Source organism: Jatrophihabitans endophyticus (assembly GCF_900129455.1).
GTDB classification, from domain to species: domain Bacteria; phylum Actinomycetota; class Actinomycetes; order Mycobacteriales; family Jatrophihabitantaceae; genus Jatrophihabitans; species Jatrophihabitans endophyticus.
Window position 1 is genome coordinate 165,524 of sequence record NZ_FQVU01000005.1, and the last position, 57,180, is coordinate 222,703.

Consider the following 57,180-nt stretch of genomic DNA (forward strand, 5'->3'; position numbering starts at 1 on the left):
CCCCGGACGGGTACCTCGCCGCCACGCGCGACGTGACCGCCGAGCACGGCGCCCTGCTCGTGGTCGACGAGATCCAGACCGGGCTCGGCCGGCTCGGCCGGTGGTGGGGCTGGCCCGACGACGCCGGCACGCCGGACCTGCTGCTCGTCGGCAAGGCGCTGGGCGGTGGCTGCGTGCCCGTCAGCGCGGTGCTGAGCACCGCGGAGGTGTTCCGGCCGCTCGATCGCAATCCCCGGCTGCACACCTCGACGTTCTCGGGCTACCCCCTCGGCATGGCCGCGGTCACCGCCACGCTGCGCCACCTGCAGGCCGCCGCGATCCCCGATCGCGCGGCGTCGCTCGGCCGGGCCCTGCTCGCCGGGGTGCGGGAGGCCGCGATGCGCGCGGCCGAGGGGGTGGTGCGCGACGTCCGCGGCCGCGGGCTGCTCGTCGGCGTCGAGCTCGCGCGTCCCGAGCAGGCGGCCGCGTTCACCGCCGCCCTCGTCGGCAACGGGGTGCTGCCCACGTCCTCGCTCGGCGCCGACACCGTCGTCCGGCTCTGCCCGCCCGCGGTGCTCGACGACGCCGACCTCGACACGCTGATCCGGGCCTGCGCCGCCGCCTTCGCCGCGCTGCGCCCCGGCGACGGTCGCACCGGCCCGGCATCGGGCGATTCCTGACCGACCGACCCATCCACCCACCGACGTCCCGGAGGAATCATGCACCTGCTCTCGTGGCTCGACGAACCGGCGGACGACCGCGGGGTGCACCTGTACGACCCCGACACCGGGTGGCGGCTGCGCAGCTACGCCGAGCTCGCCGCCGAGGTGCATCGGGTGGCGGCCCGGCTGCGGGCGACCGGCGCGCGTCCCGGGGACGTGGTCTCGCTGGTGCTGTCCGCGCCGTGGTCGTTCGTCACCGCGTTCTGGGGCACCGTCGCCGCCGGCATGGTCCCCTCGCCGCTGGCCTCGCCGCTGACCTTCGGCGGCCTCGAGCACTACGTGCCCCACCTCGCGGCCGTCTTCGCCACCGGCGAGCCGGCGGTCGTGCTCACCGACGACGCGCTCGCCGACGTCGTCGCCACCGCCGTGGCCGCGTCGCGGTGCGCCCCGCAGGTGACCCGGCTCGAGTCGGACGGCGCCGGTGTCGGCGACGGCGCCGCCGACACCCGGGTGACGCCCCGCGCGCCCGGCGAGCTCGCGCTGCTGCAGTTCACCTCGGGATCCACGGGCGCGCCCAAGGGCGTGCGCATCAGCCGGGCCGCGCTCGAGGCGAACGTCGCCGCGATCCGTGGATGGCTGGGCTGGCGCGACGAGGACGTGTTCGCCAGCTGGCTGCCGCTCTACCACGACATGGGGCTCATCGGCGGCATGGTCACGCCGATCGCGTCCGGTACCGAGCTGTGGCTGCTCACGCCGGACCAGTTCGTCCGCTCGCCGCTGGTCTGGCTCGAGTGCTTCGGCCGGCACGGGGCGACGCTGACGACGTCGCCGAGCTTCGGCTACGGCTATACGGCCCGGCGGGTGCGGCCCGACGACCTCGCGGGCCTGGACTTCTCCCGATGGCGCGTCGCCATCCTCGGCGCCGAGCGGATCGACCCGGCCGCCGTGGCCGCGTTCCACCGACTCGTCGGCCCGCACGGGTTCGATCCGGACGCGCTGGTCGGGGCCTACGGGTTGGCCGAGGTCACGCTCGCCGCGTCGGGCACGCCGCCGCGGTCCGGCGTACGGCTCGTCCGCACCGCGACGACCGCGTTGGCGGTGGGGGAGCCGGTGACGATCGGCGACGTCGGGCGCCTCGGCGTCGACGACGTGCACGGCGCGGGGTGGATGACCAGCTGCGGTGTGGCGCTCGACGGGCTCGCCGCCCGCATCGTCGACGACGACGGCGCCGAGCTCCCCGAGGGCGTCTTCGGCGAGATCGAGCTGACCGGCGACTCGCTGGCCGACGGTTACCTGGTGAACGGTGACGACGGACCGCGCGCGGTGTCGTTCGGCGCGAGCGGGCTGCGCACCGGCGACTCCGGCTTCGTCGACGACGGCGAGCTGTTCGTGGTGGGGCGGCTGGGCGAGTCCATGAAGGTGCGGGGGGCGAGCATCCACGCCGAGGACGTCGAGCTCGAACTGGCCGAGCTGGACGGGGTGCCGCGCGTCCGGTCGGGGGTGGCGTTCGGCTTCCTCGACGGCGCGCACGTGGCCGCGGTCTTCGTCGAGGGCGACGAGATCGACCCCCGGTGGGTCGAGGCGGCCACGGCCCGGGTCCGGGTGCTGACGGCGCGGACGGCCGAGCCCGTGGTGCTGCGCGGCGCACGCGGGGCGATCGCGCGCACGTCGAGCGGCAAGCCGCGACGCCGCACGATGTGGAGCGAGTTCGTCACCGCCGACCCCAAGTGGACGGCGGCCCACGGGCGGGTGCCGCAGGCCTGACCCGGGCATCCGGCCCCGTGTCGGGCACCGGCAGCGCCGGTCGCGTCACGCCGCCAGTCGGCGGGCGAGTCGTTTGATCGTCTCGGCGCCGAGCACCGCGTGTCCCCGCATCGACGAGTGCAGCATGTCCGAGCTGAACATGTCGCGGTCGCGGCAGGTCGGGTGCGGCCACATGTCCACGAGCAGCGCGCCGCGCCGATCGGCGACGGAGCGGACGGCGGCGTTCAGCGTCGCGAACTGTGCCTCGAGCCCCGCGAGCTCCGGGATGGCCTTGGTGATGTTCATCAGGCAGTAGGTCACGACCTCGGCACCGGAGTCCCGCAGCGGTGCGACGATGCCGTCGATCTCGGCCTCGACGCGATCCGGGTCGTAGGACCTGCTGAACACGTCGTTGCCGCCGCAGACCAGGGCGACCACGTCGGGGGCGAAGTCCAGGGCGGCGCCGAGCTGCTGCTCGCGCACCTCGGCCGAGACGAGGTTGCGCAGGCCGAGGTTGCGGTACGCGAGCTGCGGTTGCTGCCGGGCCAGGGCGTCTCGCGTGCGGTCGGCCCAGGTGAGCGTCCGGTAGCCGGGGGTGGGTTCGCCCAACCCCTCGGCGAGGCTGTCGCCCAGGACGGCGAAGCGCGTCCACGGTGCACCGTCCAGCAGGCGATCCGCCTCGGCGTCGGACAGGCAGTACGTGTCGGTGTCCTCGGCGTGCTCGGGCTCCTGGACGTCGGAGAGCTGGAGATCGGTCACGGGTCGTGGCTCCTTCATCGGGTCGGGTGGGAGTCGGACGACGGCGTCGTGGGGACACCGACGGCGGCGAAGTCCCGCGCGGCGTGCGGGTAACGACGGCGGGCGAGCGGGGAGTGCAGCATCATGTACTCGCGCGGGCAGCGGCCGTACCAACGCTGGAACGCGTGGTTGAACGACGCCGGGTTGGCGTAGCCGAGCTGCACGGCTGCCTTCGACGGTGGGATGCCGCTGCTGAGCATGTCGGCGGCGAGGGTGCGGCGGGTGGCGTCGAGGATCGCGCTGAACGACGTCGCCTCCTCGGTCAGCCACCGGCGCAGGGCCCGGTCGCTGGTGTGCATCGCGGACGCGACCTCCGAGATCGACGCCACCCGCGGGAACGAGCGCAGCACGCGCTGCTGCACCCGCTCGCGCACCGTCGCGGTGCTGCGGCGTGCGGCCACGAGGTGCTCGCACTGGCGTTGGGCGAGTGCGAGCGCGAGGTCGTTCGCCGTGGGCGTGCGGACGTCGAGCCGGTCGCTGTTCACCACGACCTCGTCGTACTGCTGCGAGAAGTGGACCGGTGCCTGCAGGATCCGTTCGTGGTGGGTGGCCCCCCGGGGCCGGTCCTGCGTGACGTTGACCGAGTGCAGCCACCCCGGCCACGGGATGGTGTCGCGCAGCAGCGTCACGATGCCGCCCAGCGAGCGATTGCGGAAGAACGGGCGGATGTCGTCGGGAACGGTCGAGTCGTCGACGCGCATGCGGACCCGCCCGTCCGGCTCGTCCCACACGGCGGTGATGTCGCACAGTGCGTAGGACAGGTCGAGGAAGCGACCCCCGAAACGGATCTGTTCGCGCAGCGTCGGCGCGCACATCAGCCCCCACCCGAACACGCCGTAGGTGGTGACGCGGTACTGCTGGGCGACCCGCAGGCCGAGCATGCCCTCGTCGTCCTCGGACGAGGTGAGGTTCGCGGCGAGGTTGCGGGCGACCGCGACCTCCTGCGCGCGGTCGATGAAGACGTCGGGATCGAGCAGCGTGTCGGTCGACAACCCGGAACCGGCGAGGACGCGCTGGGCCGTCAACCCGCTCTGCTGTGCGATGCGCACCATCATGTGGGCGCTGCCGATGCCGATGGCCGACGCGCGCGAGCCCGGGGCCGGGTGAGGCTCCGGCCGTGCCGGGCGGCCGACCGACGACCTCGGCGTCGTCGACCTCGACGGTGGTGCGGTCACGTGTCACCCTCCTGGTAACGCGGGTTCCGCTGACTCGTGCTACTTCCGGGGGTTGCTCACCGACTCGTGTCGATGACGGCCGTCACCGGATCCGGGCATGCTGAATCCGGCGCGCGACGGTGGTGCTGTGTCGCGTGCGGCGGTGGGCCTTCGGCGGGCTGACCGACCCGCGGGTCAGGTCAGGAGAGCGGCGTCCAGAGTTCCTCCCTCGCCGGCCGGGTCACTGTCCGCCGCGAAGGGTGCAGTTGGCCGCGTCGCCGATGACGTCGAGCCAGGCCCGGGCGCCGTTGCGCTGCGAGCGGGTCAGCGGGGCCTCGAAGCTCTGCTCCGTGGCGCGGACGGCAGCGGTGGCGGCCCGCAGCAGCTGCCACCCCGCGTCGGTCAGCTCGGTCTCGTACAGGCGGCGATCGCGCGGGTTGACCCGCCGCGAGACCAGCTCGCGGGCCTCGAGACCGTTGCACAGTTCCTGCGCCGACTGCCGCGTCATGGAGATGACCTGGCCGAGGTCGGCGGCCGAGATCCCGGAGCGGTTGGCGAGGGTCAGCAGCGCGGCGTACTCCGAGATCGACAGGTCGTACTGCGCGAGCTCGCGGGCCACCGCGTTGCGCAGGTTCAACCACGCCTGCCGCACCAGGAAGGTCAGGCAGGTGGAGAACTCGAGGTCGGCCTCGGGCATCGGCACCGCGTCCTCGTCGACGGGGACGCCCACGTCGATGCCGGCGGCGGTGTCGGCGCGCTTGGGCACGGGGAGCGTCCTCTCGACGGGCGGTCGGTGAGCGGTGCCGGGTCGTGCTGTCGGCGGCCTCGCGTGGTCCGGAGTCGACAGGCTACCTGACGAAGGGTCGACAGGCCACCTGACGAGAAGTCGACAGGCTCCCTGTCGATGTATTGACAGGCTACCTGTCGACCTTGCATCCTCGGCTCGTCCTCGTAGCGCCCGGTGATGCGCGAAAGCGCGCGAAAGGTGCCGTCGCATGACCGCAACGACAGACCCGACCACGTCGCCGGAACGCTCCGCCGCGCCCGCCCGGGTGCTCGGGCTGTGTTGCGGCGCCACCTTCATCGCGTTCCTCGACCTGTCGGTCGTCAACATCGCGTTCCCGGCCATCCTCGACGACTTCCCGGGAACTGCCATCGACACGCTCACGTGGATCGTCAGCGGGTACACCGTGCTGTTCGCCGCCCTGCTCACCCCGGCGGGTCGCATCGCCGACGTGCTCGGCCGGCGCGAGGCGTTCCTCGTCTCGCTCGTCGGCTTCACCGTGGCGTCGCTCGGGTGCGGTGCCGCGCCGTCGGTAGGGTGGTTGATCGCGGCCCGCCTGGTGCAGGGCGCGATGGCCGCCGGCATGATCCCCGCGGCGCTGGGGCTGATCCTCGCCACGACGCCGCGGGAACGCATTCCGCGGGCGGTCGCCGCCTGGTCGGCCGCCGCGGGCTTCTCGGCGGTGATCGGCCCCGCGGTCGGCGGCGCGCTGCTCGAGGTGTTCGGCTGGCGGGCGGTGTTCTTCGTCAACGGCCCGTTCGGGGTGCTGCTGTTCGTCGCGGGCATCGCGACGCTGCCCGCCCGCACGGGCCGGGGCACACGACGACTGCCCGACCCCCTCGGCACCGTCGCCCTCGCCGTCGGCGTGGCGGCGCTCGTCACCGGGCTCACCGAGGGCGACCGGTGGGGCTGGGGCGATCCCCGCACCGTGGGGCTGCTGGTGCTCGGGGTCGTCCTCGTCGTGGCGACCTGGTTCCGGTCGCGCGGTCACGCCGCCCCGGCCGTGGACGTGACGGTCTGGCGGGACCGGCGCTACCCGTTCGCCAACGCGGGCCTGGGCGTGCTGAGCGTCGCGATGTTCGCCTGGATGCTGGGCGGCCCGCTGTTCACGACGTCGATCTGGGGTTGGAGCACGATGCAGACGGCAGGGGCGCTGAGCATCGGTGCCGTCGCCTCGATGATCGCCTCGCTGCTCGCCGGACGGATCGCCGCGCCGCGATCGCAGGTGGCCGTGGCCGTGCTCGGCTGCCTCGGCTTCGCCGGCAGCAACGCGATCTGGGCGTCGAGCCTGTTCGGGCCGGATTCCGACTTCTGGGGCGGCTGGGTGCCTGCCGCCCTGCTGGGCGGCGGCGGTCTCGGCCTGGCGCTCACCTGCCTGTCGGCGGTGGCCGCGGCCACGGTCCCGCCGCAGAAGTTCGCGGTCGGCATCGGGATGACGCTGACCACCCGCCAGCTCGGCGGGGCGATCGGCGCGGCCGGGCTGGCCGCGATCATCTCCTCCAGCGCGGTGCCCGGCAGCGTCGCCTCGTTCCACCGGGTGTACGCGAGCGCGGCGATCGTCAGCGTGGTGGCGGCCGCCGTCGTCGTCGGGCTGGCCCTCGCGGTGCGACGAACGGCTGCGGCGGCGACGCCCGCGGCCGGATCGCCGTCACCGGCGCCGTCCCCGGCGGTGTCCCCGGCGGCGGGCCGGTCGGTCGGCGTGAGCGAATGAGTTGCGGTCGGGAGCCCGCGCAGCTGCCGCTGCGGCGGTCGGTGCCCACCGAGGTGCCGGCCGACTACGCGGCGCTGCGTCGGGCGGGGCCGGTCTGCCCGGTGCTGACCCCCGTCGGTGACCCCGGCTGGCTCGCGCTGGGGCACGCCGCGGCCAAGCAGGTGATGACCGATCGTCGGCTGAGCCGGGCGGCGGCGTGCGCGCCACAGGCTCCCCGCATGCTGGCGCAGCCCCCGAATCCGGACGTCATCCTCTACATGGACGCGCCGCGCCACTCGCGGGTCCGGCGGGTGGCCTCGGCCGCACTCGACGCGTTGCCGTTGCCACAGCTGCGCGAGCTCGTCGAGGGCATCGCCGACGACCTGCTCGCGGCCATGGCACGCTCCGGCGGCCCGGTCGATCTCAACGCTGCCTTCGCCCGGCCGTTGCCGCTGCGGGTGATCTGCGCCGTGCTCGGGGTGAGCGATGCCGACATGCCGGCCTTGACGCGGTGGACGGAGGCCATCTTGTCGCTGGGCGGCGAACCGCAGGAGCGGATGGCCGCGATGCTCGCGATCAGGGACCACTTCGGGGTGCTCGTCGACGAGCGCCTCGCCCAGCCGGCCGACGACGCCGTCAGCCGCATGCTGGCCGCGTCGGCGCTCGACGCGGCCGGCCCGCTCGACCGCGACGAGCTGGTCTCGCTGACCATGACGCTGCTCATCGCCGGGCACGAGTCGAGCGTCACCGTCCTGGCCAACGCGGTGCTGCTGCTGCTCGCCGACCCCGAGCAGCTCGCCGACCTGCGTGCGGACCCGGCGCTCATGCCGCAGGCGGTCGAGGAGCTGCTGCGTCTGGCCATGCCCGGCACGTCGCCCTTCCTGCGCGTGGCCACCGAGGATCTCGACATCGCCGGATGCCCGGTGCGTGCCGGTGAGGCGGTGACGGTCAACTACGAGAGCGCGCACCGCGACCCGACCGTCTTCCGCGACGCCGACCGCCTCGACCTGCGGCGCAGGTCGCCGGCGGGCAGCAGCCTCTACTTCGGCTTCGGCCCGCACTTCTGCCTCGGTGCGCAGATCGCGCGAACGCAGCTCGAGGTCGGGCTGGCGGCGTTGCTGGCGCGCTTCCCCGCCCTGCGGCTCGCCGTGCCGCCCGCGGAGCTGGCCTGGCGCGACGACGCCGCGCTGGGCGGGTTCGCCGCGGTGCCCGTCACCTGGTGATCGCAGCCCGCGGCCGCTCGTGGCGGCAGGAGCTCACCTGCCGCCACGGGCGGGTGCCGGTCAGCGGTGGGGGCGCCCCGCCGCGATCCAGAGCGCGCGCGCCTGGACGGCGGTGTCGCTGTCGTCGCTGAAGACGCCGTCGACGCCGAGGGAGTAGAAGAGCCGGTACTCGGCCAGCGCGTCGCCGTAGTCGCCCGGGTTCGTGCCGCGCCGGTAGTCCGCGGGCAGGAAGGTGTTCTCGTTGCGGAACGTGTAGGGGACGACCTTCAGCCCGGCCCGGTGCGCGTCGGCGACCAGCGACGTCGGCGCGAGCAGCTTCTGCGCCGCGTCGCGGGGGACGATCTGGTTCTTCTCCGGGCCCAGCCACGTCGCGTAGGTCGCGACCTGTCGCAGTCCGCCGGCCGAGGTGATGTCGGCGTAGGTGCGCGGGTCGCCGGCGGCGACGAAGTCGGCGGGTGCGCCCGTCGCCGAGGTGAGCTGGACGAGGGGGAGCGGCGTCCGCGCGTGCAGGTAGCGCAAATTGGCCACCTCGAAGGACTGGATGACGGTCGGGATCACCGGGTGACGCCCGGCGAGACCGTTGCGGCGCAGCACCGAGAGCACGCGGTCCTCCATGGGCAGCCCGATGGAGCGGAAGAACGTCGAGTGCTTGATCTCGGGGACGATGCCGATCGTGCGGTGGTAGCGGTGCGACAGGGACTCGACCTGGTCGATGTCCTCCTGCAGCGTCGGGATCCGGTCGAGCCCGTTGTAGAGCGTGTTGTGCTGCCGGACGTCGGGAATTCGCTCGACCGCGCGCAAAGTACGCAGCTCCTTGAGCGTGAAGTCGAAGGTGAACCAGCCGGTGGTCTTGACGCCGTCGATGGTGACCGTCCGCTTGCGGCTCGCGAACTCGGGGTGGCTGGCGACGTCCGTGGTGCCGCCGATCTCGGGCTCGTGCCGGTCGACGAGCTGGCCGTCCTTGGTGGGGACGAGGTCGGGTTCGAGGTAGTCGGCGCCGAGCTGGGCGCCGAGGCGGTAACCCGACGCCGTGTGCTCGGGACGGTAGCCGGCGGCGCCACGGTGACCGAAGACGGTCGGCGTCGCGATCGTGGTGGTCGAGCCGGAGCCGTGGCGGGGTCCGGCCTGGGCCGTCCCCGTCGAGACGAGCGTCGCGGTCAGCGCGGCGGTGGCGGCGATCGCCGCGGTCACCGTGCCGACGCGGAAGGTCCTGCGCATGGGCACTCCCGGGAGGTGAGACGTGTGGGGTCGTGCACAACGTCGTGCCCGCAGGTGGCCGTCGGTAAGCCGGCAAGCATCCGAAAGGGGACGAACGGGCGAAGCCGCCGGTGGGGCCTCAGCCGAGCAGGTCGTCCACGTAGCACCACCGCCACGCCTCGCCCGGCTCGAACGAGCGCATGACGGGGTGACCGGTCTCGTCGTAGTGGCCCAGGGCGTGCCGGCCGACCGAGGAGTCGCAGCACCCGACGTGCCCGCAGGTCAGGCACAGCCGCAGGTGCACCCATCGGGTGCCGTCGCGCAGGCACTCCTCGCACCCGTCGGGCGTGAGCGCCTTCATGACGTGGGGCGAGTCCTCCAGGTGCTCGCAGTCCCCCGCGCGACGCTCGTCGGTCATCAGCTGGTCGTCCACGCGGGCGGCGGCGTCGTCGATGCGGTCGAGCAGCGACTCCTCGAGGTCGATGGCCTGCAGCGACCGGCGCAGCACCTCGTCGTCGTAGACGCCCCGGTCGCGCGCCTCGAGGATCGACCCCCGTTCCGCGGAGAGCATCTGCAGTCGCAGCCGGCGGTAGGCCGCCGCAGGTGGTTCCAGCTCGGACTGCGCGCGGCCGAGCTGCTCCCAGAGCCGGTTGCTGCGGCTCATCGCGCGTTCGCGCAGTGCCTCGACGACTTCTTCGGGGTCGTCGTCGGTGCGTACCTCGTCGAGGGCGGCGATGCCGGCCTGGGCGGCGGTGTGCACGAGACCGGCGCTCTGCAACGCGTCCTCGGCCGGATCGGGGCCGGGTAGCCCGGTGCGCCGGACGAGCCACGGCAGGGTCAGGCCCTGCAGCAGCAGCGTCCCGGCCACGACGGCGAAGGCGGCGAGTGCGAGCAGCGACTTGCGCGGTGTCTCGTTCGGCAGGACGAAGACGGCGGCGAGCGTGACGACGCCGCGCATGCCCGCCCACGACACCACGGCCGACACCTGCCAGCTCCACGCGTTGCCGCGGACGAGCTTCAAGGTGGTGGTGGCCGCGGCCATCCACACGATGCGGGCCACGATCGTCACCACGAGCACGATCGCGCAGATGCCGACGACCTCGAGCCAGGGCAGGTGCTCGTCGCGCGCGTCGGCGAGCAGGGTGCGGATCTGCAGTCCGATGAGCAGGAAGACGACGTTCTCGAGCAGGAACTGCACGGTGCGCCAGTTGCTGTTCTCCGCGATGCGCGAGCTCGCGTTCTGCAGCCGCGGGGAGTTGTGGCCGAGCAGCAGGCCGCAGACCACGACGGCGAGCACGCCCGAGGCGTGGATCTCCTCGGCGGGCAGGAAGGCGACGTACGGGGCGGCGAAGGACAGCGTGGTGTCCAGGACGACGTCGTCGATGCGCCTGCGGACGAGGCCGAGCACGACGGCGGCGACGACGCCGATCAGCACGCCTCCGCCGGCGGCGCGCAGGAAGTCCCAGCCGACCTCCCACGGCGTGATGGTCGCGGAGATCGCGGCGATGGCGGTGTTCAGGGCGACCAGGGCGGTCGCGTCGTTGACCAGGCTCTCGCCCTCGAGGATGGCCACGATCCGCCGCGGCATGTCGACCCGCCGGGCGACCGTCGTGGCCGCGACCGCGTCGGGGGGCGCCACCACCGCCCCGAGCGCGAACGCGGCGGCGAGGGACACCGACGGCACCACCCACCAGGCGACGAGGCCGACCGCGACGGTCGTGAAGGCGACGAGGCCCACCGACAGCAGCAGGATCGGGCGCCGGTTGGTGCGGAAGTCGACGAGGGAGGTGCGGATCGCGGCGGCGTAGAGCAGCGGCGGCAACAACCCGACCAGGACGAGGTCCGGAGTGAGGGTGATCTCCAGGAAGCCGGGGACGAAGGACAGCGCGACCCCGATGACGACCAGCACGAGCGGCTCGGACCACGCGAGACGCCGGGCGAACCCCGCCGTGAACCCGACGATCGCGACGAGGGCGAGGATGTCGAGCGCGGCGTGCACCTGGTCATTCTGCCTGGCGTGCCGCCTGCGGGTCGGCGGCGTGGACGCGATCCGCGCCGCGACGGACCGCGCGGGTCCGTGCCGGGGTCAGAGCTTGCCCACCTTGCTCGCGGGGGGCGCAGAGATCGTGACCGGCTGGTTGTACCGGCTCACGGTGACGACGGACGAGACGGTCTGCCCCTGGACGGTGAGCTTCGTGGTGACCCGCGCCGGACGGCCCTGGTCGTCGACGTAGAGCTCGACCGGCACCTCGGCGACGCCGGCCTTGGCGATGTCGCCCTTGCCGGGGTAGGTCGAGGGCAGCCGCTGCGGGTCGACGACGACGCGGTAGTGCGTGGTCGCTGTGCCCGCGACGTCCTCCGGACCCACCTTCTGCAGCGACTTCGCCGCGGCGACGAACGCCCGGGACGAGTCGAGCGAGGCCGACGACCGGGTCGAGGCCAGGTTGGCGGCCAGCTGCCGCACGATCGTGTTCGAGCTGTCCTCGCTCACCTGGACGAAGGGCTTGCCGCCGTTGGGGACCGTGCCGATCGGCAGCTGCGCCCAGGCCTTCTGGCCGACGATGATGATGCGGATGTCCTGGCCCGCGACGCGCTGCGAGATGTCGAGGTCGGTGAGCTTGCCGTTGGCCAACCTCTCGTCACCGGCGCCGGTGATGGTCTGGCCGTTGACCGACGTGTCAAGCGTCAGGTGCGCGCTCGTGATGCCGGCGACGCCCGCGCGCATCTGCGCCGCGAGGGCGGCCACGTCGCCCTGGTCGCCGCTCCCCGACGACGCGCCGGTGGTCGACGACGCGGCCGACGTCGACGATCCGGCCGACGTCGACGACCCGGCCGCGCCGGCCGACCCCGACGACGAGCCGGCGGAGAACGAGTTGTCCGACGAACCGCAGGCGGCGAGGGCGGCGAGCGCCGGGACGGCGGCGGCGAGGAGGATCCGGCGGCGAATGATCATGCGGCTTGCTTTACCCAAACACAACGCGGGTCAAGCGGGTTCGCGGCGGCGGCCCCGCCGCCCGGTCCGGCGGCTGCCGCTGCCTATGCTGCTGCGGTGTCGAGGGCGAACGCCGCGTCCGACGCGCTGCGCCGGCTGCGCCGCGCGGCGGGCTTGAGCCAGGAAGAGCTCGCGGCCCGCAGCGGCGTGAGCGCGCGGACGATCCGCACGCTGGAGTCGGGCGGGGCACGCCGGCCGCACCGCGACACCGTGACGGCCGTGGCCGATGCGCTCGGGCTCGATGGTGCCGACCGGGCCGCCTTCGCGGCCTCGTGGCGCAGCGACCGGTTGACGATGTCGGAGATGTTCCGGTCGCAGAGCCCGGCGAGGGCGATGGAAGAGCAGCTCTCACGGCAGCGCGAGCGCATCCGTGACCTCGTCGTCGACATGTCGGTCGAGGTCCGCGCCGACCGGCGCTGGGGGCTCTCGCGCATCCGGCGCACGATCGAGGTGGTCGCCGCCGAGGGGGTCGACCACATCCACTGGATGTTCAGCTTCGACCCGCTGGTCGTCGACGGCGCCGCGTTCGTCGCCGCCCGGTGCGTCAACGTCGCGGTCACCGACAGCTTCGTCCTGCCCGAGTCCGGCGCGAAGGCGTTCGCGGGGGATCTCGGCCGGACCTTCGAGCAGGGGGAGCGGTTCGTGCTCGAGTACGAGTACGACTACGAGCCCGCCTACCTGTCCGGCGGCCGCCGCGCGGCCGCCGACACCGAGGCCCTGTTCGCCTCGGCCACGCCGATGCAGGTCCTCGTCACCGACGTCACCTTCGACCCGCGGGCCGTGCCGGCGCGGGTGTGGCAGGTCAGCCAGGACTCGGTGGCCGGCCCGGCGACCGTCGTGCGCGAGCTGTCGCTCGGCCGTTTCGGTCACGCGCAGGCCGTGGTCTGCCCCGTTCCCAGCGGGGTCCACGGCATCCGGTGGAGCTGGGACTGAGCCGACAGCCGGCGAAGGTTGCCGCTGAGGCTTCCTGTCCTGGCCGTCGCCGGTTACGTAACGTCGGCGTGAGCGCGGACGTCGTATCCGGCGGGCGCGATCTGCCGGCCACCCGGGCTCGCCCGGTCCCGCTGGGAGGGACAGATCGCGGCCGCCCGACGGCCCGCGGCGGCAGGGCGGCGGCCGCACCGGCGGGCGGCCGTCGCCCCGTTCCTATACTCCGGCTGTGCCCACGGTGTCGGCGGCGGTCACCCTGCGACAGCTGCGCCGGGAGGCGGGGCTGAGCCAGGAGGAGCTCGCCCACCGCAGCCGGCTCAGCGCGCGCACGATCCGCACGCTGGAGTCCGGCAGCGCCCGACGTCCGCACCGCGACACGCTGCTGGCGGTGGCGCAGGCCCTGGAGCTCGGTGGAGCGCAGCGGGCGGCGTTCGTCGCGTCGTGGCGCGGGAGCCGGCTGGCGATGGCCGACGTCTTCCGGGACCGCAATCCGAAGCGGGCGGTGGAACGGGAGCTCACCCGGCAGCGCGAGCTGATCCGCGACCTCGCCGTGGAGCTGTCGGTGAACGTCCGGGCCGACCGGTGGCTCGAGGTCTCGCGGATCCGTCGGACGTTCGAGGTGGTGGGCGAGGGGCTCGATCGCTACCTCTGGCTGGCCAGCCTCGACTTCGCGACCGTCGACCCCGGGCGGGTGACCGTGCGCAGCTCGACCAACCTCGACGTCGCCGACACCTTCGAGCTGCCCGAGTCCGGCGCCAAGGCCTTCCTCGGGGTGTTCGGGCAGACCCTGCCTCCCGGCACCCGCTACGTGCTCGACTACGAGATCGACTACACCGCGGCCCGGCGGGACCCCACCGGTCCGGCCGACCCCGAAGTGGACACGCTGTTCGTCGCGGCGACCCCGATGCAGCTGCTGACCGTCCAGGCGCGCTTCGACGTGGACGCCCTGCCGGCGCGCCTGTGGCAGGTGCGCCACGAGTCGGTGACCGGGCCCGAGGAGGTGGTCGGCGACGTCGCGGTGTCGCCGTTCGGCCTGGCGCAGGTCGTGCTCGCCCCGGCGCCGAGCGGGGTGCACGGCATCCGCTGGTCCTGGGACTGAGGAGCGGCCCGCCGGGCGTTTCGCGGGAGCGGGTCGCCCGGGGCGCGCTCCTATACTTCCGCGGTGCTCACGTCGTCGGCGGCCGTGCCGCGCGTCCGACGCGTCGCCCGAGGTCGGGACTGATGCCGCCGGTCGCGTCGGCGGCTGCCCACACCCTGCGCCGGCTGCGCCGGGACGCCGGGTTCAGTCAGGAGGATCTCGCGCACCGCTCCGGCGTCAGCGAGCGCACCATCCGATCCCTCGAGTCCGGGCGCGCGAAGCGCCCGCACCGCGACACCCTCGGCGAGGTCGCCCGCGCGCTGGGCCTCGAGCGGGCCGAGACCGAGTCCTTCGTGGCCTCGTGGCGCCAGGAACACCGGCGGCTCGACGAGTACTTCAGTGCGGCCGCACCCGAGGAGGCGATGCAGCGGGACTTCGCCGCGCAGCGCGACACGCTGCGCGACCTGCAGGTCAGCACCACGCTCCTCGTGGGCGCCGACCGGCTGCACCAGCACCTGATCACCCGGCGGACGTTCCAGGTGGTGGTCGACGGCGTCGCGGACTTCCTCTGGATGGTGAGCTTCGACCCGGTCACCGTCGACCCGGAGCTGTTCGCGCCGTCGGCCTGCAGCAACATGGACCTCGCCGCGAGCGTCGACGTTCTCGACGGCGCCAAGGCCTTCCTCGGCGACTTCCGGCGTGGCCTGCGCGCGGGTGAGATCTACAGCGTCGAGTACACGATGGACTACACCTCGGCCCACCGGGCCGAGGTCGTCGACTTCGAGACCGACGACGAGTCGCTGTTCTCGGCGGTGCGGCCGCTCTCGCTGTTCCTCGAGGTGCGCTTCGACCCGGCCGCGCTCCCGCGGGCCGCATGGCACGTCGAGCAGGAGACGGTGGACCGGCGCGCCGACGTCGTCAGCCCGCTCCCGGTAAGCCCCTTCGGGATCGTGCAAGTCGCCGTGCCGTCCGCCGCCCCGGGCGTCCACGGCATCCGCTGGGCCTGGGACTGAGCCCGGCGGGGTCACCCCTCGTGCGGCGCTCCCGCGACCAGGAGCAGGTGCGTGTCGGGCCAGTCGAGCGCGCGGCCGTCGGGGGTGGTGAGCGCGGCGGCGGGGTCGAAGACGTGCTCCACCATCCAGTCGTTGCGCCACGGGCCCGAGCGCGGGTCGACGGTGAGGCCGACCGAGTCGGCCAGCCGGACCCAGTCGTCCCAGCCGAAGTGGCAGAACGTCTCGTGCATCTCCGAGAGCCAGTTGTCGGTGTAGCTCATCGTCTCGAGGAACTCCATGGCGTCGCGCAGTGACAGCTGGACGGTCCGTTCGTCGACGACCTCGTAGTCGAACGGACCGTGGAAGTCCTGGGCGAACTGCGCGACGCGCGAACCCGGCGGGAGCGCGTCCAGGTGCGCGCGGGCGGCGACGGTGGTCAGGTCGACGGCGGGGGTGCGGACGTCACCGTCGTGGAAGCGCAGACGCACCGGGCGGTCGGGCTCGGCCGGACCGCACACGTCGGAGTTGATCCACACGCCGCCGGGCGCCGTGTGCGCGGCGAGGGTCGCGGCGAAGCTGCGCAGGTCGGCCGCGCCGTCGCCGTAGCTGTAGATCTCGTGCGTGAGGGCGAAGGTCATCGTCGTGTCGACGGTGCGGTCGGGGAAGACCCGGCCGGCGAGCACGTTGCGCTGGTGGAAGAAGGTGTTGGGGTTCGCGAACGCGCCCTGCGCCTTCTTGTGCTCGCACTCCTCGAACAGGTGGCGCGCGACCTCGATGCCGAAGAGGTCGGACTCGGCCAGGCCGGGCTCGGCCGCGGCGAGCTCCAGCATGCCGCCCGTGGCGCAGCCGACGTCGACGATGCGACCGGGGCGCACGTACGGCCGGGCCTGCGCCCACTTGCGGCGGGCGGCGTGCTCGAACGACGTGCTGTAGGTGCGGTAGTCGCGGGTGTCGGTGAGCGAGCCCTCGCCGCTGACGACGGGGTCGGCGGCGAGCATGCGCACGTGCTCGGCCAGGCCGTAGCGGTCGACGACGTCGACGCTCGCCGGGTGGGCGTCGCGGCGCCACGTGTCGTCACCGGCGGCGAGCCGGTCGAGCAGCTGCCACGGCGTGGCCGGCGCCGTCACCTCGCCCTGCTCGACCGGGGCGACCCGGAAGCCGAGGGCGCGGTACAGCGCGGCGACCGCGGGTGTCGAGCACGCGACGACCGTGTCGTCGGGGGTGAGTTCGCGGCCGGTTGCGTGCCGGACGTTCTTGAGGGTGATCTCGGCGAACCGGTCCGTCGGCGCGACGTCGACGACCGGGACGACGAGCGAGTGCAGGCCCTCACGCCACGAGAACTGCTCGATGGCGGCCTCACGCCGGTGGGCGGCGATCGGGTTGCGACGGGTGTTCTGGTGGTTCGCGCTCGTCACCGCCCACACGACGGTGGCGTCGCCGGCCACGTGGATCGGATCGCCGGCATCGTCGGCGAGCCAGCCGCCGAGCAGGTCGGCGAGGTAACGGGCCTGGAAGCGGGTGAGCAGGTGATGTCGACCGGGGAACAAGACATGACGCGGCACGGGCTCATTGTGTCCGCCACGCCCGGACGTCAGTGCACGAGGTGCAGCGTGCGGCCCGCGACGCCGATGCGGATGGACTGCCCCCAGGTCGGCTGGAGGGCGTCGGCCTCGATGCCGTCGCCGAACGCGACGAGCCGGTCGGACGCCACGGTGACGACGAGCTCACCGTCGAGGCTGCCCTCGGTCAACGACGTGCCCGTCGTCGGCGACGGCCACGCCTCGCGCACGAACCAGGCCAGCCGCTGCTCCTGCGGCGCGGGCAGCGACAGCGCGCTGTGTCGTTCGAGGGCGGCCGAGGCGCACCAGCCGGTGGCACCCGTGCCGGTCGCGGCGATGAGGCCCGACGACGCCTGCGCCTCGGTGCGACCGTCGGGCAGCGTCAGCGTCCACCGTGCGGTCTGGTGCGACGCGTGGCCGACGTAGATCTCGTTGAGCGCGAGCAGTTCCTGACCGTCGTCGGTGCGGGCGGCCACCATCGTCCTCGCCTCGACCTCGTCGCGGTGGCGGAGCAACGCGGCGGTGCGCGACGGCTCGTGCGATACGAGTACACCGGCGTTGCGGCCGGGCTCGGGGTCGATGCCGATCACCGGTTGCCCGTCGAGGTACTTGGCCGCGTTGGCGACGAGACCGTCCTGCCCGACGACCACCACGACGTCCTCGGGCGTGAAGAGGAAGCGCGACAGGTCGGCACGCTCCACCGTGCCGCGTCGCCAGTCGACGGGCACGGCGGCCGCCGCCTCGGCCAGGGCGGCCCGGACCGCCGCGTGACGTTGCTCCACCTCGGCGATGTCGCGGCCGCGCGTGCGCAGGAAGAAGGCGGCCTGCCCACGTGACCCGTGCCGTTCGAGCAGCTCCTCGTACTCGGTACGGCGGTGGACGAACACCACCCGCGGCGCGAGCGTCATGCCCGCTCCCCGAGTCGGGCCAGCACCGGGGCCAGCAGGTCGGGCGTGACGGTCAGGTGGTCGATGTTCGGCAGGTTCGCGGCGAGCTCGCGGACGGCCAGCGCCAGCAGTACCTCCGGGTCGAGATCGCGGTACGGCGCAACCTGGGCCTCACCGTCGGCGCGGGTGGCCTCGGCGCGGACCGCGGCGAGGTCGCGGGTGCGTGCCGCCTCGGCCCCGACGGCGATCCGGTCGGCCGCGGCGGCCTCCTCGGCGGCGCGGCGGTCGTTGGCGCCCTGCTGGCCCACCAGCTGCTCGGTGCGCCGGGCCAGCTCGATCCGGTTCTGGAGCTCGTTCTCGGCGATCGCGCGCTCGCGCTCGACGGCGAGGGCGCGCCGCTCGTACGTCGCGCGGTCGGCGTCCTGCTGGATGTGCTCGCGTGTCGGGGTCTGCAGCGCGCGCTCGACCTCGGCCTCGGGGCGGATCGCCACGACGCGGACGTCGAGGACGGCCACGCCGGTGGTGGTGAGCCGCGCATCGCCCTGCAGCCCCGCGGCGATGCGGTCGCGGACGGCCCGCACGCCGTCGGTCAGGGCGGTGTCGAGCGGCGTCACGGTCAGCAGGTCGAGCGCGTGCTGCTGGGCGGACTCGGTGAGCATGCCGGCCAGCTGCTCCAGCGGTGCGTTGGTCCAGCGTCCGCTCGCGGGGTCGATGGCGAAGTCGAGTCGCGTGGTGGCAGCGGTCGGGTCGACGACCCGGTACGTGACGGTCGCCTGGACGGTGACGTCCTGGAAGTCGCTGGTGCGCGCGTGGAACAGCAGCGGCAGCTCGCGATCGTCCATCGGGACCTCGGACAGCACCGCGCTGAGCGGCCGGAACCAGAACGCGGCGGCGGTGCCCTCGTGGGCGACCCGGCCGTTGCGCAGGTGCCGCACGTAGCTCGTGGGGCCGACCTGCAGGTGCCGGGTGAAGGGGTAGCGGGTGACGGTGGCCATGTCTCCTCCTGTTATTAGCGTCAGATTGACGATAAACAGGATGAGTGCTTGTCGTCAAGATGACGATTACGTACGATCGGTGGCGTGGAACACCCGCCGTTCGCGGTCACCGTCGACCTCGTCGTCCTCACCATCCGCGACGACGAGCTGTGCGTGCTGCTCGTGCGTCGCGGCGAGGCGCCGTACGCCGGTCGGTGGGCGCTGCCCGGCGGGTTCGTCCGGCCGGACGAGGACCTCGATGCCGCCGCCGCGCGGGAGCTGGCCGAGGAGACGGGAGTGCGCCCCGCCGACGTCCACGTGGAGCAGCTGGCGAGCTACGGCGCGCCGCGGCGCGATCCCCGGATGCGGGTCGTCACCGTCGCCTATCTCGCGCTCGCGCCGTCGCTGCCGTCACCGATAGCCGGTACCGACGCCGCCGAGGCGCGATGGACGCCAGTGGAGCGGGTGCGCCGAATCGCCTTCGACCACGACCGCATCCTGACCGACGGTATTGCGCGTGCTCGCGCAAAACTGGAGTACGCGCCGGTCGCCACCGCGTTCTGCGCGCCGGAGTTCACCGTTGCCGAGCTGCGTCGCGTCTACGAGATCGTGTGGGGTGTCCCGCTCGACCCGCGCAACTTCCATCGCAAGGTCACCGGCGTCCCCGGGCTCCTGGCGCCCGCCGGCACGACCACGACACGCAACGGCGGACGTCCGGCGGAGCTATACCGGCGTGGCCCCGCCGAACTGCTGCTGCCCCCGATCCTGCGGGGCTGACCGGTCAGGGACGGACGTCCCACGCGTGGTGGGCGAGGTCGTGCAGGACGTAGCGGGCGAAGGACTCGACGGTGAACACCGAGCCGTTGGAGCGTCGGCCGGGGCGTTGCCACTGCTCGTCGCGAACGGCGCCGAACGCGGCGGCGACGACCTCGGCGGCGGCCTCGAGCCCGACCGCCACGGCGGCCGGCTGCTGCTCCCAGTACCGCGCGGCGAGCGCGGTCTCGTCCTGGTCCCAGTCGTCGAACACCGGGTCGTCCTCGGTGAGCATCAGCGTGAGGCGTCGCGTGCCGATCGCGCACACGTCGCGCACGTGCGCGGCGTACTCCAGCGGCGACCAGACGGTGGGCGCGGGACGCTCGCCCGCGCCCGGCCGGTCGAGGGCGTCGTGCAGGACGGCGGCGTAGCGCCGCAGGAGCGCGGGCACGTCGGCCCGCTCGACCGCCCGTGCGTCGAAGCCGCACTCCGGGCACGGCCGCGTCAGCGTCCAGGTCCAGTCCTTATCGTCCGGCACGGGCACCGCGGGTGTCGTCACCGCGCGGACGCTACCGCTCTCGCGCCGAGTGGTCGCTCGGTATTCCGACTGGTCGGCGAGACGGCGACCAGTCGACGTGCGAACGACCACTCGCGGGACTAGAGCGGCCGGAGCAGGTCGTCGGCGTCGACGATCGTGTACGCGTAGCCCTGCTCGGCGAGGAAGCGCTGCCGGTGCGCGGCGTACTCGGCGTCGAGGGTGTCGCGCGAGACCACGGTGTAGAAATGCGCCTGCCGGCCGTCGGCCTTGGGGCGCAGCACGCGGCCGAGGCGCTGGGCCTCCTCCTGCCGGGAGCCGAAGGTCCCCGACAGCTGGATGGCCACGGCCGCCTCGGGCAGGTCGATCGAGAAGTTGGCGACCTTGGACACGACGAGCACGCGCTGCTCGCCGCGGCGGAACTCGTCGTAGAGCCGCTCGCGCTCCTTGGTGCTCGTCGAACCCTGGATGACGGGAGCGCCGTCGAGCTCGGCCGACACGTCGTCGAGCTGGTCGAGGTAGGCGCCGATCACGAGCACCTGCTCGTCGGGGTGGCGGTCGAGGATCGAGCGGATCACCGGCAGCTTGGTGCGCGCGGTGGCGGCGAGCTTGTACCGCTCCTCGGGCTCGGCCGTCGCGTACGTCATCCGCTCGGCGTCGGTGAGGGTCACCCGCACCTCGGTGCAGTCGGCCGGGGCGATCCAGCCCTGGTTCTCGATGTCCTTCCACGGCGCGTCGTAGCGCTTGGGCCCGATGAGGGAGAAGACGTCGCCCTCGCGACCGTCCTCACGGATGAGGGTGGCGGTCAGCCCGAGCCGCCGTCGCGACTGCAGGTCGGCGGTGAGACGGAAGATCGGCGCGGGCAGCAGGTGCACCTCGTCGTAGATGATCAGGCCCCAGTCGCGCGAGTCGAACAGCTCGAGGTGGCGGTACTCGCCCTTCCGGCGGCTCGTCATCACCTGATAGGTCGCGATCGTGACCGGGCGGATCTCCTTGCGCTCGCCGCTGTACTCGCCGATCTCGTCCTCGGTGAGCGACGTGCGCGCGAGGAGCTCGCGCCGCCACTGCCGGCCGGCCACGGTGTTGGTGACGAGGATCAGCGTGGTGGCCTTCGCCTGCGCCATGGCGGCGGCGCCGACCATCGTCTTGCCGGCACCGCAGGGCAGCACGACGACGCCCGACCCGCCGGCCCAGAACATGTCGGCGGCCTGTTGCTGGTAGTCGCGCAGCGACCAGTCGTCCTGATCGAGGTCGATCGCGTGGGCCTCGCCGTCGACGTACCCGGCGTGGTCCTCGGCCGGCCACCCCACCTTCAACAGCGCCTGCTTGAGCCGGCCCCGCTCGGACGGGTGGACGAGCACGGTGTCGTCGTCGACGCGGGTGCCGAGCATCGGTGCGATCTTCTTCTGCCGCAGCACCTCCTCGAGCACCGCGCGGTCGAGCGAGACGAGCGCCAGCCCGTGGTTCGGGTGCTTCACCAGCTGCAGCCGGCCGTAGCGGTCCATGGTGTCGGCGACGTCGACGAGGAGCGCGTGCGGCACCGCGTAGCGCGAGTACCGCACCAGCGCGTCGACGACCTGCTCGGCGTCGTGCCCCGCAGCCCGCGCGTTCCACAGCCCCAGCGGCGTCAACCGGTAGGTATGGACGTGCTCGGGCGAGCGCTCGAGCTCGGCGAAGGGGGCGATGGCGCCGCGGGCCTCGGCGGCCTGCGGGTGGTCGACCTCGAGCAGCAGGGTCTTGTCGGACTGGACGATGAGGGGGCCGTCGGTCACGGTGCTCCAAACGGGTGAGGGCGACTGTCCATTGTCGCAAACATCCGGCGACTCCGCGCTGTTCCGCGGGCTGGCCGGATCAGTGGTCCTCGCCGTCGTCGTTCTGGTCGTCGTCGTTCTCGTCGTCGTTCTCGTCGTCGTTCTCGTCGAGGATGCGGATCGCGGTGATGCGGTGCACCGGGTAGGACGCGAGCCCCTGCCGGCCCCGCTCGTAGCCGCGCACGGTGCCGGCGGCGAGCGAGATCGGCTGCATCGTGTGCGCGGTGGTGCTGCCGTCGGCCTCCGCGCAGCCGAACCAGACGAGCCGGGCCTCGCGGACCGCGGTGCGCAGCTGCTCCATCGTGCTCGCCGACGTCACACCCGGGACCTGCGCGGCGATCGTGCGCACCCGGGGGTCGTTGCCGGCGAGCGCGTCGCCGGAGCGGATGCGTCGGACGAGCTCGGCGGTCTGCGAACCGCTGTCGGCCGCGCGGCGGGTGACTGCGGTGCGCGCGGGCGGCCGTGGGCCCGCGCGCGGCGGCTCGACGCCCAGGGTGACGAGCTCGCCGTCGGGGGACTCTGCGGCGGGGGCGAAACCGGCCTCGCGCAGCGTGTCGAGGACGTCGGTCACCGACGCGGTGGCGACCACGACGGTCGGCGCCAGCAGCCGCAGCCCCAGGGACGCGGTGGCGCGGTCGGCGACGACGCGGGCCAGGAGGGACACGTCGTCGCAGCGCAGGTACGCGCCGGCGACCCCGGTGCGCAGGACGCCGTGGCGGCGGGCCGCGTCCTCGACCAGGTAGCTCAGCCCCTGCGGCACGGGAGTCCGCGAGTGCGCCGCGATGTAGCCGGCGATGTCGCGACCGGACCGGCCGGCGTCGAGCGCGCGCCGGACCGAGCGCTCGGTGATGCGGTAGACGCTCGCGCCGCCGGTGGACTCCAGGTCGGCGAGCAGGCCGAGCTCGATCCCCAGCGCCGGTTCCGGCGGTCCGGGGACGACGACGGTGAGGTCGGGCTGGACGAGGAACTGGTCGACGGGGGCGGGCAACGCGCCGTCGAGGGCATGCTCGGCGGCCGAGGCCGAGCCGGCGAGCAGCGTGCGGGTGTAGCCGGTGACGCCCCCGGCGGCGGTCAGCCCCAGCAGGTCGGTCTCGGCCAGCACGGCCTCCACCAGCGGGCGCATCGCGGCGGCGCGTCGGGGCTGGTGCCACGCCAGCCGGGCCAGGATCTCGCCCCGGTCGGCCGGTGCGCTCCCCGGCGGCAGCTCGACGAGCGCGTCCAGCACCTGACGCCGCTGGGCCGGGACGGTGCCGCGCTCGACGTCCGGGCCCAACGCGGTGATGACGCGGTCGCGGTCGCCGCGCTGCCCGACCAGGCTCGGCTGGCGGGTCATGCCCAGCCAGGCCGTGACCAGCGCGAGCCAGCGCTGCGCGGTGTCGCGACCGCGCCAGATGTCGTACTCACCGGTGGGCAGGAACACCGGCTCCATGCCGTTGGTGGCGTTGACGAGCCCGGCCGCGTAGGCGACCTCGGCGACGACCGCGGTGGCGGCCTCGTCCAGGTCGAGGTCCTTCGCCGTCCGGCGCAGGTCACGTACCCCCAGACCGCCCGAGCGCAGCACCGACGGCGCGTGGGCCGTCCAGCTCCCGGCGAGGGTGTCGACGAGCCGCAGCACGTCGAGCACCTCGGTGGTGCCGAGGCGGTCGAGCTCGACCGGCGCCCGTTCGACCAGGCGCACCGCCGGCGGTTCGGCGCCGGGGGCACCACCTGCCCGGCCGCCGTCGGTCGCGCCACGCAGGACGCGGCCGACCTCCCGCGGCAGCTCCACCCGGTGCCCGTCGATGGGGACGACGAGGCCGCGCCGCACGAGCCGCTGGGCGGCCGACGGCGTGGCCGTCGTGGCCGACGTCCCCAGGTCGCGGACCGTCCCCACGGGCGGCCCCGCCGCCAGCAGCTCGAGCACCTCACGCTCGTCGGCGTCGCTCTCGGCGACGCGCGCGGCCACGGCCTCGGCGTCGGCGTAGAAGGCGGCCGGCTGCGCCACGGCGCCCGCGACACCCGTGCCGCGCAGCAGCGCCACCGCGGGTCGACCGAGCCCGGCGGGGTAGGCGCCGAGGGTCTCGCGCACCGTCGGCACGATCCGCACCTGCTCGGGCGTCCCCCACACCAGGGCGCGGTCGAACAGCTCGGCGAGGCCGGCGGGCTCGTCGGGGACCACGGCATCCTGCGGCTCGCCGGCGTCCGCGGCCAGCGCGAGGTTCTCCAGGATCCGCAGGGTGTACGCGTCGAGCGCGTCGACCGCCCGCTGCACCGAGGTCCGCACGACGGCACGTGCGGCCAGCGAGGCGATGTCGGCCGGCGTCGGCAGGCCGAGATCGGGGCGCAGCGTCAGCAGCTGCGCGAGCTCGCGGTCGCTGCGCCGACGCAGCCACTCGGCCAGCGTGGCCGGTGGGGCGTCATCGTCGCCGCCGCCGCTGCGTGCGGGCTCCGGCGTCGCGGCCACGGGCGGGCGCGCTCAGCGCCCGTCGGCGAGGTGCGGACGCTCCTCGCGCGTCGGGTGGACGTAGAAGAGCCGGTCGGTCGGCAGCGGGAACTCGGTGTCGCCGAACGGGGAGTGGGCACCGGCGGCGTCGGACACGAGCTCGGAGACCAGGAAGTCGTCGTCGGTGTCGTGGGTCGAGCGGAACTGCTCGGGCAGACGGGGCGACGTGGCGGCCATTGACGGTCCCTCTCACGGGGTCGAACGCGGACTGACGAGTGTATCCGGACGTCGCCGCCCCCGCCGCGGCGACCGCAGCCGATATCGCTGCGTCGGGAGTCCCGCGACCGGTAGCCTGGTCGCGGGAGGCATCGCCGCGGCGGTGCCTCGAAATTCGTCCAGCACCGAGGAGCCCCCGTGCCTGCCGGCAGAGTCAAGTTCTTCAACGCGGAGAAGGGCTTCGGCTTCGTCTCCAACGACGAGGGCGACGACGTCTTCGTCCACCGTGACGCGCTGCCCGACGGAATGCAGGACATCAAGCCCGGGACCCGCGTCGAGTACGGCATCGTCTCGGGACGCAAGGGACTGCAGGCCATGCAGGTACGACTGCTCGACCCGGTGCCCTCCGTGGTGCGCAACGCCCGCAAGCCCGCCGAGGAGATGGCCCCGCTCGTCGAGGACCTCATCAAGCTGCTCGACAGCACGTCGAACACGCTGCGGCGCGGTCGCTACCCCGATCGTCCGGAGGCCCGCAAGATCGCCGGACTGCTCCGCGCCTTCGCCGACAATCTGGATGCTTGACCGCCTCCCCGGCACTTCACTGTTGTCGGCTCGAACCAGCGCGGCAGCATGCCCGCTGTTGCCTACAGTTCCAGCGCAGCGTTGCTTGGGACGAGGTTCTGCTCGTGGGCTCGTGACAGCAGCGCCCTGACGGCGGCGTGGCCCTCGTCGCCGAGGTCGCGGGTGAACTCGTTGACGTAGAGCGCGATGTGCTGGGCCTGCACGTCCGGGGACATCTCGTCCGCGTGCGCGGCCACGTACGCCGCCGACGCCGACGGGTCTGCCCAGGCGTGCTCCACCGACGCTCGGACGACGCGGGTCAGGGCGGCGGCGTCCAGCGAGCGACGCGCCAGGATCGCACCGAGCGGGATCGGCAACCCGGTGTCGGCCTCCCACCACGCGCCGAGGTCGGCCAGCGCGGTCAGCCCGAAGGACGGGTAGGTGAAGCGGGCCTCGTGGATCACGAGCCCCGCGTCGTACCGGCCGTCGCGCACCGCCGGCATGATCTCGGTGAACGGGACGACGTCGATGCGGGCGGGACGCTGCCCGACCGCCCACAGCCGGAACAGCAGGTAGGCCGTCGAGCGCTCGCTGGGCACCGCGACGGTCCGGCCGTCGAGGTCGGCGAGGTCGCCACGGGTCAGCACGAGCGGCCCGCAGCCGCGGCCCAGCGCCCCGCCGGTGGGCAGCAGCGTGTACTCGTCCAGCAGCCACGGCAACGCCGCGTACGACACCTTGACGACGTCGAACTCGCCGCGCTCGGCGGCGGTGTTGGTGACGTCGATGTCGGCGAACGTCACGTCGATCTCGGGGGCGTCGGGGACGAGACCGTGGGCCCAGGCGTGGAAGACGAACGTGTCGTTGGGGCAGGGGGAGTACGCGACCTTCATGGGAGCCACTTTCCGTGCGGTACCGGGTGCTGTCATGGGCGGGACGGTGTCGTCATGCGGTGGCCTCGGCGACGGCGCGGCCGAGGGCGGCGAGCGCGTCCTCGATCCGCCAGGCGGCGCGGTCCCGCGGGCCGACGGCGTTGCTGATCGTGCGGAGCTCGGCGAAGGGCACCCCGGCGTGCGTCGCCGCGATCGCCACGCCGGCACCCTCCATGGCCTCCGCGACCGCGTCGGGGTAGCGCCGGGCGAGCGCGGCTGCGCGCTCGGCCGTCCCGGTCACGGTGGCGACCGTCAGCACGGTGCCGAGGTGACCGCCGGTGCGGTCGGCGAGCTCGACCGCCAACTTGGCCGGCACCGGGTGCTCGGCGACGCCGAACCCGAGCTCGGCCATCGGCACGAAACCCTCGGCGGTGTCGGCACCGAGGTCGGCGAAGACGCTCGTGGTGGCCACCGCGATCGCACCGGGGGCCAGCGGCGCGAACCCGCCGCCGATGCCGGCGCTGACGACGAGGTCCGCACCGGTGACCAGCTCGCGGCCGGCGGTGGCCGCCGCGGCGGCCGGTCCGACGCCGCCGACGACGACCCGCACCGCGGCGCCGCGGGGCAGCGCCGCGCGGATCGCGGCGGCCTCGGCCTCGACCGCGGTGATCACCAGGACGTCCGTGTCGGCTCCCGTCGTCGTGGCGCGGCCGGGGTGCCGGCGCCGCGTCAGTCGCTGCTGCGAGGAACGACGCTACCGATGGAGCCCAGGCGCCCCTGGGGCCGGGAGGTCGCGCGACTGCGCAGCACCACGAGCCCGGCGACGAGACCGACCACGACGGCGGCGACGACGAGGGCCACCCGGCCGTCGGTGGTGTCGTTGCTGGGCAGGGCCACGCCCAGCGCTGCACCCAGCACCCACGCCAGCTGCAGGAAGGTCTCGGAGCGGGCGAACGCGCTGGAGCGCAGCGTCTCGAGGACGTCCTGCTGGATGAGGGCGTCCAGCGCGATCTTCGACAGCGCGTTCGTGACGGCCGACAGGAACATCGCGATGCAGGCGACCAGCACGCTGAACGTGATCGCCGCGAGGACGCAGACGACGGCGGCCACCACGGTGCAGACGACGATCGTGAGCTCGGGCTTGACCATTTTCAACCGCGTGCCGATCGCGGTGCCGACGAAGTTGCCGGCCCCCGCGCCGCCGACGACGCCGGCCAGTTGGACCACGCCCGTCAGGCCGTGGCTGGTGGACTCGACGTAGAACGCGAGGTAGATGGTCAGCATCCCCGAGAGCAGCCGCAGCACCGACTCGCCCTGCAGGGCGATCACCAGGTGCGGGTCGAAACCGCGTCGTGCCCAGGCCCGCAGCCGGTGCAGCGGTGGCACCTTTCCCTGGCGCCGCTGCCGCGCGGGCTCCTCGGGGTGGCGCGGCGCCTGCACCGCGGAGTCGACCTGCTTGGGGAGCTTGAATGCGAACCACGCGCACGCGGCGAAGGCGGCGGCGGTGACGATCAGGCCGGCGGTGTAGGAGCCGGTGACCTTGATGATCGCACCGACCGCGCCACCGAGGACGACGGTCGAGGCCAGCCCGAAGACGGTCAGCTTGGCGTTGGCCTCGGTGAGGGTCATGTTCGGCGGGACGAGCCGCGGTGTCGCCGCCGCCCGGACGACCGCGTACGCCTTGGACAGCACGAGCGAGCCGAGCGCGCACGGGTAGAGCACCAGCAGCTCGGTCGGATGCCCGGCCATGATCAGCGCGAGGACGGCGCGACCCACGGCCGTCCCGGCCATCGTCCAGCGGCGACCGTGCTGCAGCCGGTCGAGCGCCGGGCCGATGATCGGCGCCACCACCGCGAACGGCGCCATCGTGACGAGCAGGTAGAGCAGCACGTTGCCGCGTTGCGCGTCGGCCGACGCGCCGAAGAAGACCGTGCCGGCCAGGGCGACCGTGACCATGGCGTCGGTGCCGTAGCTGAGCACCTGGTTCCAGATCAGCGCGGTCAGCCCGGACTCGGCGGCGCCGTCGGAGCGACTCGCCGTGATGACCTTGCGCGTCACCGTCCGCGCGGCGCGGCCGGTTCCGGAGATCGTGGCCTTGCCGAGATTGAGCGCCGATCCGCCGACGGTCGGCGCGGACGCGACGCCGGGACGGCGGCGGGCGACGGTCTCGGCGTCGGCCGCACCGTCCTGCGCGGTGCCGCGGTGGTAGGTCGGGGCGCCGTAACCGGGCCGGCGTTCGGGCTGCCGGTCGTAGTCGTCGCGCCGGTAGTCGTCGCGCCGGTAGTCGTCGCGCCGGTAGTCGTCGCGCCGGTAGTCGTCGCGCCGGTAGTCGTCGCGCCGGTAGTCGTCGCGATACGGGTCGGGGATGCGTTCGGTCCGGTGGTCCGGCCGCGTGTCGTGGGGCTGCCGCTCGTCCGGCGCTGCCGCGGCGTCGGAGGACCGGGGGAGGTGCGTGGTGTGGCCCGAGCGCGAGAAGCGACCGCCCGGCCGGTCGTCCCTCCGCTTCGCCACGACGCCCATCCTGCCTCACCGGACGACCCGCGGCCGGGTGCGATGGTGCCGAGGGCAGGGTTTCCGCGACAATGGCGGCGTGATGAGCACCGAGCTGCCCGACACCGTGTCCCCGGGCGGGGACCAGGCCGACGACGACACCGCCGCGAGCCCCGCATCGCGCGTGTTCGCGCTGCCGGGCGCGCCCGACGCGACCCTCGTCGACGCGGTCGAGCTCGCCCGCGCGGCGGCGGTCGAGGTGGCCGGCGAGGACGTCGGCGAGCACCTCGGGGTCAAGCCGGAGGCCGAGCGGGTCGTCACCCACGCCTTCGCGGCGACGCTCCCCGGTTACGTCGGCTGGTACTGGGCGGTGACGATCGCGCGGGCCTCGCGCAGCCGCACCGCGACGGTCGACGAGGTCGTGCTGCTGCCCGGCGACGCCGCGCTGCGGGCGCCGACCTGGGTGCCGTGGCACGAGCGGGTGCGGCCCGGCGACCTCAGCCCCGGGGAGCTGCTGCCCACGACCGACGACGACGTGCGGCTCGTCCCCGCCTACACGCTCTCGGACGACCCCCAGGTCGACGACGTCGCATTCGAGCTCGGTGTCGGTCGCGACCAGGTCATGTCCCGCGACGGACGCGAGCTCGCCGCCGAGCGCTGGTACACCGGCGACCGCGGGCCCGACACCGCGATGGCGCGGCAGGCGCCGGGCCACTGCGGGACGTGCGGCTTCTTCCTCGCCCTCGCCGGCTCGTTGTCGGCCGGGTTCGGCGTGTGCGGCAACGAGGTCACCGACAGCGACGGGCAGGTCGTGAGCGTCGAGTACGGCTGCGGCGCGCACTCGACGACGCGATCGAGCGGCACGCCGCTGGGCGAGCACGGCGAGGTCGTCTACGACGACGGCGACGAGGTCAGCCTCGAGCCGCGCGGGGCGATCGACGGGACACCGGCGCGACCCGCGCTCGAGGCCGGACCGCACGCCGAGGTGAGCGCCGAGTCGTGACGCCGCTCAGATCGTGCGCCCCATCGCCCGGTGGCGGCTCATGATCGACCAGCCCAGCAGACCGAGCAGCCAGCCCGCGAGGCAGGTCCACAGCCAGCTGCGGTGGTCGTGGCGCCCGAGCCAGCCCCAGAACGGCACCAGCACGACGAAGGCGACGAACCACAGGGCGGTGCCGACGGCGACGATGCGCCGCGCGTTCATCTGCACCGGCGGCGGGACGACGAGCCGGCGCCGCTGCTGCCCCATGCCGGCGAGCGTACCGGCGTGACGTCCGGGCGGGCCCGGGCCGTGCGGGTCCCGCTGGGCGCGGGACCCGCACCGGACGAGCTCGTCCGGCGCGCGGCGGGCTGGCCCGGTCTCGCCGCGCTGACCGGTGACTGGCTCGGCGACGGCGCGATCGTCGCGGCCGAACCGGTCCGCACGACCGACGACCTGGCCGAGGTCGCCGTCGTCCCCGCCGTCGGCCAGGCGCCCCCCGGTTTCGTCGGCGGCGGCTGGTTCGGCGGCATCGACTACGACGGCACGGCTCGCTTCGGGTTCCACGACCACGTGCTGCGTCACCGCGACCGGCAGTGGGTGTTCGAGGCGCTGTGGCGCGACGACCGCGACGCCGTGCTCCAGCTCGCGCTCGACCGGTGGCGCCGGCTGCTGACGGCGCGGCCCCGCCGCGCGCCGTGGACGCTCGGCCCGGTGTCCGTCCCCGACCGGTCGGCGCATCTGGCCGCCGTCGAGCGTGCCGTGGAGCTCATCCGGGCCGGCGAGCTGTACCAGGTCAACGTGTGCACCCGGCTCCGCGCACCGTTCGCCGGCAGCGCGGTCGGCTTCTACGCCGATCTCGTGGCGGCGCTGCGGCCCGCCCGTGGCGCGCTGCTCACCGACGGGAGGCGAACCCTCGTCGGCGTCAGCCCGGAGCTGTTCCTGGCGATCGACGGCGACACGGTCCGGACCTCGCCGATCAAGGGCACGCTGCCGCGCATCGGGAGCGGGGACGTGGCCGACGGCAACGACCGCAGGCTGCGCGCCTCGACGAAGGACGCGGCCGAGAACGTGATGATCGTCGACCTCGTGCGCAACGACCTCGGCCGGGTCTGCGAGATCGGCAGCGTGCGGGTCGACGCGCTGCTCGACGTCGAGGCCCATCCGGGCGTGTGGCACCTGGTGTCCACCGTCAGCGGCACGCTGCGTCCGGACGTCGGGGTGCGGGGGCTGCTGGGCGCGGCCTTCCCGCCCGGGTCGGTCACCGGCGCGCCCAAGCTGCGGGCGCTGAGCGCCGTCGCCGAGCTGGAGGCGGTGCCGCGCGGCGCGTACACGGGCGCGGCGGGCGTCGTCACCGCCAGCGGGCGCAGCCAGTTCGCGGTGACCATACGGACCTTCGAGATCGCCGACGGCCGGGCCGAGCTCGGTGTCGGGGGCGGGATCACCGCCGACAGCGTGCCCATGCTGGAGTGGCGCGAGTGCCGCACCAAGGCGGCGCCGCTGCTGCGCGTCGGTCGGTCCGCGCTGCCGCCCGAACCCGTCCCGGTCGCGCCGGCCGAGCTCGCGCTGCTCGAGACCGTCCTCGCCGTGGGCGGGGTGCCGGTACGCCTCGCCGACCACCTGGCCCGCCTCGACCGGTCGGCGCGCGAGCTGACCGGCCAGGGGGTGCCGGCCGGCGCGCAGCGCCAGGTCCGGCGCGCCGCGGCCTCGCCGCGGACGGCGCGGGCCGCCCTGCGCATCGTCCTGCGCGACGGCGAGCTCGCGGTGACCGCTGCGTCGCTCGGCCCGCCGCCCGGGCCCAGCGCCGCGGTGGTGTGCCACCGGCCCGCCGGGCTGTGGCGGCACAAGTGGGCCGACCGCTCGCCGCTCGCCGCCGCCGAGGAGCAGTGCGCGCCGGCCGTTCCGCTGTTCGTCGCCGCGGACGGCACGGTGCTGGAGACCGCCCGCGGCAACGTCTTCCTCGTCCGCGAGGACGGTGGCCTGGTGACCGCGCCGCTGCGCGACGACCTGCTGCCGGGGGTGACGCGGCGCGCCGTGCTCGACCTCGCCCGCGACACCGGACTGCCGACCGAGCTGCGCGAGTTCACCGTGGCCGAGCTCGTGGCGCGGCCCGCGTTCTGGACGTCCAGCCTGAGCGGGGCCGTCGCGATCCGCAGCGTGGACGGGCAGGTGCTGCCCGACGCCCAACCCCTCGTCGCGGGTCTCGCGCAGGCACTGCTCGGTGGCAATGCCCTTGGTCGTTAGCTAGACTAACTATCGTGACAGCGGCGACGAGGACGACGATCGCCGAGCTCGCGTCCCAGTTGCGGCCGGCGCTGCTGCGCCTCACCCGGCAGGTGCGCCAGCAGCGCGTGGACACCTCGGTCACGCTCACCCACCTGTCGGCGATGTTCACCCTCGGCGCGCGCGGTCCGATGAGCGCCGGCGACCTCGCGGCGTGCGAGAAGGTGCAGCCGCCGTCGATGACGAAGGTGATCGCCGGCCTCGAGGACCGCGGTCTGGTCGCGCGGACGCCGCACCCCACCGACGGCCGCCAGGTCATCATCTCCATCACCGACCGCGGCCTGACTCTGCTCGACTCGGAGAAGCAGTCCCGCGACGCGTGGCTCACCCGGCAGCTGGCCGCACTCACCCCCGAGGAGCGCGCGCAGGTGCAGCGCATCATCCCGATCCTGGAAAAGTTGGCGCAGCAGTGACGGCGCTCGCGTCGCGAGCCGCGACGTCCGAGCGCCCCTCCCCGTCGGCCGGCATGTTCCGCTCGCTGCGGGTCCGCAACTACCGGCTGTACGCGTCGGGCCAGCTCGTCTCGCTGACCGGCACCTGGATGCAGCGCGTCGCGCAGGACTGGCTCGTCCTGCAGCTGACCGACTCGGGCACCGCGCTCGGCATCGTCACCGCGCTGCAGTTCGGCCCGCAGCTGCTGCTCGGACTCTGGGGCGGCATCCTCGCCGATCGCAGTGACAAGCGTCGGCTGCTGCTGGTCACGCAGACCGCGCTGGCCGGTGTCGCGTTGCTGCTCGGCCTGCTCGACGTCTCCGGCGTCGTCGCCTACTGGCACGTGCTCGTGCTCGCCACCGCCCTCGGCGTGATCACCGCGGTCGACACCCCCGTGCGGCAGTCCTTCGTCATCGAGATGGTGGGCAAGGACGAGCTGACGAACGCGGTCGCCATCAACTCCACGATCTTCAACACCGGTCGCATCCTCGGGCCGGTCGTCGCCGGTGCCCTGATCGCGGCGGTGGGCACCGGCTGGGCCTTCCTGGCCAACGCGGTGTCCAGCGGCGCCGTCCTCGCCGGGCTGGCCCTCATGCGCACCGCCGAGCTGCATCCCGCGCCGATGGTCCGCCGCGCGCGGGGGCAGCTGCGGGAGGGGTTGTCGTACGTGCGCGGGCGTCGCGACCTCGTCCTCACGATGGTGCTCGTGTTCGTGATCGGCACCTTCGGGCTGAACTTCGCGATCACCTGCGCTCTCATGGCCAAGCAGGTGTTCCACCAGGGGGCGAGCGGCTACGGCCTGCTCTCGACCGCGCTCGCCGTGGGCGCGTTCTGTGGCGCGGTCGCCGCCACGCGCCGCACCCGGCGGCCGTCGGCGCTGTTCCTGCTCACCGCGGGCGGGGTCTTCAGCGTGGCCGAGATCGTGGCCGGCGTGATGCCGACCTTCTGGTGGACGGCCGCCGCGCTCGTGCCCACCGGGCTCGCGATGCTCTCGGTGACCACGGCGGCCAACTCGCACGTCCAGCTGGGCGTCACCCCGACCATGCGGGGCCGGGTCATGTCGCTGTACCTGGTGTGCTTCCTCGGCGGGACGCCCTTCGGTGCGCCGCTGGTCGGCTGGCTCGCCGGGGTCGCCGGGCCGCGCTGGGGCATGGTGGGCGGCGGTCTGGTGTGCCTCGTCTGCGTGGCCGCCCTGGCGCTCAACGTCGCACGGCGCCGGGGGATGCACGCCGGTGACGTCGCCGAGCTCGTGCAGTCGCGGCTGCGCGCCGCCTGACCGGTCACGCGATGGACGTCGAGTCGATCACCGACGCCGCCGACCCCCGCCTCGACGACTTCCGCGACCTCACCGACGCCGACGTCCGGCCCGACCGGCGCGGCATCGTGATCGCCGAGGGTGTGAACGTCGTGGAACGGATGGTCGGCTCGCCCTACCGGATGCGCGCGGTCGTCGGCGTCGCCTCGCGCCTCGACGCCCTGCGTCCCGCCCTCGCACAGCGGGACGCCCCCGCGTACGCGGTCGACAAGTGGCTGCTGTCCGAGGTCGTCGGGTTCCGCGTCACCCGCGGCGTGCTTGCGTCGGCCGACCGGCCGCCGGCACTCGACGCGGCCGAGCTGGTCGCGGCGGCGCGGCGGATCGCCGTCCTCGAAGGGCTCAACGACTTCGAGAACCTCGGGTCGCTGTTCCGCAACGCCGCGGCGTTCGGGGTGGACGCCGTGCTGCTCGACCCGACGTGCGCCGATCCGCTGTACCGCCGCAGCGTCCGCGTCTCGATGGGGCACGTCCTGCGCATCCCGTTCGCGGTGCTGCCGGGGGCCTGGCCCGGGGCGCTCGACCTGCTGCGCGGGCACGGCGTCACGACTCTCGCGCTCACCCCGCGCGGCGAGCGGCCGCTGCGGGAGCTGGCGGCGCCCGACCGGTGGGCGGTGCTGCTCGGCGCTGAGGGGCCGGGGCTCGCCGCGGCCACGCTGGCCGCCGCCGACGAGCGGGTGCGCATCCCGATGGTGGCCGGCGTCGACTCGCTCAACGTGGCCACCGCGGCGGCGGTGGCATTTGCGCAACTCTGCTGATAATCCCTGCGCACAGCGAAACGGGCGGTCACGGGATTTCTCCCGTGACCGCCCGTCCGCGGTGGGGACCGCCTACTTGCCGGTGGCGCGGATGATCGCGGTGCCGATCTCCGTACCGGTCTTCGACCCGCCCTTGAGGACGTTGATCTTGAAGGTCTGGTTCAGCAGATCGGCGGCTGCCTGCGACAGGTAGATCGTGGTGCCCTTGAGGGTCGCCACGCCGCTCTTGCTGATCGTCGGCGTCTGCAGCGTGCTGCCGTCGAGGTCGAAGAGCTTCGCGTCCTTCACGACGCTCTTGCCGTTGGCGCTGACGTCACCGGTGAGCTTGGAGTTGTTGCCCGGGTCGACGGTGAAGTTCGTCAGCTCGACCTTGATGCCGCCCGCGGTCAGCGAGAGGCCGCTGCCCTGGTGCTCGATCGTGCCCTGCACGTAGGGCTTGACGTCGCCCTTCTTGTAGATCGTGGCGTTGCCGCCGGTGATCGGGAAGGCGAAGCCCTCGCTCGTCATCTTGGCGTTGCCGACCAAGCCCGGCGTCACCTTGAGCTGGGTCAGCGCATCGGTGAAGCTCTTGGCGGGGACGACCGTCGTGGTCTGCCCGGTCAGGGTCTTGAACTGACCCTGCGGCTTGGGGTCGCCGCTGTCGCTGTCGCTCCCGCAGGCGGCCATGGTGGCCGCCAGGCCGACGGCGGCCGTTCCGGCAAGGACCTTGTTCATCGCACGCATCGTTGGTGTCTCCTTCACTCGTGGTCTCGGAAGGGGATTCGGTGTGCGCGCACGTCGCGGTTCCATCCGAATCTTGGAAGATGGTGATGCGCGCTACTCGGGCGGGGCAGGCTGGCGACATGACCCCACGGCGCCGCCGCGCATGGCTGCTGATCGCCCCGTTCTCGGCGGTTCTCGTCGCAGCCGCCTGCGGGAGCGACGCCGGTCACCGGGGCCCCAAGGCCGCCGAGCCCGCGACCGCGCCGGTGCCGTCGACCGAACCGGTCGGCCGCATCGCGAAGGTCGGTGCCCGGCCCGAGGGGATCGTGTACGACGCGCGAACCCGACTGCTCGCCGTCGCCGTGCGCGCGCCGGACCGGTTGCTGCTGCTCGACCCGCGCACCCTCGCGCCGCGGCGCAGCGTCGCCCTGCCCGGCGGCGTGCGCCACCTGCAGCTCGGCCGCCCGGGCGGTCCGGTGCTGGTGCCGGTGGAGAGCGCGGCCCGGATCGTGCAGGTCTCGCTGCCGGGCGGGGCAACCCGCTCGACCGCGGTCAGGAAGCAACCGCACGACGCCGCGGAGGCGACGAACGGCGACGTCGTCGTCGGCAACGAGTTCGGCCGGTCGATCTCGGTCATCCACGACGGGGTCGTGGTCCGGACGTTCGCCGACCTGCGGCAGCCCGGCGGGGTCGTCGCCGCCGCGGACGACGTCGTCGGGGTCGTCGACGTCGGGGCCTTCACCCTCTCGACCTACGACCTCGACGCGGGGCGGCGCACCGGCCGCGTCGCCGCCGGTGCCGGGCCGACCCACGGCGTCCTCGTCGGTGGGGACCGGATCGCGGTCACCGACACACGAGGCGACCGCCTGCTCGTCTTCTCGCTGCATCCGCTGCGGCAGGTCGGGACGCTCGCACTGGGCGGGGCCCCGTACGGCATCGCGACCGACTCCGACACCGGCCTCGTGTGGGTGACGCTCACCGCCCGCAACGAGGTGGTGGGGCTCGCCGTCTCCGGCGACGTGCCGCGCGTCGTGGCGCGCTATCCGACGGTGCGCCAGCCGAACACCGTGGCCGTCGCACCGGGGTCGCAGCGCCTGTGGGTCACCGGGACGGCCGGCGGCGTCGTCCAGCTCATCACCCGCTGAGCGTCCGCATCGCGTTCGCTGTGAACGGCCCCGGATCGGGCGCGGCGGGGGGAGGATCGGGTCATGAACAGCCTGCGGCTCACCACCTCCGACGGCGTCGTCGTGCGCGAGCCCGACCGCGCCGGACTCCGCGCGACCGTCGAGGCCGCGGCCCACGCCGGGTGCGGCGCGTTCGTCGTCCTCGACGGCGACACCGCGGGCGACGCGCCCTTCCTGCAGGCCGTCCACCTCGGCCACGGCCGCTGGCAGGTGGAGGTCTGGCGGGTCGCCGCCCGCTCCTCGGCCGAGCACTACCGCACCACGGTGCCCGACACCGACACCGTGGTCGCGGTGTTCTGGTCCTGGGCGGACGGCGGTGACGACTGGCAGTACCTGCGCTGGGAGCCGCTCACGACGAGCCCGCTCGCGGCGGCCGGCTGACGCTCGCGACCGACGACGCTCAGACCAGCGAGTCGCGCCAGGACGTGTGCAGCTCGGCGAAGTGTCCCTCGCCGGCGGCGACGAGATCCTGCGGTGCGCCGTCCTCGACGATGCGGCCGTCGGCCAGCACGAGAACGCGGTCGGCGATCTCGACCGTCGACAAGCGGTGGGCGATGATCAGCGCCGTCCGGGACGCGAGCACCGTGCGCAGCGCCTGCTGCACCGCGCGCTCCGTGGGCACGTCCAGCGACGACGTCGCCTCGTCCAGGATCAGCACGGCCGGGTCGGCGAGGAACGCGCGGGCGAACGCCACGAGCTGGCGCTGCCCCGCGGACAACCGGCCGCCCCGCTTGCGTACGTCGGTGTCGTAGCCCTCGGGCAGCGACTCGACGAATGCGTGCGCCCCCACCGCCTTCGCGGCGGCGACGACCTCGTCGCGGGTGGCGCCGAGCCGGCCGAAGGCGATGTTGTCGGCGACGGAGCCGGAGAACAGGAAGCCGTCCTGCGTGATCATCACGACGGCCCGTCGCAGCTCGGCGTCGGCGACGTCGCGCAGGTCGACGCCGTCGAGGCCGACCCGACCGGCGGTGGGGTCGTAGAAGCGCGAGACCAGCTTGGCGATGGTGGTCTTCCCCGCGCCGGTCGCGCCCACGAGCGCGACGGTCTGGCCGGCGGGGACGGTCAGCTCGAGGCGGTGCAGGACGGGCCGGGCGGCGTCGTAGCCGAACTCGACACGGTCGAAGTCGATCGCCCCGCCGACCGGACGGGGCAGCGCCACCGGCTCGTCGGGTTCGGGGACGCTCGGCCGTTCGGCCAGCACGGCCGCGATCTTCGCCATGGCCGCGGTCGCCGACTGCAGCGAGTTGTAGAAGACGCCGACGTCCTCCATCGGGTCGTAGAACTGGCGCAGGTAGAGCAGGAAGGAGGTGAGGACACCCAGCTCGAGGCCGCCGTGGGCGACGCGGAACCCGCCGACGAGCAGGATCGCGACGGTGGCGACGTTGCCGATGAGGGCGGTGCCCGGGATGAACCACGCCTGCAGCCGGAAGGTCTCCTTGTTCGCCTCGCGGTAGTCGCCGTTGAGCCGGGCGAAGATGGCGTCGTTGCGCTTCTCGCGGCGGAAGGCCTGGACGGCGCGGATGCCGTTGAACGTCTCGACGATCTCGACGATCATCGTCGCCACCTTCTCGCGGGTGCCCCGGAACGCCTCCGCGGCCCGGGGCGAGAACCAGCGGTAGAGCAGCACGAGCGGCAGCAGCGAGGCCAGCGCCAGCAGGCCGAGCGGCACGTCGAGGAACAACAGCAGCACCGCGATCGCCACGCTGTTGAACAGGGCGGTGAGCAGGCCGTCCAGCCCGCTGTCGAGCAGCTCGGTGAGGGTGTCGACGTCGGAGGTCAGCCGGGAGATGACCCGCCCCGAGGTGAACCGCTCGTGGAAGGCAACCGACAGGCTCTGGACGTGGTCGAACCCGCGACGCCGCAGGTCGAACAGGATGGCCTGGCCGACGCGGCCGCTACGCACGACGAAGACGGCACGCAGCGTGCCCGACAGCAACGCCGACACCACGAGCGCGGCGCCCACCACGGTCAGCGACGTGTAGTCGCCGCGGCGGGCGGCCGGCAGCGAGTCGTCGATGGCGACCCCGATGAGCCACGGCGCGGCCATGGTCGCCGCGACCTGGGCGAGGGCGACGAGCAGCACGGCGGCGATCTGGCGGCGGTAGGGGCGGACCAGCTCGCGCAGCAGCGTGCGTCCGGCCGCGTGCAGCTGCAGGCCGGTGCCCGCGGTGACGGCGTCGTCGGCCCGCACCTGTGCGTCGGTCTCGGGCGTCAGCCGGCCGTGCCAGCCGTCCTGCTCCGGCGCGGGCGGGGCGGGCGCGCTCACGGTGACACCTCCTCGAGCTCGGCGGACTGCGCCAGCAGCCGCCGGTAGGCGGGGGTCGTCTCGAGCAGCTCGCGGTGGGTGCCGACCGCGGCGATGCGTCCGTCGGCGAGCAGCGCCACGCGGTCGGCGAGCAGGACGGTGGAGGCGCGGTGCGCCACGACGAGCGCGGTCGTGCCGGCCAGCACGCGGCGCAGCGCCGCCTCGACCTGCGCCTCGGTCTGGACGTCGAGGGCGGACAGCGGGTCGTCGAGGACGAGGACGCGGGGCCGCCCCAGCACCGCCCGGGCCAGGGCGAGGCGCTGCCGCTGGCCGCCGGACAGCGACAGGCCCTGCTCGCCGATGCGGGTGTCGAGACCGAAGGGCAGCTCGTGGACGAAGTCGGCGCGCGCGACCTCGACCGCCTCGCGCACGTCGTCCTCGGTGATGCCGGCCCGGCCGAGGGTGAGGTTCTCGCGCACGCTCGCCGAGAACAGCGTGGCGTCCTCGAAGGCCGTGGTGACCGCGTGCCGCAGCTGGTCCAGGCGCAGGTCGCGGACGTCGACCCCGCCGATCGTGATGCGGCCGCCGGTGACGTCGTAGAGCCGCGGGACGAGCGCGGTCATCGTCGTCTTGCCCGAGCCGACCGCGCCGACGAGCGCCATGGTCTCGCCCGGCGCGATGTCGAGGTCGACGCCGGCGAGCACGTCGTCCTGCGCGTCGGCGAAGCGGAACGACACGTTCTCGAAGCGCAGCGCGGTGCCGTTCTCGGCCGTCGCCGGCCGGGCCGGGTCGAGGATCGTGGGCTCGGTGTCGAGCACCTCGAAGATGCGCCGGCACGCGCTCGCGCTCTCCTCGGTCAGGGCGAGCAGCCAGCCGAGCATGATGATCGGCCACACCAGCTGCAGGAACAGCGACACGAAGGCCACCAGGTCGCCGACGCTCAGCGAACCGTGCGCGGTGGCATAGACACCGCCGATGGTGACGACGGCGAGGACGAGCTGCGGCAGCCCCTCGAGCAGGGCCCAGAAGTAGCCGAGCGTGCGGATCTTGGTCAGCTCGGCGCCGCGCAGCCGGGTGACGTCGCGGGTGAAGCCGGCGAGGACGTGGGGCCGGCGGCCGAACGCCTTGATGACGCGGATGCCGAGGGCGGACTCCTCGACGGCGGTGGCGACGTCGCCGGTGAGGTCCTGCGCCCGCCGCGCGTCGCGGCTGTAGCGCAGTTCGAAGCGGCGGGTGCCGATCAGCAGCGGCACCATCGACACCAGCACCACGAGGCCGAGCAGCAGGTGGATGTGGATCAGCAACGCCAGCATGACCGCGATCGTCAGCAGGTCGGCGACCATGAAGACCGCGGCCAGGCCGATGAACCGGCGCAGCGTCGACAGGTCGGTGGTGAGCCGCGAGAGCAGCTGACCCGAGGCCCAGCGGTCGTGGAAGGACACCGGCAGCCGTTGCACGTGGGCGAACAGGTCACGACGCAGGTCGGTCTCGACGCCGAGCGCGGCACTGGCCATGGCCCAGCGGCGCACGAAGAACAGCGCCGACTCGGCGACCCCGAAGAGCAGCGCGAGGCCGCTGAGCGCCCACAATCCGGCGGTGTCGCGCTCGCGGATCGGGCCGTCGACCACGGCGCCGGTCACGAGCGGGATCACCGCCTGCGAGAGCATCGCGCCGGTGGCCGCGACGAACATGACGGTGATGGCGCGGCGATGCGGCCGGGCCCAGCGGCGCAGCCGCAGCAGGGTGTGCAGGGTGCTCGCGTCGGCGGTTCCGGGCCTCCGCGCGCTGGTCACGATGAGCGACGGTACGTCGCCCTACCGACAGCGGGCGAGCGACTTTCGCCGAGAGCGCAGCGCGGCGTGCGCAGGCCGGCGGAATCCGGACCGGAGGTCGGGGCCCGGGTCGCGCGGTGAGTCGTGCGGCGGAGTCAGTCCTGCTTGCGGCGCACGCCGAGCAGGATGTCGTCCCACGAGGGCACGCGGGCCCGGGCGGCCTTGTCGTCGTCGGACTCGTGGTTCTTGCTGACGTTGGTCAGCGAGGACAGCTGCGGGCGGGGCAGCGCCGCCTCGGGCCGGCCGGCGGGGTCGGTGATGCCCAGCGGCAGCGGCGGTTCGTCGTAGGTCAGCTCGGCGGCGGGCTCCGCCGGCACGAACGGCGGCACCTCGCGCGGGCTGTCGGCGGGTGCCTCCTGGTCGAAGACGTCCTCGTAGCGCGGCAGCGGCCCGGTGAGCGCGTCGGGCATCGGCGGGAAGGCGACGATCCCGGGGGCCAGCGGCGGGGCGGCCGCGAGCGCGGGGCGCTCCGGCTGCGGCGCGACGATCGGGCGGATGGGTCGGTCGCTGAGCAGGTCGGTCGCGGTGTCGTCGAGCGGCGTCACGCTGCGCGACGAGCGGTGGAACAGCCATTCCGCGCCGTGCCGCCCCTCGCCGCCGGCCCAGTCGGCCGAGACCACCCAGTCGCCGTCGTCGCGGCGGCGGGAGTCCCAGCTGACGTCGGTGGCGACGATGCCGTGCGCGCCGAAGCGGGCGTCGACCGTCTCGCCGAAGGGCGCGACCTCGGTGTCGCTGCCGGTGCGGCGCGCGCGGGCCCGGCGGGCCTCGTCGGTGATGCGCAGCCGCTCGTCCATGACCGGCGACGCGAACCGCATCACGCGCTCGACCGGAACGCCGAGCGAGTCGGCGAGCTCCTGCGGCGACTCCCCGGCCCGGACCCGCACCTGGATCTCGCGGGGCACGATCTGCACGTCGGCGGCCGGGGTCGGCGGCGGCGTCGTGGGTCGCGGCGCGGTGGCGGGGAGGGCCGCGGTCGGCCCGGACGCGGTCAGCGCCCGGTGGACCGCCGCGCGCAGCGGCTCGTCGACCACGAGGGCGAAGCGCTCGAGGCGGTCGGCGCTCTCGAGGACGAGGTCGCCGGTGTCGTCGGCGAGATGGACGAGACGCAGCTGGCGCATGGCAGCGACGATAGGTGCCGTCGCGGCCGATCCGGCGCAGCACACGCCGCGCCCGGGCCGTCCGCCGCTAGAGGTGCTCGACGACGTGGTCGATGCAGCCGGTGAGGGCCGCGACGTCGTCGGGCTCGACGGCCGGGAACATGCCGACGCGCAGCTGGTTGCGGCCCAGTGCCCGGTAGGGCTCGGTGTCGACGATGCCGTTGGCGCGCAGGACCGCCGCCACCCGCGCCGCGTCGACGGCGTCGTCGAAGTCGATCGTCCCGACGACGGGGCTGCGCAGCTGCGGGTCGCTCACGAACGGCCGGGCGAACGGCGACGCCTCGGCCCAGCCGTAGAGGCGGCGCGCGGACTCGGCGCTGCGGGCGGCGGCCCACGCGAGCCCGCCCTGCCCGAGCATCCACTCCAGTTGGTGGGCGAGCAGCCACAGCGTCGCGATCGCCGGCGTGTTGTAGGTCTGGTCCTGGCGCGCGTTCGTCGCCGCGATCGTGAGATCGAGCGACGGCGGCACCCAGCGTTCGGCGCGCAGCTGCGTGGCGCGCTCGAGCGCCGCGGGGGAGCAGGCCGCGAGCCAGAGCCCGCCCTCGCCCGCGAACACCTTCTGCGGCGCGAAGTAGTAGACGTCGGTCTCGGTGACGTCGACGGGGATCGCGCCGGCGCCGGAGGTCGCGTCGACGAGCATGAGCGCGCCGTCGGCCGTCCCGCCGATGCGGCGCACCGGCATGGTGACGCCCGTCGAGGTCTCGTTGTGCGGCCAGGCGTAGACGTCGGCGTCGCCGGCGGCGGCGAGCGCGGGGGCCGAGCCGAACTCCGCGCTGCGCACCTCGGGCTCGCCGAGGAACGGCGCGCCCCGCGTCACCGCGGCGAACTTGCCGGAGAACTCGCCGCAGACGAAGTGCGCGGCGTGCTCGCGGACGAGGCCGAAGGCCGCGACGTCCCAGAACGCGGTGGAGCCGCCGTTGCCGAGCACGACCTCGTACCCGTCGGGCAGCGACAGGAGGTCGGTGACGCCGGCGCGGACGCGGCGGACGAGGTCCTTGACGGGCTGGCGGCGGTGGCTGGTGCCGAGCAGGGTGCCGCCGGTGGCGCCGAGCGCGGCGACGGCGTCCGCCGGCACCTTCGACGGCCCCGACCCGAACCGGCCGTCGGCGGGCTTGAGGTCGTCGGGGATCACCAGCTGCGCGTCGGGCACGCACCGATCCTGCCATCGCGCCCCACACCGGTTCGGCCGCGGCTCAGCCCAGGACGCGTGTCAGGTGGTCGTTGCCGAAGACGCGGTCGGGATCCAGGCGATCGCGCACCGCGACGAAGTCGTCGAAGTGCTCGTAGGCGTCGCGCAGCGAGGCGGCGTCCCGGTCGTGCAGCTTGCCCCAGTGCGGCCGGCCGCCGACGTCGGCGGCGATCGCCTCGACGGCGCGGAAGTAGCGCTCGTGCTCGCGCCGGTGGAACTGGTGCACCGCGATGTACCCGCTGTCGCGGCCGTGGGCGGTCGAGAGCCAGATGTCGTCGGCGGCGGCGAAGCGGACCTCGACGGGGAAGCCGACCTGCTCGCCGCTACGGGCCAGCCACGCCTCGATCTCGGCCAGCACCTGCGGGACGGCCGCGCGCGGCACCGCGTACTCCATCTCGCGGAACCGGACCCGTCGGGTCGAGGCGAACACCCGGTACGAGCGGTCGATGTAGCCGCGTGCCGTCAGCGCCCGCGCGGCCACGCCGTTGGCGTGGGGGATGAGTCCGGGGCGTCGGGTCGTCAGCCGGTTCACGCCCTCGAAGACCGTGTTGGACAGGAAGTCGTCGTCGAGCCACGCGCGCCACCGCGGCACGGGACGCAGCTCCGTCTCGGCCAGCACCCGGTTGTTGCTCTTCGTCAGCACCCGGCGGGTGTGCGGGAACCAGTAGAACTCGAAGTGGTCGTTGCCCGCGACGAGGTCGTCGAGCTCGGCCAGCGTCTCGTCCAGTGACGCCGGGGCCTCGGTGGCGGCGAGCGCGAACGCGGGCTCGCACTGCAGGGTGACCGTCGCGATCACGCCGAGCGCGCCCAGGCCGACCCGCGCCGCGGCGAACACGTCGCCGTTCTCGCGGTCGTCGCAGTGCAGCAGCGACCCGTCGGCCAGCACGAGGTCGAGGCCGCGGACCTGGGTCGCCAGGCCACCGAGCTTGGCGCCGGTACCGTGCGTGCCGGTCGAGATCGCGCCCGCGATCGACTGCGCGTCGATGTCGCCGAGGTTGGTGAGCGACAGGCCGAGCTGCCACAGCGACTCGTTGAGCGCGTGCAGCCGGGTCCCGGCGTGGACGGTGACACGACCCGTGCCGCGGTCGGCGTGGACGACCCCGGCGAGCCGGTCGAGGCGCAGCTGCACGCCGTCCGTGGCGCCGATCGCGGTGAACGAGTGCCCGGCCCCGATCGGCTTGACCCGGCGCCCACGTCCCGCGGCATCGGCGACGACCTGCTGCAGCCGGGTGACGGTGGCAGGCTCGGCCACGGTCACCTCGGCCGACACGGTCCCGGCCCAGTTGGTCCACGTGCTGGTCACGGGCTCGATCCTCGCATCCCGCCACTAGGCTGCCGCCGTGACCGATCCGGACGTGCTGGCGGCGTTGACCACGGCCACGGCGGACCTCGACCCCCCGCTGGCCGCGCTCGACCTCGTCGCCCTGGACGCCAACGCCGACGACCTCGTGCGGCGGGCCGGTGGCACGCCCGTCCGGGTCGCCGCCAAGTCGGTGCGTTGCCGGTGGGTGCTCGACCGGGTGCAGGCGCGACCGGGCTTCGCCGGCGTCATGGCGTACTCGCTGGCCGAGGCGGTGTGGCTGGTGCGCGCGGGAGCTCGCGACGTGCTCGTCGGCTACCCCACCGCCGATCGGACGGCGCTGCGCGACCTGGCCGCCGACCCGGCGTCGCTCGAGGCGATCACGCTCATGGTCGACGGCCCGGAGCAGCTCGCGTTCGTCCGCGCCCACGCCGGGGACGCGCCGGTGCGGGTGTGCCTGGACGTCGACGCGTCGCTGCGGATCGGGCGGCTGCACCTCGGCGTCCGCCGCTCGCCGCTGCGCACCCCGACCGATGCCGCGATGCTCGCCGCCACCGCCGACGCGCAGGGCCTCCGGGTCGTCGGCGTGATGTTCTACGAGGCGCAGATCGCGGGGCTGCCCGACAGCTCGCCGGCGGTGCGGCTGGTCAAGCGCCGCTCCGCCGCGGAGCTCGCAGACCGTCGGGGAGCGGTGGTCGCCGCGGTCGAGCAGGCCGTCGGCGCGCTGGAGCTCGTGAACTCCGGCGGCACCGGCAGCCTCGAGGTCAGTTCGGCCGATCCGGTCGTGACCGAGGTGACCGCCGGCTCCGGGCTGTTCGCCCCGACGCTGTTCGACGCCTACCGCGCCTTCCGGCCGCGGCCGGCGCTGTACTTCGCCCTGCCGGTGGTGCGCCGCCCGGGGCCGGGGATCGCCACGCTGTTCGGCGGCGGCTACATCGCCTCCGGGCCCGCCGGGAAGACGCGGGTGCCGTCGCCGGCGACCCGCGGGCTGCGGCTGCTCGGGACGGAGGGGGCCGGCGAGGTGCAGACACCCGTGCGCGGACGTCCGGCGGGCTCGCTCGCGATCGGCGACCGCGTGTGGTTCCGGCACGCGAAGGCCGGCGAGCTCGCCGAGCGCTTCGCCGCGATCCACGTGGTCGAGGCCGGGGTCCGCGCCGCGACCGTCCCGACCTACCGCGGTGAGGGCATGACCTTCGGCTGACCCGCTTTTGGCGGCTGAGCGCAGCATGCTGCGTCCAGCCGCCAAAAGCGGTCAGTCAGGCGGCGGCCAGGACGGCCAGCACCTCGGTGATCGCCGCGCGGACGTCCGGGTCGGCGACGAGACCGTCCGGGCCGACGGCGTCGCTGCTCACCGGGATGTGGCGGCAGGCGTCCTCCACCACTCGGGCCTGGACGTAGCCCAGCACCGTGCGCAGCGTGTCGAGCGCGCCGTGCCCGCGCCGGGGGTCGGCGGCGACGTTGACCCACGCGACCGGCCGGTCGGTCAGCTCGGTGCCGCCGACGGTCCAGTCGAGCAGGTTCTTCATCGACCCGGGCAGCGTCCCCGCGTACTCGGGCGTGCAGAACAGCACCGCGTGGGCGGCCGCGATGCCCGAGCGCAGGGCGACGACGCTCGGCGGCAGCGGGTCGCGATCGTCCTCGGGATTGAAGTGCGGCAGCGCGGTGAGGCCGTGCCGGAAGGTCGCGACCCCCGGCGGTGCGCACAGCTTGGCCGTGCGCACCAGCGCGGTGTTGGTGGACGCGGCGCGGGTGCTGCCCGAGACGAGCAGCACCCGCCGTGGCTCGCTCACCGGTTAGTCGTGCGCGATGTCGGCCCAGCCCTCGACGTCCTCGGGCTTGCGCGGCTCGGGGCCGATGTAGCGGGCGGACGGTCGGACCAGCCGGCCCGTCTTCTTCTGCTCCATGATGTGCGCCGACCAGCCGGCCGTCCGCGCACAGGTGAACATCGCCGGCATCATGTGCGGCGGCACCTCGGCGAAGTCGAGGATGACCGCCGCCCAGAACTCGACGTTGGTCTCGATCGGACGGTCCGGACGGCGCTCGCGGAGCTCGGCCAGCGCGGCCTGCTCGAGCGCGGCCGCGGCCTCGTACCGCTTGGCGCCGAGCTCCTTGCAGGTGCGGCGCAGCACGCGGGCGCGCGGGTCCTCGGCGCGGTAGACGCGGTGGCCGAAGCCCATCAGCCGTTCGTGGCGGTCGAGGATGCCCTGCACGAACTTGCGGGCGTCGCCGTTCTTCTCGACCGCCTCGATCATGGGCAGGACGCGGGCCGGGGCGCCGCCGTGCAGTGGGCCGGACATCGCGCCGATCGCGCCGGACATCGCGGCCGCGACGTCGGCACCGGTCGAGGCGATGACGCGGGCGGTGAAGGTGGAGGCGTTCATGCCGTGCTCGGCCGCCGAGACGAAGTAGGCGTCGACCGCCTTGACGTGCGCGGGGTCGGGCTCGCCGCGCCAGCGGGTCATGAAGCGCTCGATGATGGTCTCGCACTGGTCGATGCGCGACTGCGGGACGGCCGGGTTCGACAGCCCGCGGGCCGACTGCGCCGCGTAGGACAGCGCCATGACGGCGGCACGCGCGAGCTGCTCGCGGGCCTCTTCGTCGCTGATGTCGAGCAGCGGACGATAACCCCAGACCGGCGCGAGCATCGCGAGCGCGGCCTGGACGTCGACGCGGACGTCGCCGGTGTGGACCGGGATGGGGAACGGCTCGGCCGGCGGCAGCCCGGGGCCGAACTTGCCGTCCACGAGCAGGGCCCAGACGTTGCCGAAGGTGACGTGACTCGCGAGGTCCTCGATGTCGACGCCGCGGTAGCGCAGCGCGCCACCGTCCTTGTCCGGCTCGGCGATCTCGGTCTCGAAGGCGATGACGCCCTCGAGGCCCGGGCTGTAGTCGTCTGCCATAGACGTGCTCCGTTCAGGTTCGTCGGAACTGCGGGGACGTCGCGTTCGACGTCGTGGTGCGCCGCGGGTACAGGCGTGCGACGCACCGTAGGCGCAACGCGGGTCTCGCGTGCAGGCCCCATTCTGCTCACATGCCGGATCGGTGTCGCCGTGCAGGTGCGAGGATGGACGGCGATGACCGATCCCGCCGCCCTGCGCCAGAGTTACGCGAAGGGGCGCCTGGACGAGACCGAGGTCGCCGACACCTGGCTGGGCCAGCTGCAGGGCTGGTTCGCCGAGGCCGTGGCCGACCCGGCGATCGTCGAGGCCAACGCCGTCCAGCTCGCCACCGCCGACGCCACCGGGCGTCCCGACGTCCGCACCGTGCTCGCCAAGGCGATCGACGAGCGCGGCGTCGTCTTCTACACCAATCACGACTCGGCCAAGGGCCGTGACCTCGCGACGAACCCGCGGGCCGCGCTGGTGTTCGCGTGGCTCGCGCAGGAGCGGCAGGTGCGCCTCGCCGGCGCCGTCGAGCAGGTGACCCGCGCCGAGACCGACGCCTACTTCGCGACCCGCCCGCGCGAGTCGCAGTTGGGGGCGTGGGCGTCGCCGCAGTCGCAGGTCGTCACCTCGCGGGCCGCGCTGGAGGCCGCCGAGGCCGACGCGGCCCGCCGCTTCGCCGACGCCCCGGTCCCGGCGCCGCCCCACTGGGGCGGCTTCCTGCTCGTCCCCGACAGCGTCGAGTTCTGGCAGGGCCGGCGGGGCCGGCTGCACGACCGCGTCCGCTATCGGCGTGCCGGCGACGAGTGGGCCGTCGAGCGGCTCGCCCCGTGAGCGACACGTCCGAGCAGGTCGACCCGCCCGACGCCCCGGCCGAGGACGTCCCGCAGCCGGAGGCCGCGACCGAGCAGGCCCGCACGCTGCGGGCACTGCTGCGCCGGCAGGCCGTCGACACCCGTCCGCTCGCCATCCCCGCCTACCGCCGGCTGCTCGTCGGGCAGGGGACGTCGTTCATCGGCTCGATGCTGACGCAGGTCGCCGTGCCGGTGCAGGTGTACGCCGTCTCGCACTCCTCCTTCTACGTCGGCCTCGTCGGGCTCGCGGGGCTCGTCCCGATCGTCGTGTTCGGCCTCTACGGCGGCGCGATCGCCGACGCGGTCGATCGCCGCACGCTCTACCTCTGGTCGTCGGTGCTGTCGTGGGTCGTCACCCTCGCCCTGCTCACGCAGACGCTCGCGGGGCTCGACAACGTCGGCGTCATCCTCGCGCTGGTGGCGGTGCAGTCCGGGGCGTTCGCGGTGGCCTCGTCGGCCCGCGGCGCGATCATCCCGCGGCTCGTCCCGACCGACCTCGTCGCCTCGGCCAACACGCTCAACTTCACCGTCGGCAACGTGGGGCAGGTGGTGGGCCCGCTGCTCGCCGGCGTGCTGGTGACGCTGCCGAGCGGGTTCGCCGTCGCCTACGGCGTCGACGCCGTGCTGTTCACCGCGGCGCTGTACTCGGTGCTCCGGCTGCCGTCCATCCGCCCGGACGGGACCGGGCAACGGCTGGGCCTGCGCTCGGTGGCCGAGGGGCTCGCGTTCATCGCGACCCGGCCGGTGCTGCTGATGTCGTTCTTCGTCGACATCGTGGCGATGGTGCTGGCGATGCCCCGCGCGCTCTTCCCGGAGGTCGCCGACGACCGCTTCGGCGGCAACGTGGGGCCGCTCTACGCCGCGATCGCGATCGGCGCCGTCATCGCCGGCCTGGGCAGCGGGTGGATCGGCCGGGTCCGCCGGCAGGGCGTCGCGCTGACCTTCGCCATCGTCGGCTGGGGGACGGCGGTGGCGCTGTCGGGGCTGGCCCACCACCTGTGGCTGGCCGTGGCGCTGCTCGCCGTCGCCGGCGCCGCCGATCTCGTCAGCGCCGTCTACCGGCAGACGATCCTGCAGACCTACGCCCCGGACGAGATGCGCGGGCGCATGCAGGGCGTCTTCATCGCCGTCGTCGCGGGCGGCCCGCGGCTCGGTGACCTCCGCGCGGGCGGGACCGCGGCCGCGACGTCACCGATGTTCTCGTGGGTGGGCGGCGGTCTCGCGTGCGTCGCCGTGGTCGCGGTGGCCGGCGTGGCCGTCCGCTCGTTCTGGCATTACGACGCGCAGGCCCCCCTCTCCTGACCGTCTTCCTCGGCGAGTTGGTTGATCAACAGGCCTGTTGATCAACCAACTCGCCGAGGAAGCGGGGGCGGGGTGTGCGCGTCAGGCGTTGGGGGCGACCTGCGTGCCCGCGCCGCGCTGCCGCGACACCGGTCGGGACGAGGCCGCCGTCGGGTCGGCGCCGAGCACCTCGAAGCCGGCGTCGGCGATCATCTCGAGGTCGGCGGCGGCGGCCTGGCCCTCGCTCGTGAGGTAGTCGCCGAGGAACAGCGAGTTGGCGAGGTGCAGCGCGAGCGCCTGCTGCGAGCGCAGGTGCATCTCCCGCCCACCGGCCATGCGTACCTCGCTCGCCGGCGCAGCCAGCCGCACCATCGCGAGGATGCGCAGGCAGCGCGCCGGGGTGAGCGTCCATTCCTGCGACAGCGGCGTGCCCTCGAACGGCATCAGGAAGTTGACCGGGATCGAGTCGCTCGACAGCTCGCGCAGGGCGAAGACGGCGTCGACGACCTCGTCGTCGGTCTCGCCCATGCCCACGATGAGCCCGGAGCAGGGCGAGAGGCCGGCCTGCTTGGCGTGCTCGACGGTCCGGACGCGGTCGGCGTACTCGTGCGTCGTGCAGATGTCGCCGTAGCGGGACTCGCTGGTGTTGATGTTGTGGTTGTAGGCGTCGACCCCGGCGGCCTTGAGCTGCTCGGCCTGCCCGTCGGACAGGATGCCCAGGCACGCGCAGACCTCGGCCTGCGGGTGCTGCTCCTTGAGCTCGGAGACCATCGCCCCGACGCGGTCGATGTCGCGCTGGTGCGGGCCGCGGCCGCTGGCCACCAGGCAGACCCGCGACGCCCCGCCGTCGAGGCCGAGCTTCGCCTGCCGGATCGCCTCGTCCTGCGCGAGCCAGGTGTACTTGAGGACCTCGGCCTCGGAGCCGCGCCGCTGCGAGCAGTAGAAGCAGTCCTCGGGGCACAGCCCGGACTTGAGGTTGACCAGGTAGTTGACCTTGACCGTGTTGCCGAAGTGCTTGCGCCGCACCCGGCCGGCGGCGGCGACGAGATCGAGCAGGTCGTCGTCGGAGGACCGCAGGACGTCCAGGGCCTCGTCCCTGGTCAGCGAGTCCCCGGCGAGGATGCGTTCGGCGAGGTCGGCGTACTGGCTCGGCATGGCCTGGAGCCTATCGACCGCAGGTGTGGCGGCGCGGTGGTGGGACTAGCGTCACCGGCATGGCCCTCACCGGCACGCAGTGGACGATCTCGGCCGGCGACCACGTCGCCACGGTGGTCGAGGTCGGTGCCGGCCTGCGCGGGTACACGGTCGGCGGCACCGCGGTCACGTGCGGCTACGGCGAGGACGAGCTGCCGCCTAAAGGCTGCGGCATCACGCTCGTCCCCTGGCCGAACCGGATCGCCGGCGGCCGCTACACCTTCGACGGTGCCGCCCAACAGCTCGGGCTCACCGAGCCCGACGCCGGCAACGCGATCCACGGGCTCGGTCGGTGGGAGCGATGGACGCCGGTGCGTCAGGACGCCGGCGTGCTCACGCTCGGCCTCGACGTCGTGCCGCAGAAGGGCTACCCGTTCCAGATCCACGCCGAGGTCACCTACGCCGTCCACGCCGAGCACGGGCTGACGGTCACGCTCGCGGCCCGCAACGTCGGGCGCGGCCGGGCCCCCTTCGGTGCCGGATCGCACCCCTACCTCGCCACCCGCGGCCACGAGCTGGCCGACGTCACGCTGACGCTGCCGGCGACCGAGGTGCTCGTCGTCGACGAGCACCAGATCCCGGTCGGCTCGCGCCCGCTGTCGGAGGACGACGACTACCGCGCCGGCCGCGTCCTCGGCCGGCACCGCTTCGACGACGGCTTCACCGGTCTGCAGCCGGTCGACGGCCGCGGCACCGCCGAGGTGCGGACGCCGTCGGGTGGCGCGCGGTTGTGGTTCGACGAGACGTTCGGCTTCCTGCAGGTCTACACGCTCGCCGACCTCACCCCGGGGCAGCACGGCGTGGCCGTCGAGCCGATGACCTGCGCGCCGAACGCCTTCAACTCCGGCGCCGGGTTGCTCGTCCTCGAACCGGGCGACGAGTGGACGGGCAGCTGGGGCATCCAGCCGCTGTGACGCCTCAGGCGCGGGCGGTGATCCGCTCCTGCTCGGCACGGCGGTCGAGGACCGCCGCGTCGGCGTTGCGCACGACGACGACGGACCCGCCGATCGCGAGCGGCACCAGCACGGTGTGCAGCCAGGTCTCGGCGTCCGTCGCGTCGCCGGCGGTGACGAGCAGCCGGCCGCCGTCGGCCAGACCGAGCTCGGCGGCGCGGGCGCCGGCGCGGGTCATCGCCGCGGCACGGGTCTCGTCGGCCGTGTACGGGTCGTCACCGGTGGCCGGGAGCAGGATGCCGGCCCACGCGTCGCCCTGCGGCCGGACGGCGGCCACGTAGTCGGTGCCGCCGCCGGGGACGTCGTCGCGGAAGCCGAAGGCGGCGCGGTCGGGGTCGACGACGTAGCGGTCGAGGGCGTCGGTCGTGGCCAGCGTGGCCGGTGTCGCGAAGGCGACGTCGGCGCTGCCGGAGTCGCGCACCGTCAGCCCGGCGGCGAGGCAGCCGAGCACGACGGGCACCGCGATCCAGTGCGCGGGCAGCGCGACGACCGCGGTGTCGCCGACGCCGAGCCCCAGCTCGTCGCCGAGCAGGTTGCGGGTCTTGGCGACCCAGTTCGCGAGCGACTTGCGCGACAGCTCCGAGCGCTCGCCGCTCGCCTCGTCGTAGTAGGTCACGAAGGGGCGGGACGCGTCCTCGCCGACGAGCGTGGCGAACCGGCCCTCCGGCGTGCTCAGTTGATGCACTTGGAGTCGATGGCGGTGCTCGAGGACGCCGACGGGCTCTTCGAGGCCGAGGAGGCGGTCGACGACGTCGAGCGCGACGTCGTCGACGAGGCCGACTTCTTGCTCGACTCGTCGGTCTTGCCGATCACCTTGGCCACGAAGCGCTTGACCTTCTTCGGGCTCGCGGTGCCGTCGTCGGCCACCGGGATCGTCTTGCCGACGATGTTGTTGGCGGTGAGGTTCTCGAGCTGGCGGGCGAGGTCGAGCAGATCGAGGTCGTTGTCGAAGTACACCGAACGCTTCAGCGCGTCGCCGATCTGGCGCAGCTTGAACAGGATGCCGACGGACGCGACCTGCCGGAACGCCGAGGTGAGGAAGTACTGCTGGCGCTTCACGCGGTCGAAGTCGCCGCGCGGCAGGCCGTGGCGCTGCCGCACGAACTCCAGCGCCGTCTTGCCCTCGATGACGTGCTTGCCCTTGGACAGGTGCAGCCCCGACCCGCCGTCCTCGCCGCGCGCGACGTTGGTCTTGTGGCGGTCGTCGACGTCGTTGCACAGGTTGATGGGCACGCCGCCGATGGCGGTGCTGAGGCGGTAGAAGCCGAGGAGGTCGATCTGCACGTAGTGGTCGATGCTCAGCCCGGTGAACTTGGTGACGGTCTTGAGCAGCAGGTTGGCGCCGGCCTTGCGGGCCTCGGCCACCGAGGCGCCCTTGCCACGCGCCTCGCTGTAGGCGAGTGCGTAGGGCGCGTTGAGCTTGTTCGTGCCGTACCCGTCGGGCACGTCGACCATGGTGTCGCGCGGCAGCGAGATCAGCGTCGCGCGCGAACCGTCGGCGGGCACGTGGACGATCATCATCGTGTCGGTGGCCAGGCTGCCGCCGTCGCGACCGACGTGCAGCTCCTTGACCTCCTTGTCGCTCATGTTGGAGCGATCGTCGTTGCCGACGACGAAGATGTTCTGGTCCTGGCCGTCGATGTCGGGCTCGTCGGCCGTCCTGGCCTTGGCGCCGACGCTGACGTCGAGGCGGGAGACGTTGTTGTCGAGGTCGCGGTACTGATACCAGGTGTATCCGGCGACCAGCAGCAGCCCGATCGAGACGATGGAGCCGACGACGCGGCCGATGGGACGCACGGCGTGCAGGCCGCTCGGCCGGCCACCGCGATGCCGACCACGGGGATCGAGATGCGGCGGGAGTTCCTGGGACGACACCGGGACACCGTACAGATGCAGTCCGTGTGAAGGTGCTGAGCCGCTCGGCGGGTTCTCGGGCCCGCGTCGTCGGACGGCTCAGTCGATGCAGGTCAGGGCGTCGGTGTCGCTGTCGGTCGCCCGGTCGCCCGAGGTGCTGCCCGACGCCGTCGCCGAGCCGGTGGGGCGCGTGTCCGCCGGCCGGGCGACGCCCTTGACCATCACGCCGTTGCCCCCGACGACGAGGGTGACGCGCGTGACGTCGGGGGTTGCGACCGCCTTGGCCTTCGGCACGGCGGCGAGGACGGCCTTGGCCTGCGCCTCGCGCCCCGGCGGGTACTGCACGGTGGTCTTGGCCGTCTTCGACGCGGAGTCGACGGTGTCGACCCTGAACCCCAGGCGCGTGAGCCCGGTCGCGTTGCGGGCGGCGAGCCGCGGGGTCTCGGTGCCGTTGAGGACGTCGACGGTCACGCTCCGCGGCGCGGCGGCCTTGGCGCGGGCCAGCGCGTCGTCGTTCTTGCCCTCGAGCTGGGCGAGGAAGGCCGGCAGCGCCTTGCGGTTGACCTCGATGATCGAGGTCTCGACGCCGTCGGGGTAGATGAGCTTCGGGCCGTTGTTGGGGATGGTCGCGAAGTCGATCTTGCCGGCCGTCAGCGACTGGAACTGCCGGGCCAGGCCCAGCAGGTCGAGGTCGGGATCGGTGAGCAGCGACGAGCCGATGGCCTTGAGCAGGTCGCGCATCTTGAACGGGTTGAGCAGCGTGCCCGCGGACGTGATCTTGGTGAACGCGGCCTTGAGGAAGTACTGCTGGCGCTTGACCCGGTCGAGATCGCCGTGGGGCAGCCCGTGGCGCTGTCGCACGAACGCGAGCGCCTGCTTGCCCTCGATGACCGAAACGCCCTTGGGCAGGTCGATGCCCGAGAACCCGCGACGGGTGCCGTCGGTCTCGGTGGTCTTGTTCTGCGCGTTCTTGAGGCAGACCTCGACGCCGCCGATGGCCTCGCTGATGCGGTAGAAGCCGAGCAGGTTGACCTGCATGTAGTGGTCGATCTTGACGCCGATCAGGGTCTGGATCGTCTTGACGGTGGCGAGGATGCCCGCGCTCTCGGCCGCGGTCTCGCCGCGACCCGCCGAGCGTGCGGCGTTGTAGGCGTCGGGATAGGCGGAGTTGAGCTTGCCGCGGCCGTGACCGGGGATCGTGACCCAGGCGTCGCGGGGGAACGAGACGAGCGTGGGACGCCCCTCGCCGTCGCCGGGGACGTGCAGCACCATCATCGTGTCGGCGTTGACCGTGGTGGTGTCGTGGCCGGTGTGCAGCGCGTCGAGCTCGGCGCGGGTGGCGCCGGCGCGGGTGTCGTTGCCGATGAGCAGGATGTTCTGCTGCGCACCGTCGTGGTCGCCGCTGGCACCCGGCACGGGCGCGCCGTGGGGGATGTCGTCGGTGAAGTTCTGGAACGTGGCCCACGCGATGCCGCTCGCGACGAGGACGACGAGCGAGACCGAGGCGAAGAAGGCGCGCACGCCGACCCGCATGCCCCAGGGCATCCCCGCGAGGCGGGGACCGGGGCGGCGGCGGGCGGCGGGGGCGGTCATCGCCTGCGAGGCTAGACGGCCGGACCGACAGATCCGGGCAGCCGGCGGGGCGGGTCGCGCGGTGGCCGCGGATCGGGTCCGCGGGTAAAGGTTCCCTTCGACCGGCCGTTAATCTAACGTGAGACTCACATCGGCGTGTCGCCGACGAAACAAGTGAATCGAGTGCTAATGAACCCGTTCCCCCGCCGGGTCCTTCGCACCGCCGCCACCCTCGCCGTGGCGACGGCCGGAACCGTCGTGCCCCTCGTCGTGTCGAGCGCCCCCGCCGACGCGATCACCCTCTCGCCGTCCGGCACCGTGGTCGTCACCCTGCGCGGCAACGGCCACGGCCACGGCATGAGCCAGTACGGCGCCGAGGGCGCCGCCGGCAATGGGTTGTCCTACGGCAAGATCCTCGGCTTCTACTACCCGGGCACCACGCTGACGACGCTCGCGAAGTCGCAGATCCGGGTCCGGCTCAGCGGCTTCCCGGCCCGGACGACCGTCGCGGCGTACTCCACCATCGCGGCGACCGGCGTCGGCACACTGCCGACGAGAGGGGTCGCCAAGTACCGCCTCGTCGCCTCGGGTTCCGGGCTTGCGCTGCAGCAGCTGAAGTCGGCCAAGGGCGCGACCTGGCGCACCTACCGCGGCAGGCTCGCCAACCGAACCGAGCTCTACCGCACGAACGGCTACTCCACCCGGCTCTACCGCAGCGACGGTTCGAGCGTGCGCTATATCGGCCGGCTGCGGGCGGTCCGTGCCGGCTCCGGGCTCTACACGGTGAACCGGGTGAGCCTCGACTCCTACACCGCGGGCGTCGTCCCCAGCGAGATGCCGGTCTCGTGGCGGGCACAGGCCGTGAACGCGCAGGCCGTCGCCGCGCGCACCTACGGCCGGTACGCCGTCGAGCACCGCGCGACCGGCAGCGAGTACGACATCTGCGACACCACGCAGTGCCAGGTGTACGGGGGTCGCAAGCGCTACGACCGCGGCGGCCACGTCGTCGGCGGTGACTACCAGCCGGCGGCCAAGGCCACGGCCAACCGCGTCCTGCGCTACCGCGGCAGCACCATCTTCGCCCAGTTCTCCGCCTCGAACGGCGGCTGGTCGGCGGGCGGCGGCCAGCCCTACCTCACGGCCCGCGCCGACCCCTACGACCCGAGCGCGGCCGGCAACCCCTACATCGACTACCGGCGCACCGTGTCGGTCCGGTCGCTGGCCTCCTACTTCGGGCTCGCGAAGGTGACCAAGCTGGCCGTCACCAAGCGCGACGGGCACGGCACCTGGGGCGGTCGCGTTCTCGCGGCGACACTCACCGGGACGTCCTCGTCGGGCAAGGCGACCACGCGACGGGTCACCGGTTTCGACCTGCAGTACGCCATCGGCGCCGGTACGACGTGGTTCACAGTCCGCCGCGGGTAGGTCCGCGCCGTCGCGTCCTGTGACAGGCTCTTCGTCCCGGCGGCGGACGAAGGGCACAGCACATGACCGACACCGACGCGGTGATCCTGGTAGGCGGGCTCGGCACGCGGCTGCGCCCGCTCACGCTGTCGGCGCCCAAGCCGATGCTGCCCACGGCGGGCGTGCCGTTCCTGACCCACCTCGTCACCCGGCTGCGCGACGCCGGGGTCACGCACGTGGTCCTCGGCACCTCCTACCGGGCCGAGGTGTTCGAGGAGTACTTCGGTGACGGCAGCGAGCTCGGCGTCGAGCTCGAGTACGTCGTGGAGACCGAGGCGCTGGGCACCGGCGGCGGCATCCGCAATGTGGCCGACACCCTGCGCGGCGACACCACGCTCGTGCTCAACGGCGACAACCTGGTCGGCGTGGACCTCGCGGTGCTGCTCGCCGAGCACCGTGAGCGCGACGCCGACGTGACGCTCACGCTCACCCGGGTCGAGGACCCGCGCGCGTTCGGCTGCGTGCCCACCGACCCGGACGGCCGCGTGACCGCGTTCCTGGAGAAGAGCCCGGAACCGGTCACCGACCAGATCAACGCCGGGCTGTACGTGTTCCGCCGCTCGGTGATCGACACCATCCCGGCCGGCCGGCCGGTGTCGGTCGAACGCGAGACCTTCCCGGGCCTGCTCGCCGCCGGCGCCGCCGTCTACGGCCACGTCCACGGCGGCTACTGGCGCGACTTCGGGACCCCGGCGGACTTCGTGGCCGGCTCGTGCGACCTCGTCCTCGGCCGCGCGCCGTCACCGGCCGTCGCGGCACCGGGCGAGTCGCTGGTGCTGCCCGGCGCGCAGGTCGACGCCGCCGCATCGCTCACGCTCGGCACGACGGTCGGCCGCGACGCGGTCGTGGCGGGCGGGGCCGAGGTGGCCGGGTCGGTCGTCTTCGACGGCGCCGTGGTGGCGGCCGGGGCCGTGGTGCGCCGGTCCGTGGTCGGGGCCGGGGCCCGCATCGGCGCCGACGCCGTGCTCGAGGACGTCGTCGTCGGTGACCGCGCCACGGTCGGCGCCCGGGTGGAGCTGCTCGGCGGTGCGCGGGTCTGGCCCGACGCCGTGCTGGCCGACGGGTCCATCCGCTTCTCGACCGACGGCTGATCCCGTCGGACCGGTGAGTCACAATCGCCGGGTGCTCACCTGGGACGCCGGTCACCGCCTCGACCTGCGGGCCACCCTCGCCCCGCTGCGTCGGGGCACCGGCGATCCCGCCCATCGCGCCGACGGCGAGCGGCACTGGCGCGCCTGCCTGACGCCGGACGGCCCCGGCACGCTGGCGATGAGCGCCGCCGGCTCCGTCGTGACCGCGCACGCCTGGGGCCCCGGTGCCGACTGGCTGCTCGAGCGCGTCCCCGCCATGCTCGGCCGCGACGACGACTGGTCGACCCTCGACGTGTCGACGGTGCCCGTCCTGCACGAGACGCTGCGCCGCCGGCCAGGCATGCGGCTGGTCCGGACCGGGCT

General features: G+C 73.7%; 52 protein-coding genes (2 of these 52 only partly in view). 23 read left to right on the plus strand and 29 right to left on the minus strand.

Going from position 1 to position 57,180, the window contains the following annotated elements:
• Both BUE29_RS17460 and BUE29_RS17465 read left to right on the plus strand, forming a co-directional pair.
• Positions 1–659 carry the 3' portion of an aspartate aminotransferase family protein gene (locus BUE29_RS17460; RefSeq protein WP_073391718.1) on the plus strand. The gene continues 634 nt to the left of window position 1, outside the view, so the window shows 659 of its 1,293 coding nt (coding positions 635–1,293); the start codon falls outside the window, past its left edge; its stop codon occupies positions 657–659.
• 39 nt (positions 660–698) lie between these two features.
• Complete coding sequence (locus tag BUE29_RS17465) at positions 699–2,405, plus strand: AMP-binding protein (protein WP_073391719.1); 1,707 nt, start codon at positions 699–701, stop codon at positions 2,403–2,405.
• A 45-nt stretch (positions 2,406–2,450) separates the two neighbouring features.
• On the opposite strand, the gene BUE29_RS17470 is transcribed toward BUE29_RS17465, so the two are convergent.
• From BUE29_RS17470 to BUE29_RS22590, 3 genes are all read right to left on the minus strand, one after another.
• Positions 2,451–3,143: an SGNH/GDSL hydrolase family protein gene (locus BUE29_RS17470; RefSeq protein ID WP_159440893.1), complete on the minus strand. Its 693-nt coding sequence runs from the start codon at positions 3,141–3,143 to the stop codon at positions 2,451–2,453.
• 14 nt (positions 3,144–3,157) lie between these two features.
• The gene (locus BUE29_RS17475; protein WP_143168230.1) at positions 3,158–4,357 is read right to left on the minus strand and encodes an AraC family transcriptional regulator; all 1,200 of its coding nucleotides are present in this window, start codon (positions 4,355–4,357) and stop codon (positions 3,158–3,160) included.
• A 220-nt stretch (positions 4,358–4,577) separates the two neighbouring features.
• Complete coding sequence (locus BUE29_RS22590) at positions 4,578–5,102, minus strand: MarR family winged helix-turn-helix transcriptional regulator (RefSeq protein ID WP_159440894.1); 525 nt, start codon at positions 5,100–5,102, stop codon at positions 4,578–4,580.
• Between the two features lie 229 nt (positions 5,103–5,331).
• On the opposite strand from BUE29_RS22590, the gene BUE29_RS17485 reads away from it, so the two are divergent.
• Entirely contained in the window at positions 5,332–6,831 is a 1,500-nt protein-coding gene (locus tag BUE29_RS17485; RefSeq protein WP_073391721.1) for an MFS transporter, read from the plus strand.
• Positions 6,828–8,033, plus strand: coding sequence for a cytochrome P450 (locus tag BUE29_RS17490; protein WP_073391722.1), 1,206 nt, complete (start codon positions 6,828–6,830; stop codon positions 8,031–8,033). The genes BUE29_RS17485 and BUE29_RS17490 overlap by 4 nt, the downstream gene beginning before the upstream one ends.
• A 60-nt stretch (positions 8,034–8,093) precedes the next feature.
• Here the strand turns inward: BUE29_RS17490 and BUE29_RS17495 are convergent, their stop codons facing one another.
• The 3 genes from BUE29_RS17495 to BUE29_RS17505 all read right to left on the minus strand — a co-directional run bounded on the left by BUE29_RS17495 (position 8,094) and on the right by BUE29_RS17505 (position 12,183).
• A complete protein-coding gene (locus tag BUE29_RS17495; RefSeq protein ID WP_073391946.1) occupies positions 8,094–9,251 on the minus strand; it encodes a glycerophosphodiester phosphodiesterase in 1,158 nt (385 codons plus the stop codon).
• Positions 9,252–9,369: 118 nt separating this feature from the next.
• Complete coding sequence (locus BUE29_RS17500; protein ID WP_073391723.1) at positions 9,370–11,229, minus strand: Na+/H+ antiporter; 1,860 nt, start codon at positions 11,227–11,229, stop codon at positions 9,370–9,372.
• Between the two features lie 87 nt (positions 11,230–11,316).
• Complete coding sequence (locus BUE29_RS17505; protein WP_073391724.1) at positions 11,317–12,183, minus strand: SCO4651 family lipoprotein; 867 nt, start codon at positions 12,181–12,183, stop codon at positions 11,317–11,319.
• 96 nt (positions 12,184–12,279) lie between these two features.
• Between BUE29_RS17505 and BUE29_RS17510 the strand changes: the two genes are divergently transcribed.
• From BUE29_RS17510 to BUE29_RS17520, 3 genes are all read left to right on the plus strand, one after another.
• On the plus strand, positions 12,280–13,155 hold the full coding sequence (locus BUE29_RS17510) for a helix-turn-helix domain-containing protein (RefSeq protein WP_073391725.1): 876 nt from the start codon (positions 12,280–12,282) through the stop codon (positions 13,153–13,155).
• Positions 13,156–13,381: 226 nt separating this feature from the next.
• Positions 13,382–14,251: a helix-turn-helix domain-containing protein gene (locus tag BUE29_RS22175; RefSeq protein WP_073391726.1), complete on the plus strand. Its 870-nt coding sequence runs from the start codon at positions 13,382–13,384 to the stop codon at positions 14,249–14,251.
• 122 nt (positions 14,252–14,373) lie between these two features.
• Entirely contained in the window at positions 14,374–15,243 is an 870-nt protein-coding gene (locus tag BUE29_RS17520; RefSeq protein ID WP_073391727.1) for a helix-turn-helix domain-containing protein, read from the plus strand.
• Between the two features lie 11 nt (positions 15,244–15,254).
• On the opposite strand, the gene BUE29_RS17525 is transcribed toward BUE29_RS17520, so the two are convergent.
• Genes BUE29_RS17525 through BUE29_RS17535 form a run of 3 tightly spaced genes read right to left on the minus strand, consistent with a single transcriptional unit; the run spans position 15,255 to position 18,663 of the window.
• Positions 15,255–16,784 carry a class I SAM-dependent methyltransferase gene (locus tag BUE29_RS17525; RefSeq protein ID WP_073391728.1) on the minus strand — a complete coding sequence of 510 codons (1,530 nt, stop codon included), beginning with the start codon at positions 16,782–16,784 and terminating at the stop codon, positions 15,255–15,257.
• A gap of 29 nt (positions 16,785–16,813) precedes the next feature.
• Positions 16,814–17,689, minus strand: coding sequence for an NAD(+)/NADH kinase (locus tag BUE29_RS17530; RefSeq protein ID WP_073391729.1), 876 nt, complete (start codon positions 17,687–17,689; stop codon positions 16,814–16,816).
• Positions 17,686–18,663 (minus strand): SPFH domain-containing protein, encoded by a 978-nt coding sequence (locus BUE29_RS17535; protein WP_073391730.1) that lies wholly within the window; start codon positions 18,661–18,663, stop codon positions 17,686–17,688. The genes BUE29_RS17530 and BUE29_RS17535 overlap by 4 nt, the downstream gene beginning before the upstream one ends.
• Before the next feature lie 84 nt (positions 18,664–18,747).
• On the opposite strand from BUE29_RS17535, the gene BUE29_RS17540 reads away from it, so the two are divergent.
• Positions 18,748–19,419 carry an NUDIX hydrolase gene (locus BUE29_RS17540; protein ID WP_073391731.1) on the plus strand — a complete coding sequence of 224 codons (672 nt, stop codon included), beginning with the start codon at positions 18,748–18,750 and terminating at the stop codon, positions 19,417–19,419.
• 4 nt (positions 19,420–19,423) lie between these two features.
• Here BUE29_RS17540 and BUE29_RS17545 read toward each other — a convergent pair whose 3' ends face one another.
• The 4 genes from BUE29_RS17545 to BUE29_RS17560 all read right to left on the minus strand — a co-directional run bounded on the left by BUE29_RS17545 (position 19,424) and on the right by BUE29_RS17560 (position 24,400).
• Positions 19,424–19,954: a DinB family protein gene (locus BUE29_RS17545; protein ID WP_200800289.1), complete on the minus strand. Its 531-nt coding sequence runs from the start codon at positions 19,952–19,954 to the stop codon at positions 19,424–19,426.
• A gap of 98 nt (positions 19,955–20,052) precedes the next feature.
• Positions 20,053–21,702: a DNA repair helicase XPB gene (locus BUE29_RS17550; RefSeq protein WP_073391732.1), complete on the minus strand. Its 1,650-nt coding sequence runs from the start codon at positions 21,700–21,702 to the stop codon at positions 20,053–20,055.
• 79 nt (positions 21,703–21,781) lie between these two features.
• Entirely contained in the window at positions 21,782–24,184 is a 2,403-nt protein-coding gene (locus BUE29_RS17555; protein WP_084181345.1) for a helicase-associated domain-containing protein, read from the minus strand.
• Between the two features lie 12 nt (positions 24,185–24,196).
• Complete coding sequence (locus BUE29_RS17560) at positions 24,197–24,400, minus strand: hypothetical protein (RefSeq protein WP_073391733.1); 204 nt, start codon at positions 24,398–24,400, stop codon at positions 24,197–24,199.
• A 177-nt stretch (positions 24,401–24,577) separates the two neighbouring features.
• On the opposite strand from BUE29_RS17560, the gene BUE29_RS23520 reads away from it, so the two are divergent.
• The gene (locus BUE29_RS23520) at positions 24,578–24,961 is read left to right on the plus strand and encodes a cold-shock protein (RefSeq protein ID WP_073391734.1); all 384 of its coding nucleotides are present in this window, start codon (positions 24,578–24,580) and stop codon (positions 24,959–24,961) included.
• 62 nt (positions 24,962–25,023) lie between these two features.
• On the opposite strand, the gene BUE29_RS17570 is transcribed toward BUE29_RS23520, so the two are convergent.
• The 3 genes from BUE29_RS17570 to BUE29_RS17580 are packed head-to-tail and all read right to left on the minus strand — an operon-like array spanning position 25,024 to position 28,320.
• Positions 25,024–25,830, minus strand: a complete 807-nt coding sequence (locus BUE29_RS17570; protein WP_084181347.1) for a 1,4-dihydroxy-6-naphtoate synthase — start codon at positions 25,828–25,830, stop codon at positions 25,024–25,026.
• A 52-nt stretch (positions 25,831–25,882) separates the two neighbouring features.
• Positions 25,883–26,482: a futalosine hydrolase gene (locus tag BUE29_RS17575; protein ID WP_200800290.1), complete on the minus strand. Its 600-nt coding sequence runs from the start codon at positions 26,480–26,482 to the stop codon at positions 25,883–25,885.
• 56 nt (positions 26,483–26,538) lie between these two features.
• Complete coding sequence (locus tag BUE29_RS17580; RefSeq protein ID WP_143168232.1) at positions 26,539–28,320, minus strand: MFS transporter; 1,782 nt, start codon at positions 28,318–28,320, stop codon at positions 26,539–26,541.
• An 82-nt stretch (positions 28,321–28,402) separates the two neighbouring features.
• On the opposite strand from BUE29_RS17580, the gene BUE29_RS17585 reads away from it, so the two are divergent.
• Entirely contained in the window at positions 28,403–29,302 is a 900-nt protein-coding gene (locus BUE29_RS17585; RefSeq protein ID WP_073391738.1) for a DUF3027 domain-containing protein, read from the plus strand.
• 6 nt (positions 29,303–29,308) lie between these two features.
• On the opposite strand, the gene BUE29_RS17590 is transcribed toward BUE29_RS17585, so the two are convergent.
• A complete protein-coding gene (locus BUE29_RS17590; protein WP_073391739.1) occupies positions 29,309–29,548 on the minus strand; it encodes a DUF2530 domain-containing protein in 240 nt (79 codons plus the stop codon).
• A gap of 18 nt (positions 29,549–29,566) precedes the next feature.
• Here BUE29_RS17590 and BUE29_RS22595 point away from each other — a divergent pair, with 18 nt between their 5' ends.
• The 4 genes from BUE29_RS22595 to BUE29_RS17610 are packed head-to-tail and all read left to right on the plus strand — an operon-like array spanning position 29,567 to position 34,063.
• Positions 29,567–31,522 (plus strand): chorismate-binding protein, encoded by a 1,956-nt coding sequence (locus BUE29_RS22595; protein ID WP_159440895.1) that lies wholly within the window; start codon positions 29,567–29,569, stop codon positions 31,520–31,522.
• Positions 31,523–31,536: 14 nt separating this feature from the next.
• Entirely contained in the window at positions 31,537–31,974 is a 438-nt protein-coding gene (locus tag BUE29_RS17600) for a MarR family winged helix-turn-helix transcriptional regulator (RefSeq protein WP_143168233.1), read from the plus strand.
• Positions 31,971–33,269 carry an MFS transporter gene (locus tag BUE29_RS17605; RefSeq protein ID WP_073391741.1) on the plus strand — a complete coding sequence of 433 codons (1,299 nt, stop codon included), beginning with the start codon at positions 31,971–31,973 and terminating at the stop codon, positions 33,267–33,269. Before BUE29_RS17600 ends, BUE29_RS17605 begins: the two co-directional genes overlap by 4 nt.
• An 11-nt stretch (positions 33,270–33,280) precedes the next feature.
• Positions 33,281–34,063, plus strand: coding sequence for a TrmH family RNA methyltransferase (locus BUE29_RS17610; protein ID WP_073391742.1), 783 nt, complete (start codon positions 33,281–33,283; stop codon positions 34,061–34,063).
• A 72-nt stretch (positions 34,064–34,135) separates the two neighbouring features.
• On the opposite strand, the gene BUE29_RS17615 is transcribed toward BUE29_RS17610, so the two are convergent.
• Positions 34,136–34,777 carry an ABC transporter substrate-binding protein gene (locus BUE29_RS17615; protein WP_200800292.1) on the minus strand — a complete coding sequence of 214 codons (642 nt, stop codon included), beginning with the start codon at positions 34,775–34,777 and terminating at the stop codon, positions 34,136–34,138.
• 128 nt (positions 34,778–34,905) lie between these two features.
• Here BUE29_RS17615 and BUE29_RS17620 point away from each other — a divergent pair, with 128 nt between their 5' ends.
• Positions 34,906–35,910: a YncE family protein gene (locus BUE29_RS17620; RefSeq protein WP_073391744.1), complete on the plus strand. Its 1,005-nt coding sequence runs from the start codon at positions 34,906–34,908 to the stop codon at positions 35,908–35,910.
• Positions 35,911–35,973: 63 nt separating this feature from the next.
• A complete protein-coding gene (locus BUE29_RS17625) occupies positions 35,974–36,330 on the plus strand; it encodes a hypothetical protein (RefSeq protein ID WP_073391745.1) in 357 nt (118 codons plus the stop codon).
• 19 nt (positions 36,331–36,349) lie between these two features.
• Here the strand turns inward: BUE29_RS17625 and BUE29_RS17630 are convergent, their stop codons facing one another.
• The 5 genes from BUE29_RS17630 to BUE29_RS17650 form a co-directional block, all read right to left on the minus strand.
• Positions 36,350–38,215 carry an ABC transporter ATP-binding protein gene (locus BUE29_RS17630; RefSeq protein WP_200800293.1) on the minus strand — a complete coding sequence of 622 codons (1,866 nt, stop codon included), beginning with the start codon at positions 38,213–38,215 and terminating at the stop codon, positions 36,350–36,352.
• Complete coding sequence (locus BUE29_RS17635) at positions 38,212–39,987, minus strand: ABC transporter ATP-binding protein (RefSeq protein WP_200800294.1); 1,776 nt, start codon at positions 39,985–39,987, stop codon at positions 38,212–38,214. Before BUE29_RS17635 ends, BUE29_RS17630 begins: the two co-directional genes overlap by 4 nt.
• Positions 39,988–40,121: 134 nt before the next feature.
• Entirely contained in the window at positions 40,122–41,144 is a 1,023-nt protein-coding gene (sepH, locus tag BUE29_RS17640) for a septation protein SepH (RefSeq protein ID WP_073391747.1), read from the minus strand.
• A gap of 67 nt (positions 41,145–41,211) precedes the next feature.
• On the minus strand, positions 41,212–42,333 hold the full coding sequence (gene serC, locus BUE29_RS17645) for a phosphoserine transaminase (RefSeq protein ID WP_073391748.1): 1,122 nt from the start codon (positions 42,331–42,333) through the stop codon (positions 41,212–41,214).
• A gap of 43 nt (positions 42,334–42,376) precedes the next feature.
• Positions 42,377–43,675 (minus strand): D-arabinono-1,4-lactone oxidase, encoded by a 1,299-nt coding sequence (locus BUE29_RS17650; protein ID WP_073391749.1) that lies wholly within the window; start codon positions 43,673–43,675, stop codon positions 42,377–42,379.
• Between the two features lie 37 nt (positions 43,676–43,712).
• Here BUE29_RS17650 and BUE29_RS17655 point away from each other — a divergent pair, with 37 nt between their 5' ends.
• The gene (locus BUE29_RS17655) at positions 43,713–44,873 is read left to right on the plus strand and encodes an alanine racemase (protein WP_073391750.1); all 1,161 of its coding nucleotides are present in this window, start codon (positions 43,713–43,715) and stop codon (positions 44,871–44,873) included.
• Positions 44,874–44,928: 55 nt separating this feature from the next.
• Here BUE29_RS17655 and BUE29_RS17660 read toward each other — a convergent pair whose 3' ends face one another.
• A complete protein-coding gene (locus BUE29_RS17660) occupies positions 44,929–45,462 on the minus strand; it encodes an NADPH-dependent FMN reductase (protein WP_073391751.1) in 534 nt (177 codons plus the stop codon).
• 3 nt (positions 45,463–45,465) lie between these two features.
• The gene (locus BUE29_RS17665; protein WP_073391752.1) at positions 45,466–46,572 is read right to left on the minus strand and encodes a citrate synthase 2; all 1,107 of its coding nucleotides are present in this window, start codon (positions 46,570–46,572) and stop codon (positions 45,466–45,468) included.
• Positions 46,573–46,746: 174 nt separating this feature from the next.
• On the opposite strand from BUE29_RS17665, the gene pdxH reads away from it, so the two are divergent.
• On the plus strand, positions 46,747–47,388 hold the full coding sequence (pdxH, locus tag BUE29_RS17670; RefSeq protein ID WP_073391753.1) for a pyridoxamine 5'-phosphate oxidase: 642 nt from the start codon (positions 46,747–46,749) through the stop codon (positions 47,386–47,388).
• Positions 47,385–48,710, plus strand: a complete 1,326-nt coding sequence (locus BUE29_RS17675) for an MFS transporter (RefSeq protein WP_234971507.1) — start codon at positions 47,385–47,387, stop codon at positions 48,708–48,710. Before pdxH ends, BUE29_RS17675 begins: the two co-directional genes overlap by 4 nt.
• A gap of 81 nt (positions 48,711–48,791) precedes the next feature.
• Here the strand turns inward: BUE29_RS17675 and bioB are convergent, their stop codons facing one another.
• Positions 48,792–49,844 (minus strand): biotin synthase BioB, encoded by a 1,053-nt coding sequence (gene bioB / locus BUE29_RS17680; RefSeq protein WP_073391754.1) that lies wholly within the window; start codon positions 49,842–49,844, stop codon positions 48,792–48,794.
• A gap of 59 nt (positions 49,845–49,903) precedes the next feature.
• Between bioB and BUE29_RS17685 the strand changes: the two genes are divergently transcribed.
• Positions 49,904–50,797 carry an aldose 1-epimerase family protein gene (locus tag BUE29_RS17685; RefSeq protein ID WP_073391755.1) on the plus strand — a complete coding sequence of 298 codons (894 nt, stop codon included), beginning with the start codon at positions 49,904–49,906 and terminating at the stop codon, positions 50,795–50,797.
• A gap of 4 nt (positions 50,798–50,801) precedes the next feature.
• Here BUE29_RS17685 and BUE29_RS17690 read toward each other — a convergent pair whose 3' ends face one another.
• The 3 genes from BUE29_RS17690 to BUE29_RS17700 form a co-directional block, all read right to left on the minus strand.
• Positions 50,802–51,521: a TIGR03089 family protein gene (locus BUE29_RS17690; RefSeq protein WP_084181349.1), complete on the minus strand. Its 720-nt coding sequence runs from the start codon at positions 51,519–51,521 to the stop codon at positions 50,802–50,804.
• Positions 51,509–52,711, minus strand: a complete 1,203-nt coding sequence (locus BUE29_RS17695; RefSeq protein WP_143168234.1) for an LCP family protein — start codon at positions 52,709–52,711, stop codon at positions 51,509–51,511. The genes BUE29_RS17690 and BUE29_RS17695 overlap by 13 nt, the downstream gene beginning before the upstream one ends.
• Positions 52,712–52,789: 78 nt before the next feature.
• Entirely contained in the window at positions 52,790–54,283 is a 1,494-nt protein-coding gene (locus BUE29_RS17700; protein ID WP_084181351.1) for an LCP family protein, read from the minus strand.
• A 168-nt stretch (positions 54,284–54,451) separates the two neighbouring features.
• On the opposite strand from BUE29_RS17700, the gene BUE29_RS17705 reads away from it, so the two are divergent.
• From BUE29_RS17705 to BUE29_RS17715, 3 genes are all read left to right on the plus strand, one after another.
• Positions 54,452–55,687, plus strand: a complete 1,236-nt coding sequence (locus BUE29_RS17705) for a SpoIID/LytB domain-containing protein (protein WP_073391758.1) — start codon at positions 54,452–54,454, stop codon at positions 55,685–55,687.
• 62 nt (positions 55,688–55,749) lie between these two features.
• The gene (gene manB / locus BUE29_RS17710) at positions 55,750–56,817 is read left to right on the plus strand and encodes a mannose-1-phosphate guanylyltransferase (protein ID WP_073391759.1); all 1,068 of its coding nucleotides are present in this window, start codon (positions 55,750–55,752) and stop codon (positions 56,815–56,817) included.
• 13 nt (positions 56,818–56,830) lie between these two features.
• On the plus strand, positions 56,831–57,180 hold the start of the coding sequence (locus BUE29_RS17715) for a DNA-3-methyladenine glycosylase family protein (RefSeq protein WP_200800295.1). 565 nt of this gene lie beyond the right edge of the window; the window shows 350 of its 915 coding nt (coding positions 1–350); it begins with the start codon at positions 56,831–56,833; its stop codon lies beyond the right edge, outside the window.

Excerpts from the sequence above, each read along its gene's own strand:
- pdxH (WP_073391753.1), top strand. The coding sequence starts at position 46,747 with ATGACCGATCCCGCCGCCCTGCGCCAGAGTTACGCGAAGGGGCGCCTG.
- BUE29_RS17625 (WP_073391745.1), top strand. The coding sequence starts at position 35,974 with ATGAACAGCCTGCGGCTCACCACCTCCGACGGCGTCGTCGTGCGCGAG.
- BUE29_RS17685 (WP_073391755.1), top strand. The coding sequence starts at position 49,904 with ATGGCCCTCACCGGCACGCAGTGGACGATCTCGGCCGGCGACCACGTC.
- BUE29_RS17590 (WP_073391739.1), bottom strand. The coding sequence starts at position 29,548 with ATGGGGCAGCAGCGGCGCCGGCTCGTCGTCCCGCCGCCGGTGCAGATG.
- BUE29_RS17490 (WP_073391722.1), top strand. The coding sequence starts at position 6,828 with ATGAGTTGCGGTCGGGAGCCCGCGCAGCTGCCGCTGCGGCGGTCGGTG.
- BUE29_RS17465 (WP_073391719.1), top strand. The coding sequence starts at position 699 with ATGCACCTGCTCTCGTGGCTCGACGAACCGGCGGACGACCGCGGGGTG.
- BUE29_RS17615 (WP_200800292.1), bottom strand. The coding sequence starts at position 34,777 with ATGAACAAGGTCCTTGCCGGAACGGCCGCCGTCGGCCTGGCGGCCACC.
- BUE29_RS17505 (WP_073391724.1), bottom strand. The coding sequence starts at position 12,183 with ATGATCATTCGCCGCCGGATCCTCCTCGCCGCCGCCGTCCCGGCGCTC.
- sepH (WP_073391747.1), bottom strand. The coding sequence starts at position 41,144 with ATGCGCCAGCTGCGTCTCGTCCATCTCGCCGACGACACCGGCGACCTC.
- BUE29_RS17705 (WP_073391758.1), top strand. The coding sequence starts at position 54,452 with ATGAACCCGTTCCCCCGCCGGGTCCTTCGCACCGCCGCCACCCTCGCC.
- BUE29_RS17620 (WP_073391744.1), top strand. The coding sequence starts at position 34,906 with ATGACCCCACGGCGCCGCCGCGCATGGCTGCTGATCGCCCCGTTCTCG.
- BUE29_RS17495 (WP_073391946.1), bottom strand. The coding sequence starts at position 9,251 with ATGCGCAGGACCTTCCGCGTCGGCACGGTGACCGCGGCGATCGCCGCC.
- bioB (WP_073391754.1), bottom strand. The coding sequence starts at position 49,844 with ATGCCGAGCCAGTACGCCGACCTCGCCGAACGCATCCTCGCCGGGGAC.
- BUE29_RS17535 (WP_073391730.1), bottom strand. The coding sequence starts at position 18,663 with ATGGCCACCGTCACCCGCTACCCCTTCACCCGGCACCTGCAGGTCGGC.
- BUE29_RS17560 (WP_073391733.1), bottom strand. The coding sequence starts at position 24,400 with ATGGCCGCCACGTCGCCCCGTCTGCCCGAGCAGTTCCGCTCGACCCAC.
- BUE29_RS17665 (WP_073391752.1), bottom strand. The coding sequence starts at position 46,572 with ATGGCAGACGACTACAGCCCGGGCCTCGAGGGCGTCATCGCCTTCGAG.
- BUE29_RS17610 (WP_073391742.1), top strand. The coding sequence starts at position 33,281 with ATGGACGTCGAGTCGATCACCGACGCCGCCGACCCCCGCCTCGACGAC.
- BUE29_RS17570 (WP_084181347.1), bottom strand. The coding sequence starts at position 25,830 with ATGAAGGTCGCGTACTCCCCCTGCCCCAACGACACGTTCGTCTTCCAC.
- BUE29_RS17700 (WP_084181351.1), bottom strand. The coding sequence starts at position 54,283 with ATGACCGCCCCCGCCGCCCGCCGCCGCCCCGGTCCCCGCCTCGCGGGG.
- manB (WP_073391759.1), top strand. The coding sequence starts at position 55,750 with ATGACCGACACCGACGCGGTGATCCTGGTAGGCGGGCTCGGCACGCGG.
- BUE29_RS17520 (WP_073391727.1), top strand. The coding sequence starts at position 14,374 with ATGCCGCCGGTCGCGTCGGCGGCTGCCCACACCCTGCGCCGGCTGCGC.
- BUE29_RS17530 (WP_073391729.1), bottom strand. The coding sequence starts at position 17,689 with ATGACGCTCGCGCCGCGGGTGGTGTTCGTCCACCGCCGTACCGAGTAC.
- BUE29_RS17485 (WP_073391721.1), top strand. The coding sequence starts at position 5,332 with ATGACCGCAACGACAGACCCGACCACGTCGCCGGAACGCTCCGCCGCG.
- BUE29_RS17585 (WP_073391738.1), top strand. The coding sequence starts at position 28,403 with ATGAGCACCGAGCTGCCCGACACCGTGTCCCCGGGCGGGGACCAGGCC.